51 protein-coding genes and 1 pseudogene (1 of these 52 cut by a window edge) are annotated in these 56,166 nt (G+C 71.9%); 30 read left to right on the top strand and 22 right to left on the bottom strand.

What is annotated here, in order from left to right; translation table 11 throughout:
* The 3 genes from QMK24_RS16090 to QMK24_RS16080 form a co-directional block, all read right to left on the bottom strand.
* Window positions 1-367: the 5' portion of a discoidin domain-containing protein gene (locus tag QMK24_RS16090; protein WP_349307860.1), read on the bottom strand. It extends 2,516 nt beyond the left edge of the window; 367 of the gene's 2,883 nt are visible here — the first part of the coding sequence; its start codon is at window positions 365-367; its stop codon lies beyond the left edge, outside the window.
* Between the two features lie 308 nt (window positions 368-675).
* Window positions 676-1,536, bottom strand: a complete 861-nt coding sequence (locus QMK24_RS16085) for an MBL fold metallo-hydrolase (RefSeq protein WP_283466643.1) — start codon at window positions 1,534-1,536, stop codon at window positions 676-678.
* Window positions 1,533-2,573, bottom strand: coding sequence for an MsnO8 family LLM class oxidoreductase (locus tag QMK24_RS16080; protein WP_283466642.1), 1,041 nt, complete (start codon window positions 2,571-2,573; stop codon window positions 1,533-1,535). The genes QMK24_RS16085 and QMK24_RS16080 overlap by 4 nt, the downstream gene beginning before the upstream one ends.
* Before the next feature lie 136 nt (window positions 2,574-2,709).
* Here QMK24_RS16080 and QMK24_RS16075 point away from each other — a divergent pair, with 136 nt between their 5' ends.
* Together QMK24_RS16075 and QMK24_RS16070 are read left to right on the top strand one after the other, a co-directional pair.
* Entirely contained in the window at window positions 2,710-4,107 is a 1,398-nt protein-coding gene (locus QMK24_RS16075) for an NADP-dependent succinic semialdehyde dehydrogenase (protein WP_283466641.1), read from the top strand.
* Window positions 4,108-4,237: 130 nt separating this feature from the next.
* Complete coding sequence (locus QMK24_RS16070; RefSeq protein ID WP_283466639.1) at window positions 4,238-4,855, top strand: LAETG motif-containing sortase-dependent surface protein; 618 nt, start codon at window positions 4,238-4,240, stop codon at window positions 4,853-4,855.
* Between the two features lie 78 nt (window positions 4,856-4,933).
* Here the strand turns inward: QMK24_RS16070 and QMK24_RS16065 are convergent, their stop codons facing one another.
* A complete protein-coding gene (locus QMK24_RS16065) occupies window positions 4,934-5,419 on the bottom strand; it encodes a nuclear transport factor 2 family protein (protein WP_283466637.1) in 486 nt (161 codons plus the stop codon).
* A gap of 161 nt (window positions 5,420-5,580) precedes the next feature.
* Between QMK24_RS16065 and QMK24_RS16060 the strand changes: the two genes are divergently transcribed.
* From QMK24_RS16060 to QMK24_RS16030, 7 genes are all read left to right on the top strand, one after another.
* The gene (locus QMK24_RS16060) at window positions 5,581-8,226 is read left to right on the top strand and encodes an alpha/beta fold hydrolase (RefSeq protein ID WP_283466636.1); all 2,646 of its coding nucleotides are present in this window, start codon (window positions 5,581-5,583) and stop codon (window positions 8,224-8,226) included.
* Window positions 8,223-9,128 (top strand): ABC transporter permease, encoded by a 906-nt coding sequence (locus QMK24_RS16055; RefSeq protein ID WP_283466634.1) that lies wholly within the window; start codon window positions 8,223-8,225, stop codon window positions 9,126-9,128. Before QMK24_RS16060 ends, QMK24_RS16055 begins: the two co-directional genes overlap by 4 nt.
* A 143-nt stretch (window positions 9,129-9,271) precedes the next feature.
* Entirely contained in the window at window positions 9,272-9,457 is a 186-nt protein-coding gene (locus QMK24_RS16050) for a tail-anchor membrane protein (protein WP_283466633.1), read from the top strand.
* A gap of 63 nt (window positions 9,458-9,520) precedes the next feature.
* Entirely contained in the window at window positions 9,521-10,063 is a 543-nt protein-coding gene (locus QMK24_RS16045; RefSeq protein WP_283466631.1) for an MOSC domain-containing protein, read from the top strand.
* 1 nt (window position 10,064) lies between these two features.
* Window positions 10,065-10,634 (top strand): riboflavin biosynthesis intermediates N-glycosidase, encoded by a 570-nt coding sequence (gene ybiA, locus QMK24_RS16040; protein WP_283466629.1) that lies wholly within the window; start codon window positions 10,065-10,067, stop codon window positions 10,632-10,634.
* 134 nt (window positions 10,635-10,768) lie between these two features.
* The gene (locus QMK24_RS16035; protein WP_283466627.1) at window positions 10,769-13,480 is read left to right on the top strand and encodes a hypothetical protein; all 2,712 of its coding nucleotides are present in this window, start codon (window positions 10,769-10,771) and stop codon (window positions 13,478-13,480) included.
* Entirely contained in the window at window positions 13,402-14,049 is a 648-nt protein-coding gene (locus tag QMK24_RS16030; protein WP_283466626.1) for a hypothetical protein, read from the top strand. Before QMK24_RS16035 ends, QMK24_RS16030 begins: the two co-directional genes overlap by 79 nt.
* A 3-nt stretch (window positions 14,050-14,052) precedes the next feature.
* Here QMK24_RS16030 and QMK24_RS16025 read toward each other — a convergent pair whose 3' ends face one another.
* Complete coding sequence (locus tag QMK24_RS16025; RefSeq protein ID WP_283466624.1) at window positions 14,053-15,342, bottom strand: DUF4032 domain-containing protein; 1,290 nt, start codon at window positions 15,340-15,342, stop codon at window positions 14,053-14,055.
* Between the two features lie 242 nt (window positions 15,343-15,584).
* Between QMK24_RS16025 and QMK24_RS16020 the strand changes: the two genes are divergently transcribed.
* On the top strand, window positions 15,585-16,967 hold the full coding sequence (locus QMK24_RS16020; protein ID WP_283466623.1) for an FAD-dependent oxidoreductase: 1,383 nt from the start codon (window positions 15,585-15,587) through the stop codon (window positions 16,965-16,967).
* Between the two features lie 57 nt (window positions 16,968-17,024).
* On the opposite strand, the gene QMK24_RS16015 is transcribed toward QMK24_RS16020, so the two are convergent.
* Complete coding sequence (locus tag QMK24_RS16015; protein WP_283466663.1) at window positions 17,025-17,897, bottom strand: hypothetical protein; 873 nt, start codon at window positions 17,895-17,897, stop codon at window positions 17,025-17,027.
* A 414-nt stretch (window positions 17,898-18,311) separates the two neighbouring features.
* Between QMK24_RS16015 and QMK24_RS16010 the strand changes: the two genes are divergently transcribed.
* Window positions 18,312-18,617: a hypothetical protein gene (locus tag QMK24_RS16010; protein ID WP_283466622.1), complete on the top strand. Its 306-nt coding sequence runs from the start codon at window positions 18,312-18,314 to the stop codon at window positions 18,615-18,617.
* Window positions 18,618-18,619: 2 nt separating this feature from the next.
* On the opposite strand, the gene QMK24_RS16005 is transcribed toward QMK24_RS16010, so the two are convergent.
* Complete coding sequence (locus QMK24_RS16005; protein ID WP_283466621.1) at window positions 18,620-19,156, bottom strand: PadR family transcriptional regulator; 537 nt, start codon at window positions 19,154-19,156, stop codon at window positions 18,620-18,622.
* A gap of 124 nt (window positions 19,157-19,280) precedes the next feature.
* On the opposite strand from QMK24_RS16005, the gene QMK24_RS16000 reads away from it, so the two are divergent.
* The gene (locus QMK24_RS16000; protein WP_283466619.1) at window positions 19,281-20,171 is read left to right on the top strand and encodes an alpha/beta fold hydrolase; all 891 of its coding nucleotides are present in this window, start codon (window positions 19,281-19,283) and stop codon (window positions 20,169-20,171) included.
* Between the two features lie 68 nt (window positions 20,172-20,239).
* On the opposite strand, the gene QMK24_RS15995 is transcribed toward QMK24_RS16000, so the two are convergent.
* Window positions 20,240-20,839 (bottom strand): class I SAM-dependent methyltransferase, encoded by a 600-nt coding sequence (locus QMK24_RS15995; RefSeq protein ID WP_283466617.1) that lies wholly within the window; start codon window positions 20,837-20,839, stop codon window positions 20,240-20,242.
* 13 nt (window positions 20,840-20,852) lie between these two features.
* Between QMK24_RS15995 and QMK24_RS15990 the strand changes: the two genes are divergently transcribed.
* The 7 genes from QMK24_RS15990 (at window position 20,853) to QMK24_RS15960 (ending at window position 26,687) form a co-directional block, all read left to right on the top strand.
* The gene (locus QMK24_RS15990; RefSeq protein ID WP_283466614.1) at window positions 20,853-21,188 is read left to right on the top strand and encodes a YnfA family protein; all 336 of its coding nucleotides are present in this window, start codon (window positions 20,853-20,855) and stop codon (window positions 21,186-21,188) included.
* A gap of 135 nt (window positions 21,189-21,323) precedes the next feature.
* Window positions 21,324-22,094 carry an MHYT domain-containing protein gene (locus QMK24_RS15985; RefSeq protein ID WP_283466613.1) on the top strand — a complete coding sequence of 257 codons (771 nt, stop codon included), beginning with the start codon at window positions 21,324-21,326 and terminating at the stop codon, window positions 22,092-22,094.
* The gene (locus QMK24_RS15980; protein ID WP_283466612.1) at window positions 22,091-24,709 is read left to right on the top strand and encodes a sensor histidine kinase; all 2,619 of its coding nucleotides are present in this window, start codon (window positions 22,091-22,093) and stop codon (window positions 24,707-24,709) included. The genes QMK24_RS15985 and QMK24_RS15980 overlap by 4 nt, the downstream gene beginning before the upstream one ends.
* Window positions 24,706-25,125 carry a roadblock/LC7 domain-containing protein gene (locus QMK24_RS15975; RefSeq protein ID WP_283466611.1) on the top strand — a complete coding sequence of 140 codons (420 nt, stop codon included), beginning with the start codon at window positions 24,706-24,708 and terminating at the stop codon, window positions 25,123-25,125. The genes QMK24_RS15980 and QMK24_RS15975 overlap by 4 nt, the downstream gene beginning before the upstream one ends.
* A gap of 6 nt (window positions 25,126-25,131) precedes the next feature.
* Complete coding sequence (locus QMK24_RS15970; protein WP_283466610.1) at window positions 25,132-25,515, top strand: DUF742 domain-containing protein; 384 nt, start codon at window positions 25,132-25,134, stop codon at window positions 25,513-25,515.
* Window positions 25,496-26,149: a GTP-binding protein gene (locus QMK24_RS15965; protein ID WP_283466609.1), complete on the top strand. Its 654-nt coding sequence runs from the start codon at window positions 25,496-25,498 to the stop codon at window positions 26,147-26,149. Before QMK24_RS15970 ends, QMK24_RS15965 begins: the two co-directional genes overlap by 20 nt.
* A 127-nt stretch (window positions 26,150-26,276) precedes the next feature.
* Entirely contained in the window at window positions 26,277-26,687 is a 411-nt protein-coding gene (locus QMK24_RS15960) for a roadblock/LC7 domain-containing protein (protein ID WP_283466607.1), read from the top strand.
* 63 nt (window positions 26,688-26,750) lie between these two features.
* Here the strand turns inward: QMK24_RS15960 and QMK24_RS15955 are convergent, their stop codons facing one another.
* Window positions 26,751-27,941, bottom strand: a complete 1,191-nt coding sequence (locus tag QMK24_RS15955) for an MFS transporter (protein WP_283466605.1) — start codon at window positions 27,939-27,941, stop codon at window positions 26,751-26,753.
* Window positions 27,942-28,043: 102 nt separating this feature from the next.
* Between QMK24_RS15955 and QMK24_RS15950 the strand changes: the two genes are divergently transcribed.
* Together QMK24_RS15950 and QMK24_RS15945 are read left to right on the top strand one after the other, a co-directional pair.
* Window positions 28,044-28,376 carry an ArsR/SmtB family transcription factor gene (locus QMK24_RS15950; protein ID WP_349307861.1) on the top strand — a complete coding sequence of 111 codons (333 nt, stop codon included), beginning with the start codon at window positions 28,044-28,046 and terminating at the stop codon, window positions 28,374-28,376.
* A 225-nt stretch (window positions 28,377-28,601) separates the two neighbouring features.
* A complete protein-coding gene (locus QMK24_RS15945) occupies window positions 28,602-29,516 on the top strand; it encodes a DUF6397 family protein (protein WP_283466603.1) in 915 nt (304 codons plus the stop codon).
* A 33-nt stretch (window positions 29,517-29,549) separates the two neighbouring features.
* On the opposite strand, the gene QMK24_RS15940 is transcribed toward QMK24_RS15945, so the two are convergent.
* Entirely contained in the window at window positions 29,550-30,416 is an 867-nt protein-coding gene (locus tag QMK24_RS15940; RefSeq protein ID WP_283466601.1) for an acyl-CoA thioesterase, read from the bottom strand.
* Between the two features lie 25 nt (window positions 30,417-30,441).
* A complete protein-coding gene (locus QMK24_RS15935; RefSeq protein ID WP_283466600.1) occupies window positions 30,442-32,955 on the bottom strand; it encodes a DEAD/DEAH box helicase in 2,514 nt (837 codons plus the stop codon).
* A 133-nt stretch (window positions 32,956-33,088) separates the two neighbouring features.
* Between QMK24_RS15935 and QMK24_RS15930 the strand changes: the two genes are divergently transcribed.
* On the top strand, window positions 33,089-33,883 hold the full coding sequence (locus QMK24_RS15930; RefSeq protein WP_283466599.1) for a metal-dependent hydrolase: 795 nt from the start codon (window positions 33,089-33,091) through the stop codon (window positions 33,881-33,883).
* A gap of 98 nt (window positions 33,884-33,981) precedes the next feature.
* Here QMK24_RS15930 and QMK24_RS15925 read toward each other — a convergent pair whose 3' ends face one another.
* Both QMK24_RS15925 and QMK24_RS15920 read right to left on the bottom strand, forming a co-directional pair.
* Window positions 33,982-35,763 (bottom strand): ABC transporter ATP-binding protein, encoded by a 1,782-nt coding sequence (locus QMK24_RS15925; RefSeq protein ID WP_283466598.1) that lies wholly within the window; start codon window positions 35,761-35,763, stop codon window positions 33,982-33,984.
* Window positions 35,760-37,724 (bottom strand): ABC transporter transmembrane domain-containing protein, encoded by a 1,965-nt coding sequence (locus QMK24_RS15920; protein WP_283466597.1) that lies wholly within the window; start codon window positions 37,722-37,724, stop codon window positions 35,760-35,762. The genes QMK24_RS15925 and QMK24_RS15920 overlap by 4 nt, the downstream gene beginning before the upstream one ends.
* 228 nt (window positions 37,725-37,952) lie before the next feature.
* On the opposite strand from QMK24_RS15920, the gene QMK24_RS15915 reads away from it, so the two are divergent.
* A complete protein-coding gene (locus QMK24_RS15915; RefSeq protein ID WP_349307862.1) occupies window positions 37,953-39,578 on the top strand; it encodes a peptide-N4-asparagine amidase in 1,626 nt (541 codons plus the stop codon).
* A gap of 26 nt (window positions 39,579-39,604) precedes the next feature.
* On the opposite strand, the gene QMK24_RS15910 is transcribed toward QMK24_RS15915, so the two are convergent.
* Window positions 39,605-40,435 (bottom strand): LysR family transcriptional regulator, encoded by an 831-nt coding sequence (locus QMK24_RS15910; protein WP_283466596.1) that lies wholly within the window; start codon window positions 40,433-40,435, stop codon window positions 39,605-39,607.
* A 134-nt stretch (window positions 40,436-40,569) separates the two neighbouring features.
* On the opposite strand from QMK24_RS15910, the gene QMK24_RS41490 reads away from it, so the two are divergent.
* The 4 genes from QMK24_RS41490 (at window position 40,570) to mscL (ending at window position 43,895) form a co-directional block, all read left to right on the top strand.
* Complete coding sequence (locus QMK24_RS41490) at window positions 40,570-40,932, top strand: NAD-dependent epimerase/dehydratase family protein (RefSeq protein ID WP_349307863.1); 363 nt, start codon at window positions 40,570-40,572, stop codon at window positions 40,930-40,932.
* 163 nt (window positions 40,933-41,095) lie between these two features.
* On the top strand, window positions 41,096-41,536 hold the full coding sequence (locus QMK24_RS41485; RefSeq protein ID WP_349307864.1) for a Rossmann-fold NAD(P)-binding domain-containing protein: 441 nt from the start codon (window positions 41,096-41,098) through the stop codon (window positions 41,534-41,536).
* A gap of 153 nt (window positions 41,537-41,689) precedes the next feature.
* Window positions 41,690-43,390 carry a carbohydrate-binding module family 20 domain-containing protein gene (locus QMK24_RS15900; protein WP_283466593.1) on the top strand — a complete coding sequence of 567 codons (1,701 nt, stop codon included), beginning with the start codon at window positions 41,690-41,692 and terminating at the stop codon, window positions 43,388-43,390.
* A 73-nt stretch (window positions 43,391-43,463) separates the two neighbouring features.
* The gene (mscL, locus tag QMK24_RS15895; RefSeq protein ID WP_283466591.1) at window positions 43,464-43,895 is read left to right on the top strand and encodes a large conductance mechanosensitive channel protein MscL; all 432 of its coding nucleotides are present in this window, start codon (window positions 43,464-43,466) and stop codon (window positions 43,893-43,895) included.
* A gap of 55 nt (window positions 43,896-43,950) precedes the next feature.
* Here the strand turns inward: mscL and QMK24_RS15890 are convergent, their stop codons facing one another.
* On the bottom strand, window positions 43,951-44,532 hold the full coding sequence (locus tag QMK24_RS15890; RefSeq protein WP_502962545.1) for a MarR family winged helix-turn-helix transcriptional regulator: 582 nt from the start codon (window positions 44,530-44,532) through the stop codon (window positions 43,951-43,953).
* Between the two features lie 108 nt (window positions 44,533-44,640).
* On the opposite strand from QMK24_RS15890, the gene QMK24_RS15885 reads away from it, so the two are divergent.
* Complete coding sequence (locus QMK24_RS15885; RefSeq protein WP_283466588.1) at window positions 44,641-46,458, top strand: ABC transporter ATP-binding protein; 1,818 nt, start codon at window positions 44,641-44,643, stop codon at window positions 46,456-46,458.
* A gap of 181 nt (window positions 46,459-46,639) precedes the next feature.
* Complete coding sequence (locus QMK24_RS15880; RefSeq protein WP_283466586.1) at window positions 46,640-47,026, top strand: DoxX family protein; 387 nt, start codon at window positions 46,640-46,642, stop codon at window positions 47,024-47,026.
* Between the two features lie 45 nt (window positions 47,027-47,071).
* On the opposite strand, the gene QMK24_RS15875 is transcribed toward QMK24_RS15880, so the two are convergent.
* The 5 genes and pseudogenes from QMK24_RS15875 to QMK24_RS15855 all read right to left on the bottom strand — a co-directional run.
* On the bottom strand, window positions 47,072-47,728 hold the full coding sequence (locus QMK24_RS15875) for a LutC/YkgG family protein (RefSeq protein ID WP_283466584.1): 657 nt from the start codon (window positions 47,726-47,728) through the stop codon (window positions 47,072-47,074).
* A complete protein-coding gene (locus tag QMK24_RS15870) occupies window positions 47,725-49,200 on the bottom strand; it encodes a lactate utilization protein B (protein WP_283466583.1) in 1,476 nt (491 codons plus the stop codon). The genes QMK24_RS15875 and QMK24_RS15870 overlap by 4 nt, the downstream gene beginning before the upstream one ends.
* Window positions 49,197-49,967: a (Fe-S)-binding protein gene (locus tag QMK24_RS15865; protein WP_283466581.1), complete on the bottom strand. Its 771-nt coding sequence runs from the start codon at window positions 49,965-49,967 to the stop codon at window positions 49,197-49,199. Before QMK24_RS15865 ends, QMK24_RS15870 begins: the two co-directional genes overlap by 4 nt.
* A gap of 69 nt (window positions 49,968-50,036) precedes the next feature.
* On the bottom strand, window positions 50,037-51,197 hold the full coding sequence (locus tag QMK24_RS15860; RefSeq protein WP_283466655.1) for an NAD(P)-binding domain-containing protein: 1,161 nt from the start codon (window positions 51,195-51,197) through the stop codon (window positions 50,037-50,039).
* Window positions 51,198-51,736: 539 nt separating this feature from the next.
* A pseudogene (locus QMK24_RS15855) lies at window positions 51,737-52,288 on the bottom strand (hypothetical protein); the annotation flags it as partial.
* Between the two features lie 97 nt (window positions 52,289-52,385).
* Here QMK24_RS15855 and QMK24_RS15850 point away from each other — a divergent pair.
* A complete protein-coding gene (locus QMK24_RS15850; protein WP_283466580.1) occupies window positions 52,386-52,808 on the top strand; it encodes a YjbQ family protein in 423 nt (140 codons plus the stop codon).
* A gap of 104 nt (window positions 52,809-52,912) precedes the next feature.
* Here QMK24_RS15850 and QMK24_RS15845 read toward each other — a convergent pair whose 3' ends face one another.
* Window positions 52,913-54,175 (bottom strand): TIGR02679 family protein, encoded by a 1,263-nt coding sequence (locus QMK24_RS15845; RefSeq protein WP_283466578.1) that lies wholly within the window; start codon window positions 54,173-54,175, stop codon window positions 52,913-52,915.
* On the bottom strand, window positions 54,172-56,166 hold a 1,995-nt coding region (locus QMK24_RS15840; RefSeq protein WP_283466576.1), incomplete at its 5' end, for a TIGR02680 family protein. The genes QMK24_RS15840 and QMK24_RS15845, both read right to left, overlap by 4 nt.

Here is a 56,166-nt window from a genome sequence, read left to right as displayed (position 1 = left end):
TGTCGGGAAGGCTGTAGCGGAACGACATGGCGTTCGCCGGGGCGCTCAGGGTGAACTCGACGTACTGGCCGGTCGCGTTGAGCGTGACGGCCTGCCGGCCCGACGCCTCGGACGGCAGATTGCCGTACAGCCGGTCCGGCCCGATCACCGTTCCGTTGGTGGCAGCGTACTCGGCCTCCTGCTCCTTGAACGGCACGACGGCGCCGCGGCCGGGAACATCCAGGGGGGACAGCGCGGCCACGCCCGCTGCGTGCGCCGAGGGCGCGGTCGCGAGCCCCACCCCGGTCAGCGCGGCGGCCGCGCTGACTATGAGGGCGACGATCGCGGTCGTACTGCGCCTGAGGCGGGGACTTGGGGGTGCATGCATCACAGAGGCACGTCCTTGCAGGTCGAAGGTGGGGGGCGAGCGGCGCGCATTGCGCGTGCGCTTCGGGCACATGACGCGGGGGTTTCGGCCGGGCGTGGAGAGACTACGAGCACCCCTGCAGCAAGTCCATAAGTCAGCGCAATATTGCGACGATTGACTGCAAGGAAGAGCTGTACCTGTGGCACAAAAGGGTGTTGAAGGGGGACGCGCGAGGAGATGCGCGGCAGGGGGCGGCCGTCATCCGTTGTGGCGGCCCGCCGGACCGCCGAGACGTCACCGATGCGCCCACCGGCAAGAAGCCGCGGCGATCAGACGGTGCTGTCCACGATGAAGTCGTCGAAGGGGTGGACACCCGGGCGGCCGTCGGTCTCGGTGAGTGCGCGCCGCAGCGCGGCCAGCTGCCCGACGGTCATCTGCAGGGGCGGCTCGTCCGGCTGGTACGTGGTGCCGCGCGGATACGCGTCGCCGGGGGTGCCGCTCATCTCGATGTGGCAGCCCAGGATGTGGGTCACCGGGCGGGTCGCGCAGAAGGCGAGCAGCCGGTCGACGGTGGCGGTGAACGCGGCGGTGTCCCGTACGTAGATCATGCCCGGGTAGAAGGAGTCGCCGGTCAGGAGCAGTCCGGTGGACCGGTCGTACAGGACGACGGCCGCTTCCTCGTGACCCGGTCCCGGGATGACGTCCAGTACCCGGCCGCCGAGATCCAGTTCGCCCGCGGTGTCCGGCCAGCCCGCCAGGCCGAAGAAGGCGGTGACCTCCGCGAGCCCGGGACCCACCACGGTGGTGGCGGGGCGGCCGGCGAACTGGCCGTCGGCCGCGATGTGGTCGCCGTGCCCGTGGGTATGGGCGACCAGCAGCTCGTACCGCGGACGGGGGTGGTTTTCGAGCCATTCGGCGATCGCCGCGTCGACCGTGCGGCGCAGCGGGAAGTACCGCTCGTCGGCGGTGGCCCCGGTGTCCAGCAGCAGAGCCCGTTCGCCGCCGAAGAGCAGGAACAGGAAGGGCGCCTCGAAGTGCACCGACTTGTTCTGTCGCAGGATCAGCGTGTGCTCGTCGTACGCGTGCACCTGGATCTCCGGCGCGGGGTCGTGCTTCGCGGAGGGCCAGCCGGCGTGCCACTCGACGTCGAGGTTTCCCGGGACGGGCAGCGGCCCGCTGAAGTCCGTCACCCCGCCGACGCTACACGGAGGTCCTCCGGAGCGGTGAGGCCCGCCACCGCGGCCAGCCGGGTGAAGGAGTCCAGCAGTTCCGCACGGTCGAAGGTGCTGGTCGTCACCATGATCTCGTCGGCTCCGGTGCGCCCGGCGAGCGCGGCCAGCGCCACGGCCACCTCGTCCGCGGTGCCGTGAATATGGCCCTCCAGCGCCGCGTCGAAGAAGGAGCGCTCCCGTGCGGACATCCGCAGCGACTCGACCTCGTGCGTCGGCACGAGCGGCGGGAAGGTGCCGTGGGTGCGCGAGTACGCGCTCGACCAGGACTCGGAGACCAGCAGCCGGCGGGCGTTCTCCGGCGTTCCGGCGACCGCGACCGTGCCGGACACCACGACGTACGGGCGGGGCGACCAGACGGAGGGGCGGAAACCGGCCCGGTACCGCTCGATGGCGCTCAGCATCGGCTCCTCGCCACGGATGGCCCCGATCGCCAGCGGCAGCCCCAGCGCCGCCGCGTGGTCGGCTCCGGCGCCGGTGGCCAGCACGAACGCGGGCGGCCGCAGGCCCTCCGCCGGCCAGGCGTGCACCTCGGGATGGACTTGCTGGTCGCCGGTGAAGTAGCCGAGCAGCTCGGTCAGCTGCGCGCCGAAATCCTCGGCCGCCTCCTTGTCGCGCCCCAGCGCCCGCCGGACGCCGTCGGTGAAACCGACCGACCGGCCGAGGCCCATGTCGATCCGCCCGGGAAACAGCGCCTCCAGGACGCCGAACTGCTCCGCCACCACCAGCGGCCGGTGGTTGGGCAGCATCACCCCGCCCGTACCGACCCGGATCCGGGAGGTGGCCGCCGCGACGGCCGCCGCCAGTACGGTCGGCGCGGAACCGGCCACGCCGGGCACGCTGTGGTGCTCCGAGACCCAGAACCGGTGGTAGCCGAGCGCCTCGGCCTGCTGGGCGAAGCGGACCGTGTCGCGCAGCGCCAGGGGCATGCTCTGCCCCTGGCGGGTACGTGACCGGTCGAGGATGGACAGCGGAGTCCCTCGCAGTGCTGATGTCACCTTCGGTTCAACACCGTGGATCACTGAGGATTCCCGGACACGAACCCCGCCGGCACCGATAGCAGTGTCCGGATGCGCGTTCATGCGCGAAACTGGGGCAAACGATCAGGACAGCCGAGCCCCAGGAGGCATTGCCGTGCCGATCGAGACCGTGAACCCGGCGACGGGCGAGACGCTCAGGACGTTCGAGGCACTCGGGACCGCCGAGATCGAGACGAAGCTCGCCCGCGCCGAAGCCGCCTTCCGCCAGTACCGCACCACCACCTTCGGCGAGCGCGCCGAGCTGCTGCGCCGTGCGGCCGGGCTGCTGGACGAGGAGCGCGAGGACATCGCCCGCACCATGACCACCGAGATGGGCAAGACGCTCGTCGCGGCCCGCGCGGAGGCCGCCAAGTGCGCCAAGGCCATGCGCTGGTACGCGGAGCACGCCCCGGCGCTGCTGGCGGACGAGCACCCGGCGGAGGTCGACGTCAAGGACTCCGGCGGCGACCGCGCCTATGTGCGGTACCGCCCGCTGGGCGTGGTCCTGGCGGTCATGCCGTGGAACTTCCCGCTCTGGCAGGTGGTGCGCTTCGCCGCGCCGGCCCTGATGGCGGGCAACACCGGCCTGCTCAAGCACGCCTCGAACGTTCCCCAGACCGCCCTCTACCTGGGGGATCTGTTCCGCCGCGCGGGGTTCCCCGAGGGCTGCTTCCAGACGCTGCTGGTCGGCTCGGGCGCTGTCGAGGCGATCCTGCGCGACCCGCGGGTCGCGGCGGCGACCCTGACCGGCAGCGAGCCGGCGGGGCGCTCGGTGGCCGCGATCGCCGGTGATGTCGTCAAGCGGACCGTCCTGGAGCTCGGCGGCAGCGACCCGTACGTGGTCATGCCGTCCGCCGACATCGAGCGCGCCGCGAAGACCGCGGTCACCGCCCGGGTGCAGAACAACGGCCAGTCCTGCATCGCGGCCAAGCGCTTCATCGTGCACGCCGAGGTGTACGACGAGTTCGCCGCGCGCTTCACCGGGGTGATGGCGGCGCTGCGGGTCGGTGACCCGATGGACGAGTCCACCGATGTCGGGCCGCTCGCCACCGAGCAGGGCCGGGCGGACCTGGAGGAACTCGTCACCGACGCCGAGCGGCTCGGCGCGACGACGCTGTGCGGCGGGCAGCGCCCCACGTCGCAAACGGCGGGCTGGTTCTACGAACCGACGGTGCTGGCGGGCATCACCGAGCGGATGCGGATCCACCAGGAGGAGGCGTTCGGGCCGGTGGCCACCCTCTACAAGGTCGCGGATCTCGACGAGGCCGTACGGCTGGCCAACGACACGCCGTTCGGACTCAGTTCCAACGTCTGGACCCAGGACGGCGCCGAGCAGGAGCGCTTCGTGCGGGACCTGGAGGCGGGCGGCGTCTTCTTCAACGGCATGACCGCCTCCCACCCGGCCATGCCGTTCGGCGGAGTGAAGCGTTCCGGCTACGGGCGCGAGTTGTCGGGGCACGGGATCCGCGAATTCTGCAACATCACCACGGTGTGGCACGGGGCGGTTTCCTGACAGGTCACCACGGCGGCCGGTGCGTCGCATGGGGCGGTGTAAGGCCGCGGAAGGGCCGGGTGTAGGGTCCCCCCTCTCGCACGTGCGCGGCTGAACGGGGCTGCCGCCCAGGGATGTTCATGGAGGATTCATGCAGATCAAGCACCACGGCCGGGTTCGTACCGGTGCGATAGCCGCCGTCGGTTTCGCGGCATTGCTGGGGACGGGCGTGCTCGCCACCCCCGCGTCGGCGCACACGCCGAAGTGGTCGGTCACTTGCGACAAGGTCACGGTCAACCTGACCGCCTATGACGCCAAGGAGAACAACACCGTCACCGTCACCGTGGACGGCAAGGACCTGCTGCCGCTCACGACGTTCCACCAGTCGTACCAGAGCACCCTGGACCTGGCCAAGCACTCCAAGGCGGTCTCGGTCCACATCGTTGTCAAGGCGGGCAACGAGAACGCCCCGGCCGCGTGGAACCTGGACGACACCAAGTCGGTCGCCCCGTGCGCCGGTGACGTGACGCCGCCGAGCACCAAGCCGAGCACCCCGCCCAGCACGACGCCCGCCAAGCCGACCCCCGTGGCCTCGACGCCGAGTGCGCCGGTCGTCAAGCCCAGCCAGTCCTCCCCGCCCACCAACCTCGCCGAGACCGGTGGCTCCAGCTCCACCCCGCTCATCGGCGGGATCGCCGCGGTCGTGGTGGCCGCCGGTGCGGGTCTGCTCTTCATGAACCGCAAGCGCCGCACCTCCACGCACAGCTGATCCACCGCGGACGGTCATCCCCATAGTGCGTCGAAGGGCCCGGGCTCCGGGAAATCTCAGGAGTCCGGGCCCTTCGTGTCAGCCGGCCGCCGGACGGGACGGCCGCGGCCGCCGGGGCTCACCCGGCGCGGCGGGTGCGAAGTGCATATAGGACTTCTCCTGGACGCGTTCCGCGATCCGCCAGGCGCCGGCCACACGGACGAAGGCATCGATGTACCACATTCCGCAGTACAGCACCCCGCCGTCCGCCGCGCCCTGGTCGCCGGGCAGCACCAGGGGGTTGTGGCACATGGTGCGCCCGGTCGCGGTGTCGCCGTCGAGCCTGACCGACGCGTTGCCCAGCAGATGCTGATAGGCCGGGAACCGGCCCATCACGGAGCCGAGGAAGTCCTTGATCTGCGGGAGGGTGCCGCGCGGTCCTCCGGTCGCGGTGTAGTCGATGACGGCGCCCGCGGTGAACACGGCGTCGAGGAGATCCCATTGCCGGGTGTCGACGGCATGGCAGTAGTCGACCATCAGGTCCTGTATCTCCAGCCGGTCGGAGATTTCGGCGAGCGACAGCATGCTGCTCCCGGTCCGTAGGGCAGTCGGACCGCCATGCATTGCATGGGCCGTACGAGAAGTCAAGGGCGGTGGCCGTCTCCCGGACGGCTGGTACCTGTGAATACGCGGAGAATCACCGGCCGATCCGCCGCCGCCCGCGGGGGCGACCATAGGATCAGGCTATGGATCTTCGAATGCCGCGGCGCAAGCGTTTGCTGGCCGGCACGGCGGTGCTCGCCCTGCTCGGTGGCGCCGGCACCTGGGCGGTGGAGTCGTCGGCCGCCGCGTCCGGCGGCGCGAACGCCGTGCACCAGGAGGACGCGATGCTCCCCGGGCAGGGGGAGCGGCTGGACACGTCGTTCTTCACCGACGGCGGGACGGAGCGCCGTCCCGCCGTGCTGCTCGGGCACGGATTCGGTGGCAGCAAGGACGACATGCGCGGCCAGGCCCAGGACTTGGCGCGCCGGGGATACGCCGTACTCACCTGGTCCGCGCGCGGTTTCGGGAAGTCCACGGGCACGATCGGCCTCAACGCGCCGGAGGGTGAGGTCGCCGATGTGAGCCGCCTCGTCGACTGGCTCGCCAAGCGGCCCGAGGTACGGCTCGACGCGGCCGGCGACCCCCGCGTCGGTGTCGCCGGAGCGTCGTACGGCGGTGCGATCTCGCTGCTCGCCGCCGGGTACGACCGGCGGATCGACGCCATCGCCCCACAGATCACGTACTGGAACCTCGCCGATGCGCTGTTCCCCGGTGACGTCTACAAGAAGCTCTGGGCCGGGATCTTCTTCTCCAGCGGCGCACGGGCCGGTGATCCGGTCTGCGGGCGCTTCGCACCGGCCGTGTGCGCGATGTACGAGCGGGTCGCGGTCGCAGGAAGGCCCGACGCGGCCGCCCGCGCCATGCTGGACAGGCTCAGCCCGTCCGCCGTCGCGGACCGCATCAAGGTGCCGACCCTGATCGTGCAGGGGCAGAGCGACTCGCTCTTCCCGCTCGGCCAGGCCGACGCCATGGCGAAGGCGATCGCCACCGGCGGCACGCCCGTCGCCGTCGACTGGATCGCCGGCGGCCACGACGGCGGCGACCTGGAGACCTCCCGGGTACAGGGCCGCGTCGCCGCCTGGTTCGACCGGTACCTTAAGGGCGACACTTCCGTCGGCACGGGCCCGGCCTTCCGGGTGACCCGCACCGGCGGAGTGAACACCACCGACGGCCGCGCCGTCCTGCGCGGCGCCACCGGGGGCCGTTACCCGGGCCTGGCCGGCACCTCGTCCCGTACGGTCCCGCTCGCCGGCCGCGAGCAGCGGATCGCCAACCCGGCGGGCGGCAGCCCGCCCGCGATCTCCTCGGTCCCCGGCATCGGCGGCCTCTCCCAGCTGTCCAGCCTCGGCGCCGGCATCTCGCTCGACTTCCCCGGTCAGTCCGCGCAATTCGACTCGGCCCCGCTCGGCTCCGGCATCCGCGTCACCGGCTCGCCCTCCGTCACCGTGCGTGTCACGACCGCGGCGGACGACGCGGTGCTCTTCGCGAAGGTCTACGACGTCGCCCCGAACGACCGCCAGTCGCTGCCCGCGCAACTCGTCACCCCGGTGCGGGTGAGCGGCGCGGTGGCCGGCAAGACCGTGGAGCTGCGACTGCCCGCGATCGACCATCAGTTCGCGTCCGGGCACCGGCTGCGGCTGGTGCTCGCCAGCACCGACCTCGCCTACGCCTCGCCGGCACCGCCCGCCACGTACACCGTCTCGCTCGCCACTCCCGCGCTCACACTGCCGACCGACCCCGGCGTCTCCACCGAGGCCGCCGGGCTGCCCTGGTGGACCTGGGGCATGCCGCTCGGCGCGGCCGTGATCGCCGCGTTGCTGCTGCTCATCGGCCGCCGCCGGGTACGCACCCCGGACCCGGAACCGGCGCTGTCCGGCGTACCGCTGGAGATCACGGATCTGAGCAAGCGCTACGCCAAGTCCGCCAACCGCTATGCCGTACGCGACTTGTCGTTCCGCGTCGAACGCGGTCAGGTGCTCGGACTCCTCGGCCCGAACGGCGCGGGAAAGACCACCACCCTGCGGATGCTCATGGGACTCATCCGCCCCGACAGCGGCGAGATCCGCGTCTTCGGCCAGGCCATCAGGCCCGGAGCGCCGGTCCTCTCCCGCGTCGGCGCGTTCGTCGAGGGCGCGGGCTTCCTGCCCCATCTGTCGGGGCGCGCCAACCTCGACCTGTACTGGCAGGCCACCGGCCGCCCCGCGCAGGACGCCCACTTCGAGGAGGCACTGGAGATCGCGGGCCTCGGCGACGCGCTGCAACGCGCGGTCCGTACGTACTCGCACGGCATGCGGCAGCGGCTCGCCATCGCACAGGCCATGCTCGGCATGCCCGATCTGCTGATCCTCGACGAACCGACCAACGGCCTCGACCCGCCGCAGATCCGCGAGATGCGCGAGGTGCTCATCCGGTACGCGGCCGAGGGCCGCACCGTGATCGTCTCCAGCCATCTGCTCGCCGAGGTCGAGCAGAGCTGCACCCATCTCGTCGTCATGGACCGCGGGCGGCTGATCACCGCGGGGCCGGTCGCGCAGATCACCGGCTCGGCCGACACCCTGCTCATCGGCGTGGAGGGCACGCTGTCCGACGGGATCCTCCAGAAGGTCGCCGAACTGCCGGGACTGGCCAGCGCGGTCCGCGGCGACGACGGCCTGCTGGTCGGCCTCGACGGCATGACCGTCCCCGAACTCCTCGTCGAACTCGTCCGCCTGGACGTCCCGGTCACGCGCGTCGGCCCGCACCGCCGCCTCGAGGACGCCTTCCTCACCCTCATCGGAGGCACCTCATGAGCGCCACCGCTCCGGCACCCGCTCCCGCACCCGGCCCCGCGCCCACTCCCGTCACCTCCACGGCTCCCGGCTACCACCCGCGCCGCACCCTTCCGCTGCGCGTGGAGGCCATGCGGCAGCTGCGGCGGCGGCGCACTCTCGTCGTCGGCGCGGTGCTCGCCGCACTGCCGTTCATCCTCATCGCGGCCTTCGCCATCGGCGGCCAGCCCGACGGCAGCAACAACCGCAACGGCCCGTCCCTCATCGACACCGCCACCGCCTCCGGCGCCAACTTCGCCGCCACCTGCCTGTTCGTCTCGGCGGGCTTCCTGCTGGTCGTGCCGGTGGCGCTGTTCTGCGGCGACACCATCGCCTCGGAGGCCAGCTGGTCCTCGCTGCGCTATCTGCTGGCCGCCCCGGTGCCCCGGATGCGCCTGCTCACCAGCAAGCTCGTGGTGGCGCTGGGGTTCAGCGCCGCCGCGATGCTCCTGCTGCCCGTCGTCGCGCTCGCGGCGGGGACCGCCGCCTACGGCTGGGGTGATCTGCAGATCCCCACCGGCGGGGCGCTGCCTTCCGGTACCGCGCTGCCACGGCTGGGCATCGTCGTCGCCTACATCTTCGTCAGCCAGCTGGTCACCGCGGCGCTCGCCTTCTGGCTCTCCACCGTCACCGACGCTCCGCTCGGCGCGGTCGGCGGAGCCGTCGGGCTCACCATCGTCGGCAACGTCCTCGACGCCGTCACCGCGCTCGGCTCCTGGCGCGACCTGTTGCCCGCCCACTGGCAGTACTCCTGGGCCGACGCCCTCCAGCCGCACCTGGAATGGTCCGGAATGATCCAGGGCACGGCGGTCTCCGTCTCCTACGCCCTGGTGCTCACCGCTCTCGCCTTCCGCGGATTCCGGACCAAGGACGTCGTGTCCTGACGGCGGAGGCCCGGTGCGGGCGGTGCGCGTCGGCCGGACAAGCCGCTGCCGCGCTGGAGCCCGCTGGACCCTGGGGGAACCAGGGCGGGCCGCCGCGCGTTCTTCCGGATGAGCGCGGCATGTGCCGCGGACGGAGGCGGAAGATGTCCAATCGCGCGAAGCTCGCCGTTGGCGGGGTGGGCATAGGGATCGTCCTGATGATCCTGGGCGTTCCCTTCTGGCTGGCCCTTCTCATAATCGTCGGTGTGCCGGTGGGCGCCTACCTGACCCTGGATCCCTCTCAGCGGCGCCGGCTCAAGAGGATCTCCCGTCGGGAAATAGGCCGCTGACCTGCCCCTCGCCGAGAGTAGGGTGATCGTGGAATCATCCACCGGACGAGGGGGCAACGGGTCATGGGCGGGACGGTCACCGCGGTCAGCCGTAGTACTGAACACGACTTCAGCAAGCCGAACGAGGAGAGCATCCGGCTGCTCGCCGGCCTCGGCGTGAAGGGCGACGCCCATCTGGGCGTGACGGTCCAGCACCGCTCGCGCGTCGCCCAGGACCCGACGCAGCCGAACCTGCGCCAGGTCCACTTCATCCACGCCGAGCTCTTCGACGAGCTGCGCGCCGTTGGCTATGACATCGCCCCCGGCGACCTGGGCGAGAACGTCACCACCCGCCGTCTGGACCTGCTCGGCCTGCCGGTCGGCGCCCGGCTGCGGCTCGGCGCGGAGGCGGTCGTCGAGATCACCGGGCTGCGCAACCCGTGCCTGCAGATCGACACCTTCCGCACCGGCCTGCTCAAAGAGGTCGTCTTCCGGGACGAGGCGGGCGAGCTGATCCGCAAGGCCGGAATCATGGGCATTGTGCTGTCCGAGGGCGAGGTGCACCCCGGCGACCCGATCGAGGTCGAGCTGCCCGAAGGCCCGCACCGCCCGCTGGAGCGGGTCTGAGATGGCCGTCGATATCCGTTCCGTCGAGGACCTGATCGAGCACACCCGGGGCGGCCGGCGGGTGAAGTACGTCCACTTCTGGGGCCACCGGCCGCAGTGCGACGGCAGCGTGGGCGCCGGCTGCTTCAGCCAGTGGTGGCCCGCGCCGTTCACCGTGGACGGCGTGGAGTACGCCACCGCCGAGCACTGGATGATGGCCGGCAAGGCCCGGCTCTTCGGCGACGCGGAGGCCGAGCGCAGGGCCGTCGCGGCCACCCACCCCAAGGCCGCCAAGGCCGTGGGGCGTTCGGTGCGGGGATTCGACGACGAGACCTGGCAGCGGGAGCGCTTCGGGCTCGTCGTCGACGGCAGCGTGGCCAAGTTCGCGCAACACCCCGAGCTGCGCGCCTACCTGCTCGGCACGAACGAGCGCGTGCTCGTCGAGGCCAGCCCGCCCGACCGCATCTGGGGCATCGGACTGGCCGCGGACGACGAGCGCGCCCAGGATCCGGCCCGCTGGCGCGGGCTCAACCTGCTGGGCTTCGCGCTGATGGAGGCCCGCGCACGCCTCGCCGCCGCCCCTTCGGGCTAGGACCTGTCCGGGAGATCCCGGGGCCGGAGCCTGCCCCGAGGTCCGCAATACCGTTGCGGACCTCCCCGGCGGGATGCGAGCATCGCCTTCATGATGATCCGAAAGGCTGGCCTCGCGACACTCCGGTGATCGCGATGACCCCTCACGAATTCGACCACCTGCCCTTCCCGGCCCGTATGCGGGCCCTCGCCGGATACGCCCGCGGCCTCGACGACGCCCGGTACCGTGCCCTGCGGGCCGCGCTCGACGCGGGCGATCCGGATGAACGGCACACCGCGCTCTTCCTGGCCGTCGCCCGCCGCGACCTGAGCGCGGTCACCGCCGCACTCGACGACCCGCTGCTGCGGACCCGGGCGATGTCGGCCGCGATCAGGCTCCCGATTCCCGAACAGGCCCTGGCCGGGCTCGCGTTGAGCGAGATTCGTGCCGTCCGCCATGACACGTACCGGGTGCTGCGGCTGTCGCGCCGCCGCACCCTCGCCGACCGGCTGCTGCCGGAGGTGCACGAGCGTCACGGCCGGGCGGAGGCCGCCCGGCTGCTCCCCGCGTGCACACCCGGGGCCGCCGCGGAGTGGCTGCCCCGGCTCGACGCACCGCCCGGAGTGCTCCGCTCCCTGGCCCGTACGGCGCCCGGCGCGGTGGCCGCCCAACTGGCCGCCGTGTACCGGGACTGCGCAGATCCGCACGAGCGCAGCACCCGGCGGTTCAAAGACCCCCGACTCGTCAGCACGCTGACCGAGCGCGACCCCGACGCCGGACTGCTGCTCCTGGAGCGGGCCCCGGAACTGCTGACCGAACGCGCCATGTCCGTTCTGCTGCGCCGCCCGCGGGCCGTCCTGGAATCGGTGCGCCGCACCGGGGCGAAGGAACTCCCGCTGGCCGCCGGTCCGCTGCCGCGCTCCGCGCTGCGCGCGGTACGCGCCCTCGGACCGCGGGAGCTCGCCGAACTCGCCGGCGTCTGCACCTCGTCCCACCGGCGGGAAGGTCCGTTCGGCATGGTGGTGGCACCCGACCCGCTGCTGGTCCTGCTCCCGGCCGACGTCCGCGTCCGGATCGTGGCGGCGCGGGTGGCGGAGGCGAAGGGCGGCTACGCCCTCCCGCTCACCGCGCTGGCCGCCCTCCCTCCCGCCGATCGCGCGGCCCTCCTGGAGCGCTTCATGCCCCAGGCCCTGCGGAGCCCCCGGCGGCTGCGCCATGTGGCCGCCACCCTTCCGCTGGCGGCCGCAGAACCCCTGCTGCGTGAAGGCACGGACTCCCACCGTGTCCATGTCCGTGTCCACGCCTGGCCCGCCCTGCTCACCAGTGCCCAACTCCAGGGCGATCCGGCCGAATACGCCCGCATCGTGGTCTCCTGCGAAAGGGCCTGGCACGACCAGGACATGGTCCGCCAGGCAGCCCTCACCCAGGCGGCCGGGGCCCCGGCCCGGCTCCTTTCCGCCGTGTCGCCGCAGTCCCTGCGGGACGCGGCGCTGACCACCGTCCAGTCCCGTGACTCCACCGCCCGCACCCTGGCGGCCGCCGAACGCTGGCTGCGCCGCGCGGCGGCCGTCGCCGCCGGGCGGGGTGACGGAGAACGGGCGGCGGCCGTCGCCCTCCTGCTGGCGGAGATCGTCGCCGACCCGCGCAGGGCGGGCGGAGCCGTCCCGCTGAGGCTCGGTGACCGCGCGCCGCGGCAGGTCTGGGAGGCCGCCCGCCGGGCGGAACTGCGTCCACGGCGCCTCATCGCCCTGGCCGAACTCCTCGCCGGCAACGGCGCCCCGGTGCCGGAACTCGACGCGCTCGTGGAGCGGATCGCCCTGGCCGACGGCGATCCGCAGCTCGCGGCCCGCGCCGCCGGCGTATGGCTGGCCGACCCCGCCACCCGCTCCGAACGATGCGGGCGGCTCATCGCGGCCGACCCGTCGTTCGCCTCGGTTCCGCGCGTCCTGCACACCCTGGCGAACCGCCGCACCGATCTGCTCGACACCGTATTGGACCCCGGGGTGACGGCGTTGGACCCCGGTGCGAGGACCGGGACGCCGTGGGTGCCCCGGCTGCCGCGTTCGGTCACCGGCCGCTGGCTGCCGCGCCAGCGGGCGCTGCTCGACCAGCGGCTGGTGTCGGTCGCCACCGACGAGGACGCGACCCTGCGCCAACGAGCCGACGCCGCCGCCCTGTTGCGCGACGAGCTGCTGCTGCGCTGCCTCGCCGACGACGCGCCGCAGCCGGTCGCGGCGGCGGCGCTCTCACCGCACTGGGCGACCTGGGAGCGGGCGCGCTCGGCCTGCTCCTCGAGCACGCCGCAGGAGCGGGAGTACGAGGCAGGGCCGCCATGGCGGCCATCAGGCGGCTGCTCGGCACGATGCCTGACAGCGCGGCCGTCGTGCTGCTCGCGCCGGTCGTCCGCCACCGCGCCGCACCGGTCGGCACCCGCAAGGAAGCGGCGCGCGCACTGGCAGAACTGGCGGAGCTGCCCGGCGAATCCGCGTTCGCCGCGCTCCTGGCCGGATGGGACGCCCCCGGTCAGCACCGCGACGTCCTCGCCGTTCTGGCGCGGCCGATCGTACGGCGCGTCGACCGGCCGCCCATCGCGGCGCGGCTCACCGCGCACCTCCACCAGCCGGCCGTACGCGACGCCGTCATCATCGCGGACCGCGACGTGGTGCCCGTGGAGGTGCGCGGCGCCCACGCCCGGTTCGTCGCCGGGCTTGTCCCCGTGGCGGAACCGGAGATCGCCGGAGCCGCCTGCCAGGAGCTGCGGCACACCCGTTCCTGGCCGGCCGCGGACGTGGCCGGGCCGCTGGCCGCGACCGCCGCCGACCCGGCGCGTCCGGATGCGCTCCGCGAGAGCGCGGCCGCGGTGCTGACGGGTTACGCCGGTTCGCCGGCCGGTCTCGCCGCGCTGCGCACCGCCCTCGACGCGCTCGCGGCGCAGGGGAGTTCCGGCGCACCGGACGGGCAGCGCTCCGCGCTCCGCATCCTGCACCATCTGGTGGACCGCCACGGTCCGACGCCCGCCGCGGCGCTGGACGTCCTCACCGACGCCCTGCTGCGGGCCGGACTACGGCGGACCGCCGCCCGGGTCGCCCTGGAAGCGGCCCTGTCGGCGATGCGGGAAGGGGATCCCGCCCCCGCTCAGTGGGACCGCTGGCTCGTCCTGGCGGCCGACCATCCGTACGGTCTCGACCTGGGACGCGGGCAGTACCTCGACCACCACGGCACCCTGTCCCCGGCCGTGCACCGGACGGTCGTGAGCCTGCGGGACCGCGGCACTCCCGCCGCCGGTCTGGTCGCCGTCGAACTCGTCGGCGCGGCGGGCCGGAGGTCAGGGTGGCGAGCTCCCTGGCCGGCCGAACTCGCGGCCCTGTGCGCCGACGCGGATCCGGGTGTCGCGGAATCGGCGCTCCTGGTGGACCTGGGGCGGAGCTCCGACTGACGGCTACGGGCCGGTGCCGGTGATGGCGGTGGTGCCGTCCTCCGGATGAGCGGCCTCCGGAGGACCGGCAGCCGGGCGGGCGGTCACCAGCCGGCCGGCGGCCGCGCTCCGTACGTAGTCCTCGATGGCCGCGTCGAGACCGACGTCGTGCTGGGCACGCTCGGACATGAACCAGCGGTGCTCCAGGAGCTCGTGGAAGACCTGCGCGGTGTCCAGGGAGGCCCGCAGTTCCTGGGGGACCGCCCGGACGGTGGGCCGGAAGACCTCGCGGACCCAGCGGTGCGCGAGGACTTCCGGACGGGCGCCGAGCGGGTCGCCCGGCGTGTAGTCGTCCTGCGAGGCCATCCAGGTCTCCAGATCGTTCAGGAGACTGCGCGCCTGGTTCTCCTCGGCGTCCATGCCGGTCAGCCGCAGCAACTGCCGCTGGTGGTGGCCCGCGTCGACGACCTTGGGAAGGAAGGTGACCGCGTCGCCGTCCGGCGAGCGCTGGATCTGCATCTCCGCGACGTCGAACCCGAGGTCGTTGAGACGGCGGATGCGCCGGTCGATGTAGTGCCGTTTGCCGACCGGGTAGACCGACTCACGGGTCAGTTCGTGCCACAGCTCGCCGTACCGTTCGGCGATCGCCCGGCCGAACAGGATCGGATCCACCGACGGGTGCAACGAGCCGCCCGCCTCCAGGTCCATCAGCTCGCCCGAGATGTTCACCCGGGCGACCTCGATGTCGTAGTCGCGCTGCCCGTTCGTGAGCCGCGGCTGGATCTGGCCGGTCTCGGCGTCCACCAGATAGGCGGCGTAGGCGCCCGCGTCCCGCCGGAAGAGTGTGTTCGACAGGCTGCAGTCGCCCCACGCGAACCCGGCCAGATGCAGCCGGACCAGCAGGACCGCGAGGGCGTCGAGGAGCCGGCTGACGGTGCTCGGCCGCATGGTCGTCTCGAACATCGACCGGTACGGCAGCGAGCCGTTGAGATGGCGGGTGATCAGTACGGGCTCCAGCGGCTCGCCGTCCGCGCCGGTCCGCCCGGTCACCACCGCGACCGGATCGACCGCGGGTATCGCCATCCGGTCGAGGTCGCGCAGCAGCCCGTACTCGCGCACGGCGGCCCACTCGCCGACCTCCTTCACCGCGACCACCTCGTCGCCCGCGCGGGCGAACCGCACCACATGGCGTGAAATGCCGCGCGGCAGGGCGACCAGATACTCGTCCGGCCACTCCTCCAGCGGGATGCTCCACGGCAGGTCGAGGAGGGCCGCCGGATGTTCGGGCGCGGTCGCGGTGATCTGCAGCTCCATGACGCACCAGTGTGCGGCAGCCGCGCCGCGCCGGGGCAGCCGGGTCGGTGAAACCGGTGGCCGCTGGCGCGGTGCGAATCCGGGAACGGAACATGATGGTCCCGCCGTTTCCAGCGAAGACCCTGTTCGGGTCCGGTCCGGGTCCGGTGGGGGCTCCTCGGGGCTCCCCGGGGGCTCTCGGGGAATATGGCTCCGATAGAGGGTCATACGGTCGCATCGGCGAAAAAAGGAGCACGCGAGACATGGCGGAACGACTGGTCGTCATCGGCGGGGACGCCACAGGCATGTCGGCCGCCTCCCAGGCGCGCCGGCGCCGGGGCGCCGGCGATCTGGAGACCATCGCCTTCGAGCGAGGTCACCACACGTCCTATTCGGCCTGCGGAATCCCGTACTGGATCGGAGGGGAGGTCGACGGTCCTGACGCGCTGATCGCGCGCACCGCCGCCGAGCACCGCGAGCGCGGGATCGACCTGCGGCTCGGCACCGAGGCCACCGAGATCGACCTCGACCGGCGGCGGGTCCGCACCCGGGAGGTCGCGGGCGGGGCCGAATCCTGGACGGGCTTCGACCAGCTCGTGATCGCCACCGGAGCCGTCCCCCGCCGGCCGCCGATCCCCGGCATCGACGCGGACGGGGTGCACGGCGTGCAGACCCTCGACGACGGCGAAGCCGTCCTGCGGACCCTGGAACGCGGCGGGGCGCGGCGGGCCGTGGTGATCGGCGGCGGCTACATCGGCGTGGAGATGGCCGAGGCCATGATCCGGCGCGGGCTGGAGGTGACCCTCGTCGACCGCGGTGATCAGCCGATGTCGACGCTCGACCCCGACATGGGACGGCTGGTGCGCGAGGCGATGGAGGGCATGGGCATCGAGGTGGTGTCCGGCGCGGAGGTGCGCAAGGTGCTCACCGGAGACGACGGGCGGGTGCGGGCCGTCGCCACCGAGCACGCCGAGTACCCGGCCGACGTGGTGGTGCTCGGGCTCGGCGTCCAGCCCAACACCGCACTCGCCCGCGACGCGGGACTCGCCCTCGGCGCGCACGGCGGGCTGATCACCGACCGGGCGATGCGTGTGCGCGACGCGGAGGGCATCTGGGCCGGTGGTGACTGCGTCGAGGTGCTCAACCTCGTCTCCGGCGCCCTGCAGCACATCGCGCTGGGCACGCACGCCAACAAGCACGGACGCATCATCGGGATCAACATCGGCGGCGGTTACGCCACCTTCCCCGGCGTCGTGGGCACAGCCGTCAGCAAGGTCTGCGACGTGGAGATCGCGCGCACCGGCCTGAAGGAGTCCCAGGCGCGGGCTGCCGGCCTGCGATACGTCACCGCCGTCATCGAGTCCAGCGCCCGGGCCGGTTACTATCCGGGAGCCGCGCGCATGACGGTCAAGATGCTCGCAGAACTCCGTACCGGGCGGCTGCTCGGCCTGCAGATCGTCGGCCGGGAGGGAGCGGCCAAGCGCGTGGACATCGGCGCGGTCGCCCTCACCGCGGGCATGACCGTCGATCAGATGACGGCCCTCGACCTCGGCTACGCGCCGCCGTTCTCCCCCGTCTGGGACCCGGTGCTGGTCGCCGCGCGCAAGGCCGCAGAGAAGGTGGAGGCCGAGACGCGGGGCCACTGACGTGCTGAGGCGTTGACGGGTTACGGGCTGACGGGCTGAGGCGTTGACGTGCTGAGGTCAGACGGGCCGGGCGGCCAGTCTGTCCAGAGCCTCCAGCAGGGCCGGCAGCGCCGGCCCGCGCCGGACGGGATGAACCTCGCCCGGGTCGTCGTCGAGCAGCACGAACGCCATGTCGTCGGTCCGCGCCACCAGGCTCCAGCCGGGCCCGTCCGCGCGCACCGCTCCATGCGCCGACCTGACGCGTCCGGGTGGCGGCGGCGCACTGAGGTACTCCTCAGCGTCCGCCAGCGCCCGGCGGACGCCCGCATGGCCGGGAGCGATGGGCGCGGGGGGCTCGTCCTCCGACGTCCCGACCCCGGGCGTTCCGTCCGCAGTTGCCATGTCCCGAGTTGTTCCGTCCTCGGCTGTTTCGTCGCCGGGCGTCCCGTCCTCCTGCGCTCCGGCCTCTGGCGCTCCGCTCGCCGGCGTTCCGGTGCCAGGTGTCGTCCCGTCGCCGGAACCCTCGTCGAGCTGCTCGCGCCACGCGCGCCACCGCAGTGCGATCTCGTCCGCGCCCAGCCGCCGCTGAGCCCCGCCCCAGACCTCCATGTCGGGCGGCGTCAGCGGGGGACGGCCGCCCTCCTCCTCCGACGGATCGTGCGGATCGGGCACGCCCGGCGCGGCGACGGCCACTGGCAGCGGCCAGCCCGGCAGCGCCGCTGCCATATACCGCTCGTCCGGCGACAAGTCGTACTCCAGGCCGCAGTCCCAGGCCGCCAGGGCACACGCGACCAGCGCCGTATCGGTGATCGCGACGGTCCACCGGGCGCCGCCGGCGTCCTGTCCGAAGAGCAGTCCGTAGCCTTCCCCGGCCGGCTCAAGGCCGAGCACCGCACACGCCTGCGGATAGTCGTCGGCGAGCACGCTCGGGAACTGCGCGGGCGTCAGCATCGCCGCCGTGAGCACGAACAGCGAGTCGTCGTCCGTCTCGGTCGTCTCGGTCACGGGGCCCTCCCTCTCTTCGGTCCGCGCACCTTAACCAGCGGGTAACGTCCACGTCGATAGCGGGGCTCACCTGGAGGGAAAACCGCTCGGCACGGAGCCACGGCGACCCCTGCGCTGCGGGACATGGGTGTCCACCGCACGCACTACGTCTGCCTCCCGTGCTGGGTCTCCTCCAAGCAGGAGTACGGGCCGGAGCGCGTCCGGCGCTGCCCGCGGTGCGCTCGCGCACCCTGTGCGGCACGCGAACGGTGGCCGGAGCCGTCTCTGCCGCACCCCGACCGGCAGCCCGGGTTCCCGCGCGCTGTAGTGGAGATAACCCTGGGGAGAGCGCGAACGCGGCTACGGGGAGAGGTGATCCGCATGCCCGGACTGCTCCACAGGATCGGCGACTTGTTCAGGCTGCCGGTGCGGGGTCCTGACAACGGGCGTCCAACAGCCCGTGCCCCGCTGGAGCACAACCTCTTCGACGCGGCCGCGACCTACGTGGTGGCCTGTATCGACGACGACCAGGACCGGATCGACGAGGCGGCGGGCCGGGTCGCCCCCGACGCGCTGATGTTCGGCGTGAACGAGCTCGCGCAGCGCGCGGTGCTCACGCTGGCCCGTGAGCACGGTGCGGAGCCGGAGAGCGTGGCGCGGAGGCTGCTCGGCCTGCCCACGGCCTAGGTTCACTGCACCGCAGCGTCGCCGAGGTCGTCCAACGTGGCGCGCAGCCAGCTCAGTTCGGCGCGGGTGGTGGCGCGGGCGATGGTGAGGACGCCCCGGCGGTAGGGGTCGTCGAGCTCCTCTGCGCGCAGCGGGTGCTCACCGTCGTAGAAGAAGCTGGCGGGCTGCTCCAGGAAGGCGAGTCGGCGGCGGAGCACGGCGGCCTCCTGCCCGGCGTCACCGAGGTGCCGCAGGAACGCGAGGACGGTGAACCAGCGGTTCTCGTCGCTCAGATCGAGGTCGGCGGGCTCGGCGAGGCGCCCCCGCAGTTCGGCGCGGCCCCCGGCGGTGAGGGTGAGGACGTGGCGGGGGGCGGCGACGGCGCCCGGCTGGGTCTCGCGCTGGAGCCAGCCGGCCTTCTCCAGTCGCTTGATGGCGGGATACAGGGTGCTCTCGGCGACGGGTTTGACGTGCCCGGTGAGGGCGGCGATGCGTTTGCGCAGCTCGTAGCCGTGCAGTGAGGCGTCGTAGAGAAAACCGAGGATCGCGAGCTCCAGCATGGGGGCATTCTGCCGCACTGGAGAGCGCGCCGCTGTACACCGTCGGAGATATACATCTCCAGCGCTATACATCGACATCGATGTATAGTCCTGTCATCCGATGAGGGCGACAGGGGAGACGGGCATGCGGCAGACGGAGTTCGGACCGGCGGGAACGGCAGAGGCGGGTCCGGCGGCTGGGGCGGGCACTGCTGGTGAGGCGGTGGCAGCGGCAGGTACGGAAGGTGCGAAAGGGCGGCCGCAGCGGGCTTTCATCCGGTGGACGGAGGCGGCCGGGTCCGGCCCCGCGCGGGTGTACCTGCACGGACTCGGGGCGGCCTCCGGCCCGTACTTCGCGCATATCGCCGCGCACCCGGCGCTCGCGGGCCGCCGGTCGCTCTTCGTGGACCTGCCCGGATTCGGGATCAGCGACCGGCCCGCGGACTTCGGTTACTCGCTGGAGGAGCACGCCGACGCGGTCGCCGCGGTCCTGGACGCGGCCGGTGTTCACGGCGCGGAGGTCGTCGGGCACAGCATGGGCGGCGCTGTCGCGATCGTGCTGGCGCACCGCCGTCCTGACCTGGTGTCACGACTAGTGCTCGCCGAGGCCAACCTCGACCCGAACCCGCCGGCCGGACCGGGCAGCAGCGGTGTCGCGACCTACACGGAACGGGAGTTCGTACACGGCGGCGGATTCGCCGCGACACTGCAGCGGGTCGGCCCGACCTGGCGGGCCACGATGCGGCTCGCCGACCCGGTGGCGCTGCACCGCAGCGCGACCGGGCTGGTGCGGGGCAGCGAGCCCACCATGCGGACGATGCTGCTGGCCATGGACATCCCGCGCACCTTCCTGGTCGGGGAGTTGAGCGGGGACGTCGACGGCCGGGCGGAACTGGTGGCGGCGGGTGTCGCGGTCGAAACGGTGGCGGGCGCGGGCCACAACATCATGTTCGACAACCCGGACGCCCTCGCCGACGTCCTCGCCGGAGCGGTCCGGGCTGGAGCGGTCCGGGACGGGAGCGCGGTCGCCAGGTAGCGCTGCCGTCGTCAGCGTCGTCGTCAGCCCCTCGTCGTGAGTGGCGCCGCCGGGTAGCGCCGCCGCCGTCAGCGCTGCCGGACAGCGACGGCGAGGTACCGGTCCTCGGAATCGTCGAACACCACCAGCTCCCAGCCCGCATCGGTCAGCAACGGGGAGAGGTTGGGCTTCGCCCGTACATCGTCCTCGTGCAGGGTGTGGCCGCGCCGGGCGGCGAGCGCGGCGCGGCCGATCGGGTGGAAGAGCGCGAGCCGGCCGCCGGGCCCGGTCACCCGGGCGAACTCGCGCAGCCCCGCCGCCGGGTCCGGCAGATGGTGCAGCAGTCCTGCGGCGAAGACGCCTTCCAGGCAGGCGTCCCGCAGGGGGAGACGGGAGCTGTCCGCCTCGACGAGCGAGCCGGCGCGGTGCCGCCCGAGCACCGTCGCCTCACGCAGCATCTCCGGGGTCAGATCGGCACCGATGACCGTACCGGCCGGGCCGACGGCCTGCCGCAGGGCGGGCAGCGCTCGGCCGGTGCCGCAGCCGGCGTCGAGGGCCGACTGCCCCGGTCGCAGGCCCAGTTCCGCAACGGCCGCGTCGTAGGCGGGACCATCGTCGGGGAAGCGTTTCTCCCAGCCCACGGCCTTGGCGGCGAAGAATTCACGGACTCGATCACGCTCGGTCTCCATGCATCATGTTCCCATGATCCCGCTGCGTTCCGTCGCCTTGTTCGTCCTTGCCGCGCTGCTGGAGATCGGCGGTGCCTGGCTGATCTGGCAGGGGGTCAGGGAGCACCGCGGCTGGGCCTGGATGGGGGCAGGCGTGGTCGCGCTCGGGTTGTACGGGTTCGTCGCGACCCTGCAACCGGACGCCGACTTCGGACGGATTCTGGCCGCGTACGGCGGGGTGTTCGTCGCCGGTTCGCTCGTGTGGGGGATGGTGGCGGACGGGTACCGGCCGGACCGTTTCGACGTTGTGGGGGCGCTCGTCTGCCTGGTCGGAGTGGGCTTGATCATGTATGCGCCACGCAGTGGCTGAAACGCGCCCCCTGTGTACATGTTCGAGCACGGAGCGATCGTTCGGGACCGGATCAGCGCACGAGGCTGTCAATAACCGCCGGGTTCCACAATGCCCGAGGGAGCGCGAACCACACGGGGCTAGCGTCCCGGATCCATGGGACACATGGACCACGCCAGCTTCGGCTGGCTCACCCCGGTGCTTTCGTACGTCATGGCCTGCGTGGGCTCGGCCCTCGGACTGCGCTGCACCGTACGAGCACTGGGCGCGACCGGCCGCTCCCGGCGCAACTGGCTGCTCACCGCCGCCAGCGCGCTCGGCACCGGCATCTGGACGATGCACTTCGTCGCCATGCTCGGCTTCCGGGTCTCCGGCACCGAGATCCGGTACAACGTGCCGCTGACCGTCCTCAGCCTGCTGGTCGCCGTCCTCGTCGTCGGCCTCGGCGTGTTCGCCGTCGGCTACGGGCGGGGCCGGGTCCGCCCGCTGGTGATCGGCGGACTGACCACCGGAATCGGCGTCGCCAGCATGCACTACCTCGGGATGGCGGCCCTGCGGCTGCACGGAGCCGTCAGCTACGATCCGCCGCTGGTCGGACTGTCCGTACTGATCGCCGTGGTGGCCGCGACAGCCGCACTGTGGGCGGGACTGACGATCAGCCGGCCGGCCGTGGTGGCCGGGGCGTCGCTGGTGATGGGCGCGGCGGTGAGCAGCATGCACTACACGGGGATGTTCGCCGTGCGGGTGGCGGTCGACCCGTCGGCGCAGGCGCTGCCGGGCGCGGGCGCCACCGCGTTCCTGTTTCCCCTCACCGTCGGCCTCGGCTCGTACCTCTTCCTGACCTCGGCGTTCGTCGCCCTCTCGCCGACCGCTCATGAGCGTGCCGCCTCCACGACCGCCCTATCCCTCCGGGAGGACACGGCATGACCGCTCCGAGCGGCCGCCGCGCACATGCCGGTGCGCCCGCCGACGAACGGCACCGGCCGCCGGCTCTGCGCGCCGGCGGCCCGGCAGGCCCTGTCCTCGCGGCGACGGGCGCCACCGGAAACGAGCCCGTCCGCCTGCGCCTGCGGCTGCGGCCGAGAACCGTCCGGGCGAAGATCATCTCGGTCCTCATGGTGCCCGTCGTCTCGCTGATGGCGCTGTGGGCCTTCGCCGCCGTCAACACCGCCCAGGAAGTCTCCGGGCGGCTGCGGATCCAGCAGGTCGACGACACCGTCCGCAAACCGGTCGCCGCGGCCACCACCGCGTTGCAGGCCGAGCGCCGCTCCGCGGCTCAGTACCTCGCGGACCCGACACCGGCCCGCGCGGCGGAACTGGACAGCCGCGCCGCCGCGACCGACCGGGCGGCGGGCGCTCTGCGGCAGGGCGATGCCCACACGGTCGCCGACGGCACCGGTCTTCCGTCCGAAGTCTCCCGCCGGGTCGGCGCCTTCGTCGACGGTGTGACAGGCCTGCGCGAACTGCGCGCCCGCGTCACGGCCCACGCCGCCACCGGGGACGAGGCGTTCGGCAGCTACGGCGACGTGATCGAGAACGCCTTCGCGGTCGACGGGGCGCTGACCTCCGTCTCCGACCCGGTCCTCGCCCCCGGCAGCCGTGTGGTGCTGGAGTTCGGCCGGGCGGGCGAGATGCTCGCCCGCGAGGACGCCCTGCTGTCCGTCGCGCGCCTCACCGGCACGCTGACCGGCCCCCGTTACCGCGATTTCACCGGTGCGGTACTGAGCCGCCGGCTGCTGCTCGAAGCCTCGGCCGTGGACCTCGGCAGCGCCGACCGCGCGTCCTGGAGCCTGCTGAACGACTCAGGACCGTACGTCGCTCTGCGCGACGCGGAGGACAAGGTGCTGCGTGCCGACCCCGGCCGCGCCGCCGCAACCGCCGCACCGGCCGCGGCCTGGGACGCGGCTGTGACGCCGGTCCTCACCGGCCTGCGCACCATCGAGACCTCGGCGGGCAGCAGCGCCGCCGGGAACAGCGACCCCATCACCCAAGGCCTGTTCACCACCTCCGGCGCCGCCGTGGTGCTCGGACTGCTCGCCGTCCTCGCCTCGCTGCTCGTCTCGGTGCGCATCGGCCGTGGCCTGGTCATCGAACTCGTCGGGCTGCGCAACGCGGCCCTGGAACTCGCCCGCCGCAAACTGCCGCTCGCCATGCGCCGGCTGCGGGCGGGGGAGGAGATCGACGTGGCCGCCGAGGCGCCGCCCGGCACCCATGGCGCGGACGAGATCGGCCAGGTCGGCGAGGCGCTCGCCATCGTCCAGCGGGCCGCGCTGACCGCCGCCGTCGAACGCGCCGAGCTGCTCAGCGGCGTCTCCGGCGTATTCGTCAACCTCGCCCGCCGCAGCCAGATCCTGGTGCACCGGCAGCTCGCACTGCTCGACAGCATGGAGCGGCGGACGGAGGACCCCAACGAACTGGAGGACCTCTTCCGGCTCGATCACCTCACCACCCGTATGCGGCGGCACGCCGAGGGCCTGATCATCCTGTCCGGGGCGGCGCCGGGCCGGGCCTGGCGACGGCCGGTGCCACTGCAGAACGTCGTACGCGCCGCGGTCGCCGAGGTGGAGGACTACGCGCGGGTCGAGGTCAGGCGGCTGCCGCCCGCGGCCGTGGTCGGCGGCGCGGTCGCCGACCTCACCCACCTGATCGCCGAACTCGTCGAGAACGCGACCCAGTTCTCGCCCCCGCACACCAAGGTGCGGGTCTACGGCGAACAGGTCGGCAACGGCTATGTGCTGGAGGTCGAGGACCGGGGCCTGGGCATGGGCAAGGAGGCGCTGGACGAGGCCAACCAGCGGATCGAGCGCTCGCAGGCACTGGACCTGTTCGACAGCGACCGGCTGGGGCTGTTCGTCGTCAGCCGGCTCTCCGCCCGGCACGACGTCAAGGTCTCGCTGCGACCTTCCCCGTACGGCGGGACGACGGCCGTCGTGCTGCTGCCCACCGGACTCGTCGAGCGATACGTCCCCGACTCTGCGCCTGCCCGCAGGGCGGCCGAGCGGGACCGCGCCCAACGGGACCATCGGGCCCAACGGGCCCAGCACGAGGACCCGGTCGTCCGGTCGCTGGCGTCGCGGCACGGGGCTGAGGCGCTGAAGCTGAACGCGTCATCCGAGGTGTCCGCATCGTCGGGGGCATCGGGGGCATCGGGGGCGTCAGGAGCTTCCGGAGAGTCGGGAGCCTCCGAACCGTCCGAGCGGTTCCGGTCCTCCGAGCCGTCCGAGCCGCCCGTGTCAGTCGGATCGTCCGGGGTCCCCGCGCGTTCCGCGCGCCCGGCCGGTCCGGCGCAGGACGGCGCGATCGGTGACGGTGACGACCTCCCCCGTCGCGTCCGCAAGGCGCATCTCGCTCCGCAGTTGCTGCAACGGCCCGCCCCGGAGCGGGACGGAAGCGCGGCGGGGAACGGAAACGGGGACGGAAACGGGGACGGGCGTACCCCTGAGCAGGTCCGCGCCACCATGACCGCGTACCGCAGCGGCTGGGTACGCGGCGGCGGCCGACCGGCCGGCCGCCCGCCGTCGAACGAGGGAGACCCGGCATGATCGACGCGAACAGATCCGGCGGTCTTGACTGGCTGCTGGACGAGCTGACGGACCGGGCGGCCGAGGTGCGGCATGCTGTGGTCCTGTCCAACGACGGCCTGGCGGTGGGCGCCTCACACGCGCTGAGCCGCGAGGACGCCGAACATCTGGCGGCGGTCGCGTCAGGATTCCACAGCCTCGCCAAGGGCGCCGGCCGGCATTTCGACGCCGGGGACGTACGGCAGACGATGGTCGAACTCGACGGTGGATTCCTCTTCGTGGCCGCCGCGGGCGAGGGCTCCTGCCTCGCGGTCTTCGCGACCGCCGCCGCCGACGTCGGACTGGTCGCCTACGAGATGGCCCGCCTCGTCAAACAGGTGGGGGAGCATCTGCGGACACCGGCCAGGCTCGCCTCCGACACCACGGCCGGCGGCTGACCGGACATGGACGACCGCTGGTACGACGACGAGGCGGGCCCGATGGTCCGCCCCTATGCGCTGACCGGCGGCCGGACCCGGGGTGACGCGGGCAGTGTGCACCTCGACCTGATAGCCCAGGTGTTCGCCGACCCCGGCGCCGAATCCGGTGCCGCTGATGACCCGGCCCTGGCTCCGGAGCACGGCACGATCCTCGCCCTGTGCCGAAACGTTCCGCTGTCGGTCGCGGAGATCGCGGCGGACTCCGACCTGCCCGTGGGCGTCGTGCGCGTCCTGCTGGGCGACCTGCTGATGCTGGGGTGGGTCCGGGTGCGCGAGCCGGTGGCGCCCGCGGCACTCCCCGGCGAACACATCCTGCGAGAGGTGATCGATGGACTCCGCGCACTCTGACCACCCGCACTCCGACCACCCGCACTCCGACCACCCGCACTCCGAGCGCCCAGGACGCCGGGACGAGTCCGCCCTGGCGTTGAAGATATTGGTCGCGGGCGGCTTCGGGGCCGGCAAGACCACGCTGGTGGGCGCCGTCAGCGAGATCCGGCCGCTGCGCACCGAGGAACTGCTCAGTGACGTGGGCAGGGAAGTCGACGACACCGGCGGGGTCGAACGCAAGACCACCACCACGGTCGCCATGGACTTCGGACGGATCACGATCCGGGCCGGACTGTCGCTCTACCTCTTCGGCACCCCCGGGCAGGACCGTTTCTGGTTCCTGTGGGACGAGCTGTCGCACGGAGCACTGGGCGCCGTGGTTCTCGCCGACACCCGCAGGCTCGAGGACTGCTTCCCCGCGGTCGACTTCTTCGAGCACCGCGGGATTCCCTTCGCCGTGGCCGTCAACTGCTTCACCGGAGCGCGCTCCTACCGGCCCCACGACGTCTCACGGGCCCTGGATCTGACGGAGGGGACACCGGTCGTGCTGTGTGACGCGCGGGACCGTGAATCCGGCAAGGAGGTGCTCATCGCGCTGGTCGAGCACGCCGGCCGGATGCACACCGAGCGGCTGCTCCGGCAGGTCGGCTGACGGGCGCAGGGTACGCGCCTCGGCGTGCCGAAACCGGATATTGATCTCGGCCGGGACCCGATGGGTACTTGCCGTAGCGCGCTGGGCAGGACAGTCTCGTACCGCAGTCGAAACGGGGAGGTCGGGAATGACGGTGGGCAATGGACTCGCTTGGCTGTTGGACGACCTGACGCAACGAGTACCGCATGTGCAGCACGCTCTCGTGCTGTCCAACGACGGGCTGGTGACCGGGGCCAGCGGCAGTCTGGACCGGCCGACGGCCGAGCATCTGGCGGCCGTCTCGTCCGGGTTCCACAGTCTTGCCAAGGGCGCAGGCCGGCAGTTCCGCGTCGGAGGGGTTCGGCAGACGATGGTCGAGTTCGACGAGGGCTACCTCTTCGTGACCGCGGCCGGCGACGGCAGCTGTCTGTCCGTGCTCAGCGGCATGGAAGCGGATGTCGGTCAGGTCGCCTATGAGATGACCTTGCTGGTCCACCGGGTCGGCGAGCACCTCGGGGTCGCGCCCCGGCAACCCGGCGTCGCCCCCTCCGGAAGCTGACGCGGGGACCGTCCGGCCCGCTTCCCGCCACAGAGTCCGCCCGGCCCGGTCCGGCCGCCCGCGTCAATGGACCGCCGGGGCCACGACCCCGGGCGCCGCGGCCGGGATGGCGGCGGCCCTTCCGGCCCGGCTGGTCACCGCGGCCAGGATCGTCGCCAGCGCTGCGAGCGCCGCCGCGGCCAGCGGGAACCAGCGGGTGCCGAGGACGGCGATCGCAGCGCTGCCCACGCCGCCCGCCGCGGCCGTGCCCAGATACAGCGCACTGCTGTTGAGCGACAGCAGCAACGGCGCGGCGCCCGGATTGACGGAGCTCAGCCGGTGTTGGAGGGCGACGTTCAGGCCCCAGCCGGCGAGCGGGCCGAGCAGATTGCATATCAGCATCCCGGTCATGCTGAGGGAACCCCAGGGCAGCGCGCACTGCACGAGCGCGGTGATGGTTCCGCCCACCACCAGCGCGGCGCGCGCACCGAACCGGTCGATCACCCGTCCGGCCAGCCAGTTGCCCGCGACGGAGGCCAACCCGGCCACGAACAGCAGCAGACTGAGCCGGTCCGCGCTCCCGCCGGTCGCCGGGGCGACCAGCGTGGCCGTGTAGATGTAGACGCTCTGCACTGCCACGAAGAACAGGAAAGTGGTGGTGACCGCCCCGAACACCCGGCGGTCGCGGAGCGGTGCCAGCCGGTCCCGCAGGCCGGGCGCGGCCTTAGGCGTGGGCAGCGCGGGCAACATGGTCGCGAGCCCTGCGAGCGCGGCCGCGCCGAGACCGGCGACCAGCCACATCGTCAGCCGCCAGTCGGTGCGCCCCAGCCAGGTGCCCAAGGGCACGCCGAGCGCGGTGGACACCGTCATCCCTCCCATCACCAGGGCGAGCGCCCGGCCGCGCCGCTCGGGCGCCGCCATCATCGTGGCGACCGCGACGGCGGTGGGGGTGTACATCGCGGCACCGGCCGCAGCGAGCACCCGCGTCGCGAGGAGCGTCGGGTAGTCCGGGGCCAGCGCGGTGAGAACGTTCGCCAGCGTGAAGAACACGAGACCGGTGAGCAGCAGGCGGCGGCGCGGCCAGCGCGCCGTCACGGTGGCGAGCAGCGGTGCCAGCAGGGCGTAGGCGAGTGCGAAGACCGTCACGATCTGCCCGGCGGCCGCGACGGGCACATCGAGGTCGCGGGCCAGGAGCGGCAGGATTCCCGCGACCACCATCGCGTCGGTGCCGACGGCGAAGGTTCCTAGGGCGAGCAGGACGAGGCGTAGGCGCATGGAAATCCCCCAACGGTTTGATGTGAGTAAAACCATAGCGATAGGTTGATGATTGTCAAACAATTACTGGGAGGGGGAGGCTGGCCCGAGGAGGTCTGACGCGTGGTGAGTGGGAATGCGATGGAGAAGCTGCCGGAGCCGTCGGTGGCGGAAATAGAGCTGGTGCGGGTGTTGCACGCACTGGCCGATCCAGTGCGGCTGACGCTGCTGACGGTCTACGCGGACGGGCTGGAACACGGCTGCGCCCCGGAGGACGTATCCCTGGAGCACCTGCACAAATCGACCGTGTCGCACCACATGCGGGTCCTGCGCGAGGCCGGTCTCACCTCGACCCGGCTCAGCGGCCGCAACCGGTACGTATCGCTGCGCCGCGACGACCTCGAGGAGCGCTTTCCCGGCCTGCTGGAGTCCTTGCTCCAGGCCGTACGCCCCTGATCTGATTCGCGGCGGCCCCGGCGGCCCCGGCGGCCCCGGCGGAGTTGGCGGAGTTGGCGGGTTATCCACAGGCGCGGCCGAGGGGTCACCGGACTGCGTAAGCTTCGTCACTGTCAGTAGTCGAAGGCGGTGGGGGAAGTCATGGTCGTTCGGGAATCACGCACAGGGCCGTCACTCGCGGGGGAAGCGCCGGCAGGGCAAGCGCTGTCGGGGGAAGTGCTCGGGATGAACCGCGCCAGGGAAGAACTGGAGCTGGAGGCGGGTGAGTTCGAGCTGGCCGTCCAGCTCGGAGAGGTCCATGTCCCGCCGGCCGGACAGGGCCGCTGGCGGGTGATGCGCGAGGAAGTCGACCGGCTGCGCACGGCGGAGGGTTATCCGCAGTCGTTGCGCGACCGGCTGCGCGTGGTCGGAAGCGGCGACGGCGCGGAGCTCATGGGTGTCAGCCGCGACCGCTTCGTCAAACTGGCGAAGGGCGGCTTCATCCGCCCGGTCCGCTGGTACGTCAACCGCTACCGGGCCGTCGTCTGGATGTATCTGGCCGACGAGGTCGGGCAGTACGCCCGCGACCATCCCGAACTGCTCCTCGGCAGGCTCCCCGTAGCGCTGCGCAGCGCCCTGGACGAGAGCGAGGACCACCGGGCGCGTGGCTGGCGGGCGCGCCGAGCCGGGCAGTTGGTGCGGGACGCTGCCGACGCCTGGGAGGAAGCGGCGGTCTGGGCGGCGCTGCTGGGCACCGACGGCGCCGCGGAAGTGGTGCCGGATCTCTACGAGCGGGCCTATCTGCGCAGGCTGCGGTCCGGTCTGCCGCCGGGCAGGCCCGGGGAGTTCGCCTCCCGGGAGGCGATCGACGCGGCGATCACCGCCGATCATCCGGACGAGATCGCCCTGGCCCGGCTCTCCCTGGCCGAGGCGCTGGACCGCGCCCGCCACGAGCGCCCGGCCCCCCGCCCGGCCACCGCGGCGGAGCCGGAACACCGGCCCGGTCCGCGTCCGGAGCAACGGGCGCATCGGTCCGAGCCGCGTCCGGAGTCACGTACCGAACCGTGCCAGGAGCCGCGCCCGCGCCGGGGCTGGCGGTTGCACCAGCCCGCGAACAGCGCCCGGACCGGCCGCCGGAAGAAGCTGTTCCGGCGCGCCTGAACAGCGGCCGGACTCCGGACGGATGACGAGCGGTCAGCCGCCGATCTTGCGGAAGAGCCCTTCCTGCATCACCGAGACCAGCAGTCGGCCCGAGCGGTCGTAGATCTGGCCGCGGGCCAGGCCGCGGGCGCCGGTTGCGATCGGTGACTCCTGCTCGTAGAGGAACCACTCGTCGGTCCTGAACGGGCGGTGGAACCACATCGCGTGGTCGAGGGAGGCCATGTCGAAGCCGCGGGGTCCCCACAGCGGTTCGACCGGTACCCGCACCGCGTCGAGCAGCATCATGTCGCTCGCGTAGGTGAGTGCGCAGGTGTGCACCAGCGGATCGTCGCCCAGCGGTCCCACCGCGCGCATCCACACAGCGCTGCGCGGCTCGGCGCCCTCGATCTCCTCGGGCGTCCAGCGCAGCCGCTCCACATAGCGGATGTCGAACGGCTGGCGGCGGGCCATCCGCTCCAGCGACTCGGGCAGTACCCCCAAGTGCTCGCGCAGTTCGTCGCCGAGCTTAGGAAGGTCCTCGGGGCCGGGCACCTCGGGCATCGGGATCTGGTGCTCGAAGCCCGGTTCCGGCTGATGGAAGGAGGCTGTGAGATTGAAGATCGTCCGACCCTGCTGGATCGCCACCACCCGCCGGGTGGTGAATGAGCGGCCGTCGCGGACCCGCTCGACCTGGTACACGATCGGCACGCCGGGACGGCCGGGCCGCAGGAAGTACGCGTGCAGCGAGTGCACCGGCCGCTCGCCGTCCGTGGTGCGGCCGGCCGCGACCAGCGCCTGGCCCGCGACCTGCCCGCCGAAGACCCGCTGCAGCCGTTCCTGCGGACTGCGGCCGCGGAAGATGTTCTCCTCGATCCGCTCCAGGTCGAGCAGATCCACCAGCCGCTCGGCGGGGTTGGTCATCGCTACTCCCTCGTATCGTGCCCGGTCACAGCTCGCCCACGTTGGTCACGCGGATGACCGCACGGCCCTCTTCGTCGGAGGCTGCCAGATCGACCTCGGCGGAGATACCCCAGCCGTGGTCTCCATTGGGGTCGGCGAAGGTCTGCCGGACCCGCCACAGACCGTGCTCCGGCTGCTCCTCGATCTGCAGCAGCTTCGGGCCGCGGGCGTCGGGGCCGGTGCCCAGGTCGTCGTACTCGTCCCAGTAGGCGTCCATGGCATCCGCCCACGCGTCGGCGTCCCAGCCCGACTCGGCGTCCAGTTCGGCCAGCAGGTTGTACTTCTCCAGCGCGGCCAGCTCCACCCGGCGGAACATGGCGTTGCGCACCAGCACCCGGAAGGCGCGGGCGTTGGCGGTGACCGGCTTGACCTGGTCGGCCCGCTCGGCGGCCTGCTCGGCCGTCTCCACCTCGGGGTTGGCGAGCTGCTCCCACTCGTCCAGCAGGCTGGAGTCGACCTGGCGCACCAGCTCGCCGAGCCAGGCGGTCAGGTCCTGGAGGTCCTCGGACTTCAGGTCGTCGGGGACGGTGTGTTCCAGGGCCTTGTACGCGCCCGCCAGATAGCGCAGCACGATCCCCTCGGTACGGGCCAGCTCGTAGTGCGAAGTGAACTCGGAGAACGTCATGGCGCGCTCGTACATGTCGCGCACGATCGATTTGGGGGACAAGGGATGGTCGCCGACCCACGGGTGGCTCGTACGGTAGACCCCGTAGGCGTGGGAGAGCAGTTCCTCCAGCGGCTTGGGATAGGAGACGTCCTGCAGACGCTCCATCCGCTCCTCGTACTCGACCCCGTCCGCCTTCATCAGACCGATCGCCTCGCCGCGCGCCTTGTTCTGCTGCGCGGCCAGGATCTGCCGGGGGTCGTCGAGGGTGGACTCGACGACGGAGACCATGTCGAGGGCGTACGACGGCGACTCCTTGTCGAGCAGCTCGAAGGAGGCCAGCGCGAAGGTGGACAGCGGCTGGTTCAGTGCGAAGTCCGACTGGAGGTCGACCGTGAGCCGGACGATGCGGCCCTCCGCGTCCGGTTCCGGCAGCCGTTCCACGACCCCGCCCGCCTCCAGCGAGCGGTAGATGGCGATGGCCCGCCGGATGTGCCGCAGCTGGTTGCGACGGGTCTCGTGGTTGTCCTCCAGCAGATGCCGCATCGCCTCGAAGGCGTTGCCCGGCCGGGCGATCACCGAGAGCAGCATGGTGTGAGTGACCCGGAAGCGGGAGGTGAGCGCCTCGGGGTCGGCGGCGATCAGCTTCTCGAACGTCGCGTCGGACCAGTTGACGAAGCCCTCGGGCGCCTTCTTGCGGACCACCTTGCGGAGCTTCTTCGGGTCGTCCCCGGCCTTGGCAACCGCCTTCTTGTTCTCGATGACGTGCTCGGGGGCCTGCGCCACCACGAATCCCGCGGTGTCGAACCCGGCACGCCCGGCACGTCCGGCGATCTGGTGGAACTCGCGGGCCCGCAGGGTGCGCACCCGTGTGCCGTCGTACTTCGTCAGGGCGGTGAACAGCACGGTCCTGATCGGCACGTTGACGCCGACGCCGAGGGTGTCAGTGCCGCAGATGACCTTCAGCAGGCCGGCCTGCGCGAGCTTCTCCACCAGCCGCCGGTACTTCGGCAGCATGCCCGCGTGGTGCACACCGATGCCGTGCCGGACGAAGCGCGACAGATTGCGGCCGAAGGTGGTGGTGAAGCGGAAATTGCCGATCAGCTCGGCGATGGCGTCCTTCTCGGCGCGCGTGCACATGTTGATGCTCATCAGCGACTGGGCCCGCTCGACGGCCGACGCCTGCGTGAAGTGCACGATGTAGACCGGCGACTGCCGGGTCTCCAGCAGATCCGTCAGCGTCTCGGTCAGCGGCGTCACCACATACTCGTAGGAGAGCGGCACCGGCCGGGTCACGGAACGCACGACGGTCGTCGGACGGCCCGTACGGCGGGTGAGGTCCTCCTCGAAGCGGGACATGTCGCCGAGGGTCGCGGACATCAGCACGAACTGCGCCTGCGGAAGTTCCAGCAGCGGGATCTGCCAGGCCCAGCCGCGGTCCGGCTCCGCGTAGAAGTGGAACTCGTCCATGACGACCTGGCCGACGTCGGCGTTCCTGCCGTCGCGCAGCGCTATCGAGGCGAGCACCTCGGCCGTGCAGCAGATGACCGGCGCGTCCGGGTTCACCGAGGCATCGCCGGTGAGCATGCCGACGTTCTCGGTGCCGAAGAGCTTGCACAGGTCGAAGAACTTCTCCGAGACCAGTGCCTTGATCGGAGCGGTGTAGAAGGTGACCTGGTCCTTTGCCAGCGCGGCGAAGTGCGCTCCCGCCGCGACCAGGCTCTTGCCGGAGCCGGTCGGGGTCGACAGGATCACGTTCGCTCCGGAGACGACCTCGATCAGCGCCTCCTCCTGGGCGGGGTAGAGCGTGATGCCCTGGCTCTCCGCCCACGTCGTGAAGGCTTCGAAAAGGGCATCGGGGTCGGCCTCGGAAGGCAGCTGATCAATAAGGGTCACCCCACCATCTTGCCTGGCTTCGGGCCCGGCAGCGGAACCGGCGGTATTCCGGAAGATCGCCAACGGTAGGGTGTGCCGTCGACTGGGCGTCAACTCCGCCTGCGGGCGGGCTGAAAGGGGCGGGGCAGCACTCATGATGGGACCGGCGCATTCACTTTCCGGAGCGGCGGCATGGCTGGGGGTGGGAGCGGGCGCAGCCGCGCTCGACCACGCCATGCCATGGCCGACCCTCGTCGTCGGCGCTCTGATCTGTGCCGGCGCCGCACTCGCGCCGGACCTCGATCACAAGGCCGCGACCATCTCGCGGGCCTTCGGGCCGATCTCCCGGGCCCTGTGCGAGATCATCGACAAGCTGTCGCACGCTACGTACACGGCCACCCGTATGAAGGGTGACCCGCGCCGTAACGGCGGCCACCGCACCTTGACCCACACCTGGCTGTGGGCCGCCCTGCTCGGCAGCGGTTGCTCGGCGGCGGCGCTGTTCGGCGGGCGCTGGGCGGTGCTGGGAATTCTCTTCGTCCATATGGTGCTGGCCGTCGAGGGCCTGCTGTGGCGCCAGGCCCGCGCCTCCAGCGATGTACTGGTCTGGCTGCTCGGGGCCACCGGCGCCTGGGTCCTGGCCGATGTGCTGGACAACCCGGGCAACGGAAAGGACTGGCTGTTCACGGAGCCCGGCCAGCACTATCTGTGGATCGGGATACCGATCGTGCTCGGCTCGCTCGTGCACTGCATCGGTGACGCGCTGACCGTCTCGGGCTGTCCGATCCTGTGGCCCATACCCATCGGCCGCAAGCGCTGGTACCCGATGGGGCCGCCGAAGTTCATGCGGTTCCGGGCCGGGAGCTGGGTCGAGATCAAGGTCCTCACCCCGGCGTTCTTCGTCCTCGGCGGGGTCGGGGCGCTGGGAGCGCTGGGCTTCATCGGCTGAGGCTCCGGCTCTGTGCCGTCCGCCGCCGGGCAGGCGGCGGACGGCACAGCACCAGGCGAGGGCGATCAGGCGAGGGCGATCGGGCGGCCGGACAGGCTTTAGCCGTGCCAGGAGCGCCACAGGGCCGCGTATGCCCCGTCCGCCTCGACCAGTTGGTGGTGGCTGCCCAGCTCGCTGATCCGGCCCTCCTCGACCACCGCGATGACATCCGCGTCGTGCGCGGTGTGCAGCCGGTGCGCGATGGCGATCACGGTGCGTCCGTCCAGCACCCGCGCCAGGGAACGTTCCAGGTGCCGGGCGGCCCGCGGGTCGAGCAGCGAGGTCGCCTCGTCCAGCACGAGGGTGTGCGGATCGGCGAGCACCAGCCGGGCCAGGGCGACCTGCTGCGCCTGCGCCGGAGTGAGGGCGGCGCCACCGGAACCGACCTCGGTCTCCAGGCCGTCGTCCAGGGTCCGGGCCCAGCCGTCGGCGTTCACCGAGGCCAGCGCGTCCCACAACTCGGGATCGTCCGCCCCGGCCCGCGCCAGCCGCAGGTTGTCCCGCAGGGTGCCGACGAACACGTGGTGCTCCTGGTTGACCAGGGCCACATGCCGCCTGACCCGCTCGGCCGGCATCCGGGCCAGCTCCGCTCCGCCGAGTGTCACCTCACCGGTCCGCGGCGCGTAGATCCCGGCGAGCAGCCGTCCCAGGGTGGACTTGCCGGCCCCCGACGGGCCGACCAGCGCCAGCCGGGTGCCGGGCCGCAGCCGCAGCGACACCCCGTGCAGCACATCACTGCCCGGCCGGTAACCGAAGCGCACCTTGTCGGCGTGCATGTCCCGGCCGTCGGGGACGATCCGCTCGTCCGACTCGTGCGCCTCGACCTCTCGGACCCCGACCAGCCGGGCCAGCGACACCTGGGCCACCTGCAGCTCGTCGTACCAGCGCAGGATCAGGTTGACGGGATCGACGAGCATCTGCGCGTACAGCGCCCCGGTGGTCAGTTCGCCGACCGACACCCAGCCGTGCAGCGCGAAGGCCCCGCCGATCATCAGCACCGACGCGAGGATCAGAGTGTGCGTCAGGTTGATGACCGGGAAGAGCACGCTGCGCAGCCACATGGTGTAGCGCTCCCAGCCCACCCAGGTCCTGATCCGCTCGTCGGAATCCGTGATCCGCCGGCCGCCCAGCCCGTGCGCCTCGATCGTCCGGCCCGCGTCGACCGACTCGGCGAGCGAGGCCGCCACCGCCGCGTATCCGGCGGCCTCCGAGCGGTAGCCGGCGGGGGCACGCCGGAAGTACCAGCGGCAGCCGACCAGCAGCAGCGGCAGGGCGACCAGTACCGACAGCGCCAGCGGCGGCGAGGTGACGGCGAGCGCGCCGAGCAGCAGCGCGGCCCACACCACCGCGATGGCCAGCTGCGGCACGGCCTCGCGCATCGCGTTCGACAGCCGGTCGATATCGGTGGTGATGCGCGAGAGCAGGTCACCGGTGCCGGCCCGCTCCAGTACGCCGGGCGGCAGTCCCACCGAACGGACGAGGAAGTCCTCGCGCAGGTCGGCCAGCATCTGCTCGCCGAGGATCGCCCCGCGCAGCCGGACCAGCCTGACGAAACCGGCCTGGACGACGAGCGCCGCGAGGAAGAGGCCGACCGTGAGCTCCAGATGCAGGTCCCGGCGCCCGGCCGACAGGTCCTCGACCAGCCGGCCCAGCAGGTACGGGCCGGCCATCGAGGCGATCACGGCGACCGTGTTGACCGTGATGAGCAGGATGAACGCGCCGCGGTGGCGGCGGGCCAGCTCGGTCACATAGGCCCGCACGGTGGCCGGAGAACCGACCGGCAGCGTGGTGGTCTGCTGCGGCGCGTCCGGATCGTGCTCCGGCGGCTTCACGCCGATCATGCGGATTCCTCGATCCTGGTGTTCTCATCGGCCCCTGACGGGACCACGGATGCGACGTCGGCCGGGACACCAGCCGGGACACCAGCCGGGACACCGGACGGGACGCCGCCCGTGGCGTCCGTGCCGTCGGCCGGTTCCTCGGTCTCACGGGTGACCACGGCTCGGTAGTGCTGATCCGCGCGCAGCAGCGCGTGGTGGGTACCGGACGCCGCCACCGACCCGTCGGCGATGAAGACCACCAGGTCGCAGCGGTCGAGCAGCAGCGGGCTCGAGGTGAACACCACCGTGGTGCGGTCCGCCCTGATCTCCTTGAGGCCGCGCGCGATCCGCGCCTCGGTGTGCGAGTCGACGGCCGACGTCGGCTCGTCCAGTACGAGCGCCTCCGGGTCCGCGACCAGTGACCTGGCCAGAGCGAGCCGCTGGCGCTGCCCGCCCGACAAGGAACGTCCGCGCTCCGTGATCCGGGTGCGCATCGGATCGCCCGAATCGTCCACCGAGGCCTGGGCGAGCGCCTGCAGGACGTCGGTGCACTGGGCGGCCGACAGCGCGTCAGTGGCGGAAACGTTGCCGGAGGACGGCACATCGAGCAGTTCGTGCAGCGTTCCGGAGAGCAGCACCGGGTCCTTGTCCTGCACCAGCACGGCGGCGCGCGCCGCCGTCAGCGGCAGCTCATCGAGCGCCACACCGCCCAGCAGGACCGATGACTCGCCGGCCACCCGGTCCGGGCTGTGCCCGCCGAGCCGGTCGGCGAGCCGTCCGGCCGCGTCCGGGTCACCGCACACCACCGCCGTCAGCAGCCCGGCGGGAGCCAGTAGACCGCTCTCCGGGTCGTAGAGATCGCCGGCCGGCGGCGAGATGCCCAGCCCGTCCGTACCGCCCGGACCCTCCGCACCGCCCAGCCCGTCCCGGCCCTCCGTACCGCCGAGCCCGACCGTGCCCGTGGTCGCGAACGAACCCGGTGCCGCGTTCCGCTCCAGCGCCAGTACCCGCGCCGCCCGTTTCGCCGACGGCCGCGAGAAGGACCACGCCATCGCGATCTCCTCGAAGTGCCGCAGCGGGAACATCAGGAAGGCGACGGTCCCGTACACGGTCACCAGTTCGCCGACCGAGATCCGGCCGTCCAGCGCGAGGACCGCCCCGTACCAGGCCACGCCGACCAGCAGCAGCCCGGGCAGAACCACCTGCAGGGCGCTGATCAGCGCCCACATCCGGGCGCTGTGCACGGCGGCCGTGCGGACCTCCTGCGAGGCCTTCCGGTACCGGTCGAGGAACAGCTCCTCGCCGCCGATTCCGCGCAGCACCCGCAGACCCGCGACCGTGTCGGAGGCCAGCTCCGTGGCCTTGCCCGCCTTCTCCCGCTGAACGTCCGCCCGCTTGGTGGCCGCGGGCAGCAGCGGCAGCACCGCGAGTGCGAGGACGGGGATGGCGGCGGCCACCATGAGGCCGAGTTCCGGCTGGTAGACGGCCAGGGCGATCGCGATGCCGATGGTGGCGAGGAAGGCGGACGTGAAGCGGGCGAACGCCTCCACGAACCAGCCGATCTTCTCCACGTCGCCCGCGCCGACGGTGACGATCTCGCCGGCCGCCACCTGCCGGGTGAGCACCGAGCCGAGTTCGACGGTCTTGCGGGCCAGCAGCTGCTGCACCCGGGCGGCGGCGGTGATCCAGTTGGTCACCGCGGTGCGGTGCAGCATCGTGTCGCCGAGCGCGCTGAGCCCGCCGAGCACCAGCATCAGCACACCGGCCAGTGCCAGCCGCCGGCCCGAGTGGTCGACGACGGCCTGCACGGCCAGGCCGACGGCGGCCGGGAACAGGGCGACGGACGCCATGAGGAGCGTTCCCCACGCGGCGGCCGTGAGCTGCCCGCGCAACTGGCATTTCTCCAGCCAGAGAAGGAAACGGAACCCGGACCTGACGTCAGGGATACCGGGGTCCTCGAAGGGGAGATGGCGAAGCGACATGACGTCCCGAGGTGCTCTGGAGAGGGGTGGGAAGAGGTGCACGGTTCGCTTCACAGCGCGTACCGGGTCAACCGATTTATGGCCTCCCTGCCAGTAATCAGCCGGTATTGAGCCGAGGTCGTCGCGCGGTCGGCGCCGCGCGAGGCGGTCTGTCGCGCGGCGCGCGACCACGTCAAGCTGTGCGCTGGCTTGGTCATCCCATCCCGGCCGGTTCCATCCGGCCATCGCATGACGAGGAGGCACCACCGCGTGGGAAGACGGATACTCGCGGCGCTCGCCGCGGCTGTGGGGTTCGCGCTCTTCGCGGGCACGGCGGCCGCGGCCACCGCGCCCCCGGCAGAGTTCGGCACCGACTGGCACGATCCCCTGACGGCCGCCCCGCCGGTCGCCACCCCCGGCGGCAGGTCCTGCACCACGCAGATCGTGGCGGCGCAGTTCAAGGACTTCACGCCGTACACCAGCACGTACACCCCGCCGCGCGGCTGCGGTGACCACTGGAGCAAGGTCGTGCGAAAGGTCGCCGGACGGCAGTACGACCGGCTGGGGTATCTGCGGATCGGCGGCGTGGAGGTCCTGGACACCTCGACCCCCGAGCCGTCGCCCGACGGCATCGCATGGCAGGTCGAGAAGGACGTCACCCGGTACGCGTCCACGCTGCGCGGCCCGCAGCCGGTGGAGATGCTCATCGGCAACGTCGTCAACGACACCTACACCGGCGTGATCGATGTGAAGGTCTCGCTGACGTTCTACCCGGCGCGGGGCGGGGACGAAGGCTCGGCCGTGCCCGACCGGGTGCTGACCCTGGCCGGATCGCACAGTGAGGGCACGGCCCTCGTCGGAGATCTCACCACCCCGCGCAACAGCGAGCGGATCGTCGCCGAGGTGTACGCCACCGGATCGGGCGGCGGCTGCGAGGAGTTCTGGTATCTGGCGGTGCCGGCCGATGTGCCGTACTCCTGCCAGGCCGGCGGCCCCTACCGCGAGGTGCAGCTGCGGGTGGACGGCCAACTGGCCGGAATCGCCGCCCCGTTCCCGCACGTGTGGACGGGCGGCTGGTCCAACCCCTTCCTCTGGTACGTGATCCCGGGCCCGCACGCCTTCGACGTCAAGCCCGTCGAGTACGACCTGACGCCGTACGCCGGTCTGCTCAACGACGGCAAGGCGCACCGCGTCGAGGTGTCGGTGCTGGGCGTTCCCGCGGGTCGGAGCGGCTGGAGCGTGCCGACGAACGTACTGGTCTGGCAGGACGCGCACCGCGATAACGTGACGGGCGCGCTGACCGCGCACCAGGAGAGCGCCCCGGTCACCTCGACCGCCTACCGGCCGGGTGACGAGCGCGCCCTGGACGCGACCGGCAGCCACAGCCTGACCGTCGCCGGCTATGTCGACACGTCGCACGGCCGCGTCGCCACCACCGTCCGCCGCGCGCTGTCCGCCACCTCCACCCACCGGTGGAACGCCGACGAGAGCACCGACGCGCTCACCGCGCGCTGGACCGACGACGAGACGGTGACCGCGGACGGCCGCGGGCCGGCCGTCAGCACCGCGGTGCACCGTACGTACACGATGGACGGCGGTACGTCGGTCGGCGCGGCCGACCGGCTGCGCACCGTGCTGGCGGTCGGCGACCGCGCCGACACGGCCGTCGTACGCGGTGGCCGGTCCGTCACCTGGTCGCGGCTGGACGACAGCTACCAGGGCGACGCGTCCTTCACCCTCAATGTGCCGCGCGATCAGCGGCACGCCACCGGCACCTCGTCCGAGCGCTACCGGCTGACCGGTTCCGGCGGCTGCTACGACCACCGGATCGCGACCGCGCAGGGAGCGCTGACGGAGGACCGGCTGCGCTGCTGAACGCGCTGCGCCGGCAAAACGCGGGTCTACACGTTCGCCACCCGGGCGAAGTCGCCGATCAGGGACGAGGTTCGGGTGGCGTCGTAGGCCAGGCAGACCTCGTCGGGAGGCGCGTCGGTGACGGGGACGTAGACGATGTCGGGGCGGGTGTAGTACCCGGTCGCGGAGGCGGGCAGAAAGGTGATCGCGCGTCCCGAGGCGACATGTTCGAGCTTCTCCTCCACGGAGCGGACCACGATGGCCCCGGCGGCGAGCGGCGTGCCGTGGCCGACGTGGTGGGTGTGGCCGATGACGGGCTCGGCGGCCAGATCGGCCAGCGTCAGCGACTCCTTCGCCGCGAGCCGGTGCCCCGTGGGCAGCGCGGCCAGCCGCGGTTCGCGGAACAGCGGGATGACCTCCAGGCCGCGCTCGTCGATGGGCAGTATGACGAAGGCGATGTCCACCCGCCCGTCCAGCAGGACTTCGGCCTGGTCGTCCCATTCCAGGCGCTGCACGCCGACCGTGACCTCCGGATGCGCCGCGGTGAACGCGCGGACGGCGTCGGTGACCACGATCCCGGACCGGAATCCCACCACGAGGTGCTGCGGGCCGCGAGCCGCCCGGAGCACCCGGCGCCGCGCCGCCTCCGCGGAGGCCAGCAGCGGCCGGGCATCGTCCAGGAGCTGCTGCCCGGCCCGGGTGAGAGTGACGCCATGGCTGTCGCGGACGAACAGCTCCGCGCCGAGATCGTGCTCCAGCGCGCGGATCTGGCGGCTCAGCACGGGCTGGGCGATGTGCAGGTCCTCGGCGGCGCGGGTGAAGTGCAGCCGGTCGGCGACGGCGGCGAAGTACCGCAGCTTGCGCAGGTCCAGATCCATCGGCGCTCCTCCGGCATGGCGATGCCTTCAGGGTATCGCGACCGCCGGAAGAGGTCGTGGACGCGGACGGCCCGGGGCGGTGAGGGTGGAGACCGGACAGCACCACGGGGCGAGCGAGAGATCAGGTGAGCGCGATGAAGGTCTTCATCACCGGAGGATCCGGGTACATCGGCCGGGCGACGATCCGGGCACTGGTCCGGCGGGGGATCGCGGTGACCGCGCTGGCCCGGGGCGAGAGCGCCGCCCGGACCGTGTCCGCCCTCGGCGCGGAACCGGTCACGGGGGAACTGACCGACGCCGGGGCGCTGCGCGCGGCGGCCTCGCGGGCCGACGGTGTGATCCACCTCGGCTTCAGCTACAGCGCGGACGCCGGCGGGATCGACGCCGCGGCGGCCCGGGCGCTGCAGGACGGCGTGGGCAGCGGACCGTACATCCACACCAGCGGTGTGTGGGTGTACGGCGACACCGAGGGGTCGCCGACGAGGATTCCCGGCTGAATCCGCCGGGGATCACCGCCTGGCGGCCGGCGAACGAGCGGCGGGTGCTCGCGCACGCGGCCACCGGCGGGCGCCCGGTGGTCGTCATGCCGGGTCTGGTCTACGGCCGCTCCGGCGGTCTGCCGCAGACCTTCTTCGTCGAGCCGGGCGCGCCGCAGGCGCCGTGCCGTACATCGGTGAGGGGGCCAACCGCTGGGCGCTGGTCCATGTCGACGACATCGCGGAACTGTACGTACGGGCGCTGGACGCACCGGCCGGGGCCGTATACGCCGGAGTGAGCGGTCAGAACCTGCCGTTGAAGGACATCGCGCTCGCGCTCAGCCGGGCGGCGGGCTGCCCGGGGAGGACCGTCTCGCTGACCCTGGACCAGGCACGCGAGCGGATGGGGCCGATCGCGGACGCGTTCGCGCTGGACCAGCGGTTCACCGGTGCCCGCGCGCGCGACGGTCTGGGCTGGGTGCCCGCACACCTCGACGCGCTGGCCGAACTGGCCCAACCCAATGAGTCCGCCGCACCCGCCGCACCCGCCCAGCCCACCGAACAGACCGAACCCGCCGGACCCGCCGAACCGAGAGGTCTGGAAGAGGTTTCAGCAAGTAGTTGAAAATGTTTCCACTTGTGTATTGACGGGCCCGCGGCCACGGCGGGAAGCTCCTCGGCGGAACCCCGTGGGACGCGGGGTTCCGCCCCCACCCGGCGGCTTGGCGCGGGCTGCCTTCGAGGGCACAGCTGTGCCCGCACTCCGAAGGAGCCGCTCATGCGATCCCGTAGATCCCGTGTACTGCACGGCACGCTCGCCGCGCTGCTCGCCGCGACCGGCCTCACCGTCGCCGCGCAGCAGCAGGCGCAGGCGTCGCCGCCGAGCAGCAAGGACGTCACCGCCACCCTCTTCGAGTGGCGCTTCGACTCCGTCGCCAAGGCGTGCACCGAAACCCTCGGCCCGGCCGGCTACGGATTCGTGGAGGTCTCCCCGGCCCAGGAGCAGATCCAGGGCAGCCAGTGGTGGACCTCGTACCAGCCGGTCAGCTACAAGATCGCCGGACGGCTCGGTGACAGCACCGCGTTCAAGAACATGGTGGACACCTGCCACGGCGCGGGCGTCAAGGTGGTCGCCGACGCGGTGATCAACCACATGGCGGCCGGCTCGGGCACGGGGACCGGCGGTACGAACTACTCCAAGTACAACTACCCGGGCTATTACCAGGACCAGGACTTCCACTCCTGCCGCAGCAACATCACCAACTACGCCGACCGCGCCAACGTCCAGAACTGTGAGCTCGTCGGGCTCGCCGACCTGGACACCGGCAGCGACTACGTCCGTTCCACGATCGCCGGCTATCTCAACAACCTCATCTCGCTCGGCGCCGACGGCTTCCGGATCGACGCGGCCAAGCACATCGCGGCGGGCGACCTCTCCGCCATCAAGTCCAAGCTCACCAACCCGGGCGTCTTCTGGGCGCAGGAGGTCATCTACGGGGCCGGCGAGGCGGTCCAGCCGGGCGAGTACACCGGCACCGGCGATGTGGACGAGTTCCGCGCCGCCACCGACCTCAAGCGGATCTTCACCAGCGAGAAGCTGTCGTACCTGAGCAATTGGGGCGCCTCCTGGGGCTATCTGACCAGCGCCAACGCCCGGACCTTCGTCGACAACTGGGACACCGAGCGCAACGGCTCGACCCTCAACTACAAGGCGGGCGCCACCTACACCCTCGCCAACGTCTACATGCTGGCCTGGCCCTACGGTGCGCCCAACGTCTACTCCGGCTACGAGTTCTCCGACAATGACTCCGGCCCGCCCAACGGCGGCACCGTCAACGCCTGCTACAGCGAGGGGTGGAAGTGCCAGCACGCCTGGCCGCAGATCTCCGGCATGGTCGGTTTCCGCAACGCCGTCTCCGGCACCGCGGTCACCAACTGGTGGTCCAACGGCAACAACGCCATCGCGTTCGGCCGCGGCAGCAAGGGCTTCGTCGCGATCAACCACGAGGGCGGCGCGCTGACCCAGACGTACGCCACCTCACTGCCGGCCGGCACCTACTGTGACGTCCAGCACAGCGGGACCCAGTACGCCGTCGGTTCCGACGGCAGGTTCACGGCCACGATCGGCTCCAACGACGCGGTGGCGCTGTACGTGGGCGCGGCCTGTGGCGGGACCACCGTCCCGGCCTCCGGCGCGTCCTTCGCGGTCAGCGCGACGACCGCGGCCGGCCAGAACATCTACGTGGCGGGCAGCAACGGCACCCTCGGCAACTGGGACACCGGCCGGGCCCTGCTGCTGTCCGCAGCGAGCTACCCGGTGTGGAAGCTCGATGTCACGTCGGCCGCCGGCACGTCGTTCGAGTACAAGTACCTCCGTAAGGACAGCGCCGGGACCGTGACCTGGGAGACCGGGGCGAACCGCACCGCGACGGTCCCCTCCAGCGGCAAGGTCGCGCTCAGCGACACCTGGCGCGGCTGAATTCACACCCCTGGCCGGGATCGAGGCAGACTGGCATGTCCTGTACCTGATCACAGAGGGGATCTCTTCATCCATGACGGGCTTTCGTGCGTTCCTGCTGCGTGGCAATGTCGTCGAACTCGCGGTCGGCATCGTGGTCGGCGCCGCCTTCACCGCGCTGGTCGGCGGTTTCGTCAAGGCGTTCCTGACACCGCTCGTCGGTCTCTTCTCGGGCGCGACGGGTGACTACACCCACAAGGTGTTCACTGTCTCGGGCGTGAACTTCCCGTACGGCGCCTTCATCGATTCGGCGATCAGCTTCGTGATCGTCGCCTCGGTGATCTACTTCCTGGTCATCCTGCCGATGAACCGGATGCAGGACCGGTTCTTCCCGAAGGCCGCGGCGGCCGACATGCGCGAGTGCCCGGAGTGCCTGACGGCGATACCGACGGCCGCCAGGCGCTGCAGTGCCTGCACCGCGGAGGTGCAGCCGGTGTCCGCCGACGGTATGGCGCTCGTGCAGTAGCCCGCGCCGTCCGTCCAGCGCCGTTCGTCCGTCCAACGCCTTCCCGGGGCGCGCCTCAGCAGCGCGACCGGGGAGGCGTTGCCGCGTCCAGGGTGGCGAGCAGCGCGGTGAGCGCCTCGCGCTGAGCGGCGCCCAGGGGGGCCAGGAGATCCTCGGCGGCGGCCCGGCGGGCCAGCCGCAGCCGGTGCAGGGTCGCGGCCCCGGCCTCGGTGAGTTCGATGCGGATCACCCGGCGGCTGGCCGGGTCGGGGATCCTGCGGACGAGGTCGTGAGTCTCCAGCGCGTCCACCAGCGTGGTCACCGCGCGCGGTACGACGTCCAGGCGCCGGGCGAGGTCGGCCATCCGCGGCGGTGCCTCGCTGTGGGCGACGGTCCGCAGCAGCCGCGACTGGGCCGGGGTGATGCCGAGCGGCTCGAGGTGCCGGCGCTGGGCCCGGTGGAGCCGCCGGGTCAGCTGCAGCAGCTGGTCGGCGAGGCGGCCGGTGGTCTCGCCAGCGGCGGTCTCCGCGGCGGTCTCTTCGACAGGCTCGGGCCCTGGTGCGGGCTCTGGTGCGGGCTCGGTCTCAGGCTCGGGTGCGGTCGCGGCGACGGGCTCGGCGACGATCTCGGGCTCAGGTGCGGTGGTGCGGGGATCCATGGCCCAAGGATATCAGGATGTAAGTCATTGTGAACATAGGTAACAATGAACTAGACTCTTCAAAGTCATCCTGACATCCGACTCTCCGCAACCTCTCCGAGGAGCCCTTTGCACCCCGACGCACCACGGTGGACGCCACCGTCCAAGGTCCCCGACTCACCCGCCGACGTACGCCGCATCGTGCGGCTGTTCCGCCCCTACCGCGGCAAGCTCGTCTTCGTGGGCCTGCTCGTCGCCCTCTCCTCCCTCGTCTCGGTCGCCTCGCCCTTCCTGCTGAAGGCGATCCTCGACACCGCGATCCCGCAGGGCCGCACCGGGCTGCTCAGCCTGCTCGCCCTCGGCATGATCGCCACCGCCGTCGTCACGAGCGTCTTCGGCGTCCTGCAGACCCTGATCTCGACCACCGTCGGCCAGCGCGTCATGCACGACCTGCGCACCGCGGTCTACGAGCAGCTGCAGCGCATGTCGCTCGCCTTCTTCACCCGGACCCGCACCGGCGAGGTGCAGTCCCGCATCGCCAATGACATCGGCGGCATGCAGGCGACCGTCACCTCCACCGCGACCTCGCTGGTCTCCAACCTCACCGCCGTCATCGCCTCCGTGGTCGCGATGCTCGCCCTGGACTGGCGGCTGACGATCGTCTCGCTCCTGCTGCTCCCGGTGTTCGTGTGGATCAGCCGCCGGGTCGGCCGTGAACGCAAGAAGATCACCACTCAGCGGCAGAAGCAGATGGCCTCCATGTCGGCCATCGTCACCGAGTCGCTGTCGGTCAGCGGCATCCTGCTCGGCCGCACCATGGGCCGCTCCGATTCACTGACCCGCTCCTTCTCCGAGGAGTCCGAGCGCCTGGTCGACCTCGAAGTGCGTTCCAACATGGCCGGACGCTGGCGGATGTCCACCATCGGCATCGTCATGGCCGCCATGCCCGCGCTCCTGTACTGGGCCGCCGGTCTCACGATGAGCAACGGCGGGCCCGCCATCTCCATCGGCACGCTCGTCGCCTTCGTCTCGCTCCAGCAGGGACTGTTCCGCCCGACGGTGAGCCTGCTGTCGACCGGCGTTCAGGTGCAGACCTCGCTGGCGCTCTTCCAGCGCATCTTCGAGTACCTCGACCTGCCCGTCGACATCACCGAGCGCGCCGACCCGGTCCGGCTGGAGCGCGCCTGCGGCGATGTCCGCTTCGAGGACGTCGACTTCTCCTACGACCCGTCCGGCGCCCCCCGCACCCTGCACGGCATCGACCTCGCCGTCCCGGCCGGCGGCAGCCTGGCCATCGTCGGTACGACGGGTTCCGGCAAGAGCACCCTCAGCTACCTCGTGCCCCGGCTGTACGACGTGACGGGCGGCAGGGTGACGATCGACGGCGTCGACGTCCGCGACCTCGCCTTCGACACGCTCGCAGAATCGGTCGGCGTGGTCGCCCAGGAGACCTATCTCTTCCACGCCTCCGTGGCCGAGAACCTGCGCTTCGCCAAACCCGACGCCACCGACGACGACATCGTCGCCGCCGCGAAGGCCGCCCAGATCCACGACCACATCGCCGGCCTCCCCGACGGATACGACACCCTCGTCGGCGAACGCGGCTACCGCTTCTCCGGCGGCGAGAAGCAGCGGCTCGCCATAGCCCGCACCATCCTGCGCGACCCGCCGGTCCTCATCCTCGACGAGGCCACCAGCGCGCTCGACACCCGCACGGAACAGGCCGTCCAGGATGCCATCGACGCGCTGTCGGCCGGGCGCACCACCATCACCATCGCTCACCGGCTGTCCACCGTCCGTGACGCCGACCAGATCGTGGTCCTCGACGCGGGCCGTATCGCCGAACGCGGCACCCACGACGAGCTCCTGGCGCGCGACGGCCGCTATGCGGCACTGGTCCGCCGCGACGAGCGGCTCGCCACCTCCGAACTCGCCCCGACCGCGTGACCGTGCTGGGCTCCCGCCGGAAGTGACTCCCGGGTAAGGTGACTCGAACCGCGTTGGTACCGACCCGCGTTGACATCGACCCGCGTTCGTATCGGCTCGCGTGACGTCGGCCTGCGTGAGCTCGACCCGCGTGACGTCGACCCGCCCGGCGGGATCCGCGCACATCCACCGGAGGTACCCGTTGGCTGCTCCCGAGCGTTCCGCACGTCTCCTCGTCGGCCTTCTCGCCGGCGGGGCCGCGGCCCACTTCCTGCTGCCCAAGCCGTTCGACGCGACGATTCCCCGCGCGCTCCCCGGCCGTCCGCGCACCTGGACCTACGCCAGCGGCGTCGTGGAACTCGCGGTCGCCACCGCCGTCGCCGTACCGGCCACCCGCCGCGTCGGCGGTCTGCTCGCCGCGGGACTGTTCACCGCCATCTTCCCAGCCAACGTGAAGATGGCCTACGACTGGCGCGACCGCCCGGCACCGCTCAAGGCCGCCGCCTACGCGCGGCTGCCGCTGCAGGCACCGTTGGTGCTGTGGGCGCTGCGGGTCAGCCGCCAGGAGGCCCTGCGCCGGCAGGGGTGACACCGCGCGCCGGCGTTCCACCCGGCAGTCCCTCCGGCGTTCCGCTCAGCCCTCCACCAGGATCACTTCCAGCGTGCGCGGGCCGTGCACGCCCTCGACGCGGTCGAGTTCGATGTCGCTGGTGGCGGACGGGCCGGAGATCCAGGTCAACGGCCGGGCCGGATCGAGGCGTCCCATGGCCTCCGGGACCGAATCGACGATCTGGCCGGGGGCTTGGACCACGCAGATGTGATGGTCGGGCACAAGCGTGATCCGGCGCCGCCCCTGGCCCGCCGATGCGTCCAGGACGATGGTGCCGGTCTCGGCGATGGCCACGGCGCAGCCGGTCAGCACGCTGTCGGCGGCGTCGAGTTCACCGGGCGTCAGAGTGAGGGTGTCCTGGACGAGCTCCACCCCGGTGGCGGCGGAGAGCCAGTTGTCGGGCAGCCCGGCCGGGACGACGACGGAGCGGGCGCCGCGCCCGGCGAGCAGCGCGGCGATCAGCGCCGGAAGCCCGTCGGCCGGGCAGCGGTGGACCAGTGCGCGGTAGTCCGCGAGATGGCCGGCCAGCAGCGCGGTGGTCTGTTCCGGCGTCCGCGTCCCGTGCACCCGGAGGTAGTCGCGTTCGACCGGGACGCCGTCGGGGCGCTCGTCGCGCGGCACATCGGCCAGCGCGCGCCGGATACGTCCCAGCACCCGCTCCCGGCTGCTTGCCTCGCTCATGTGGTGGTCCCCTCTCCGCGGGTGCGCTGCCACCAGTCGCGGAACGATTCGGCGGGCACGGCCGGCAGGTCGCGGGTGGCGGACCAGGCGCGGCCCGGCCCCGGCAGGCGCTTGGGGTGCAGCCGCCGGGTGCGGGCGGCCAGCCGCTGGCCGGCGCGGAGCGCGGCCGGATGGTCGAGCGTCCAGCGGGAGGCGCGCATCGCGGCCCGCTCGGCGGCGTGCCCCTTGGCCGGTTTGATGACGGCTCGCGTGCCGCGCAGCGTCACCGGGCCGCCCTCGGCGACCCGCTCCCGCAGATGAACCAGGACTTCGGGGATGTCGATCGCGACCGGGCAGACCTCGTAGCAGGCACCGCACAGCGTCGACGCGTACGGCAGCGAGGCGTCCAGCGCCGAGGCGGTCCCGCGCAGTTGGGGGGTGAGGATGGCGCCGATCGGGCCGGGATAGGCGGAGCCGTAGGCATGGCCGCCGGCCCGCTCGTAGACCGGGCAGACGTTCAGACAGGCGGAGCAGCGGATGCAGCGCAGCGCCTGGCGGCCGACGGTGTCGGCGAGGGTGTCGGTGCGGCCGTTGTCGAGCAGGACGAGGTGAAAGGTCCGCGGCCCGTCGCCGTCGGTGGTGCCGGTCCACGTCGAGGTATAGGGGTTCATCCGCTCGGCGGTCGAGGAGCGGGGCAGGGTCTGGAGGAAGATCTCCAGGTCCTGCCAGGTGGGGATGGTCTTCTCGATGCCGACGACCGAGATGAGGGTCTCGGGCAGGGTCAGGCACATCCGGCCGTTCCCCTCGGACTCCAGGACGACGAGGGTGCCGGTCTCGGCCACCATGAAGTTCGCGCCGGAGATGCCGACCTTGGCCCGCAGGAACTTCTCCCGCAGATGCAGCCGCGCCGCCTCGGCGAGGTCGGCGGGCCGGTCGGACAGCCCTTCGGGCGCCGCCCGTCCCCAGTCGCCCATCCGCTCGGTGAAGATGTCCCGGATCTCGGACCGGTTCTTGTGGATCGCGGGGACCAGGATGTGCGACGGGAGATCGTCGCCGAGCTGCACGATCAGCTCGGCGAGATCCGTCTCGTAGGCGCGGATCCCGGCCTGGGCGAGGGCTTCGTTGAGGCCGATCTCCTGGGTGGCCATCGACTTGACCTTGACGACCTCGGTCTCGCCGGTGGCGCGGACGAGTCCGGTCACGATCCGGTTGGCCTCCTCGGCGTCGGCCGCCCAGTGGACGTGGCCGCCCGCGGCCGTGACCGCCGCCTCCAACTGCTCGAGGTAGTGGTCGAGATGGCGCAGCGTACGGTCCTTGACGGCGGCTCCGGCGGCCCTCAGCTGCGGCCAGTCCGCCAACTCGGCCACCGCCACGGCGCGTTTGACGCGGATGGTGTGCGTCGCATGCCGCAGATTGCCGCGCAGCCGGGTGTCCCGGGTGGATTTCTCGGCCGCCTCGGGGAAGGCCGGCATGCCCAGATATGTGCCGCTCATCGGATCTCTTCCATCGGGTAGGGGTGGTCCTCCGTTGCGGCGAGGATCTCGGCGATGTGCACCGGCCGGACCGTCGAGCCCTCCCGGGCCAGCGTGCCGCCGATGTGCGTCAGACAGGAGTTGTCGACGGTGCAGACCGCGGCGGCCCCGGTCTCGCCGATGTGCCGGGTCTTGTCCGCGCCCATCGCGGCGGACACCGCCGCGTTCTTGACAGCGAACGTGCCCCCGAAGCCGCAGCACTCCTCCGCGCCCTCCAGCTCCCGCAGCCGCAGCCCCCTGACGTTCTCCAGCAGCGCGAGCGGGCGCCGGCCGAGCCCCAGTGCCCGCAGCCCGTGGCAGGTGGGGTGGTAGGTGACCGTGTGCGGGAAGTACGCCCCGACGTCGGTCACCTTCAGCACGTCCACCAGGAATTCGGTCAGCTCGTACGTCCTGGGCACCACGGATGCCGCCGCGGCCGCGAGTTCACCGCCGCGTCCCTCGGCAGCGGCCTTCGCCCCGATACGCGGATAGTTGTCGCGCACCATCGCCACACAGGATCCGGACGGGGTCACGATGTAGTCGTAGCCGTCGAACGCGGCGGTGAACCGGCGCACCAGCGGCTCGGTCTCATGCCGGTATCCGGTGTTGAACTGCGGCTGTCCGCAGCAGGTCTGCGCCACGGGAAAGTCGACGTCCACCCCCAGCCGTTCGAGCAGCGCGACGGTTGCCCGGCCGGTGTCCGGGTAGAGAAGGTCGTTCACGCAGGTGACGAAGAGTGCTACGCGCATGGCCTCATACTGCCGTAGTGCCGGGGTGGTGTGAAGCAGACATCGGATGTTTTTCGCTGTGTCGTGCGTTCAGTGCACCAGGGCGGGGGAGCGCATGGGCGCGGGCCCGGCCGTCCTGTGCGATCCGTCCCGTCCGTCTGAACCGTTCGACCCGTTTGATCCGTCCGAACCGGTCGCGAGGAATCGGCGGATCTCGCGGACCGCGGTGCGCCCCGCCCGGTTGGCGCCGATGGTGCTGGCGGAGGGCCCGTAGCCGATGAGGTGGATGCGGGGGTCCTTGGCGACCCGGGTGGTGCCGTCCAGGCGGATGCCGCCGCCGGGCTCGCGCAGTCGCAGCGGTGCGAGGTGGTCGAGGGCGGCGCGGAAGCCGGTGGCCCACAGGATGACGTCGGCGTCCAGTTCGCGGCCGTCGTTCCAGGCGACGCCGTGCTCGGTGACGCGGTCGAACACCGGCAGCGGGTCGAGGATCCCGCGCGCCTGGGCGGCACGGACCGCCTCGGTGGCCGCCAGACCGGTGACGCTGACCACGCTCTGGGGCGGCAAGCCGGCCCTGACCCGCTCCTCGACGAGGGCGATCGCGGCCCGGCCCCACTCCTCGTCGAACGGCCGGCTGCGGAAGAGCGGCGGACGGCGGGTGACCCAGGTGGTGTCGGCGACCTCGGCCAGTTCCATCAGCAGCTGCACGGCGGAGGTTCCGCCGCCGACGACGATCACGCGCTTACCGGTGAACTCCGCGGCACCCCGGTAACCGGCGGTGTGCAGCTGCCGTCCGCGGAAGGTCTCCTGGCCCGGGTAGTGCGGGAGGAACGGCCGGTCCCAGGTGCCGGAGGCGTTGATCAGCGCACGCGCGGACCAGGTGCCCGCGTCCGTCTCGACGAGCAGCCGTCCGTCGCCCGCCTTGCGGACCGCCGATACGTTCACCGGGCGGTGGACGCGCAGGTCGAAGGCGCGCTCGTAGCGGTCGAAGTACGCGGAGACCACTTCGGCGGAGGGCCGTGCCGGGTCCGCGCCCGTCAGGGGAAGGCCGGGCAGGTCATGGACGCCATGGGCCTTGGCGTAGGTGAGCGAGGGCCAGCGGAACTGCCAGGCGCCGCCGGGGCCGGGGGAGTGGTCCAGTACGGCGAAGCCCTCGTCGGGCCGGAACCCGGCACGGCCGAGGAAGTACGCGCCGGACAGGCCTGCCTGTCCGGCCCCGATGACGGCGACGTCGACCTCGCGCGCCCCACTCAAGTCGTTCACGTTTCTACCAACCTCGGGTGGTACGGAAAGCTTCCCGCGGGGTGTCAGCGGATGGTGGCCGAAGCGGGAGCTGGAGTCGAGGCGGGCGTCGGCGCGCAGCCCGGGCCGTACGCCGAGGTGGAAGTTGGCTCCCAGTCCGACCAGTTCGGCGGCAGCGGAACCGCCGCTGCCAACGCTCTGGGCGACGCCGGGGCGCCCGCTGAGCGCGTCGGGGAGGAGATCGTGCAGTGCACCGGTGATCCGCAGGCAGGCCTCGGGGGTGCTTCCGTAGGCGACCACTCCCGGCATGCCACGGTCGAGCCCGGACCGTATCCAGTCCGGCAGCCGCTCGCTGCGGCAGGCGGGGAGCAGGCACGCGTCGACCAGTGCGGCGATACGGTGCAGGGTATTCACGTCGGCTGTCCCCCTTTGGCGCCCGGCGGCAGTGGGAGGGTATCCCGACAACAGGCTATTGGTCCAGACCAATTGGGATGCGGCTGCCCGCCCCGGGCGAGGGCGGGCAGCCGCGGGGTACCGCCGCTGCTCACCGCCCCCCCGGAGAGCAGCAGCGGCGCGCCGCCCGGCGCGGACGCCGGACGGCCGTTGGTGGCGGGAACGCCCAGCAGCGGGGAGCCGGGGACGGTGGCGAGCAGGCCGCGCGCGGCCAGTTCGGGCGTCACGCCCTCGCCGAACCAGTACGCCTCCTCCAGGTGCGGATGGCCGGAGAGCACGAAGTGGTCGACGCCCAGGGCGTGATACTCCTCGATCCGGTCCGCGACCTCGGAGTGGTTGCCGACCGGCGCGGTGCCCGCGCCGCCGCGCACCAGCCCGACCCCCGCCCACAGGTTGGGGGAGATCTCCAGCTTGTCGCGGGAGCCGCCGTGCAGCGCCAGCATCCGCTGCTTGCCCACCGACTCGCTCTTGCCGAGAGCCTGCTGGGCGGCGCGGGCGATCTGCGCCAGACAGTCGATGTCGGGCGCGCGGATCCCGCTGATCGGGGTGATGCGCGAACGCTTGATGCCGCCGTCGGCGTAGGCGTGGCGGTCGACCAGGGTCCGGCCGTCGCCGCCCGTCGGCAGGAACCAGTGCAGGTGGACGGAGATCAGGAGGAGGCCTTTCCGTAGGAGCGCGGCGCGGTGGCGGAGGACGGCATCTCGCCACTCGGACGCGAATCTCACATATGTGGGCGACCATGGAGTCATGGCCGACGCATTCACCACCCGCGCCCTCGACATCACGACCGGCTCCGCCGAGACGGTCCACGATCTCACCGCCGCCTGCGCCGCGTTCCTCGACGAGGTGGCCTCCGGCCGTGACGGGCTGCTCAACGTCTTCGTCCCGCACGCGACCGCGGGCATCGCCGTCATCGAGACCGGAGCCGGCAGCGACGACGACCTGCTGACCGCACTGCACGACCTGCTCCCCGCCGACGACCGCTGGCGCCACCGCCACGGCAGCCCGGGCCACGGCCGCGACCACGTCCTCCCCGCCCTCGTCCCACCGCACGCCACACTCCCGGTGATCGCCGGCCACCTGGAACTGGGAACCTGGCAGTCCGTCGTCCTCGTTGACACGAATAAGGACAATGTGAATCGGCAGGTGCGGCTGAGCTTCCTCGGGTAGGGCGGTGACTGGACGAGACTGCAGAGCCGAAGTCCGGCCGCACCAAATGAGGGGATGCCGCGCGCACGGACGGGCACTCGGGCTGTGACGCCGGGCGTGCGGATTCAGCCCAGATCTTCCACCAGTTGGTCGAGAGTGGCCTCCTCATGGAGGGCGATGCTCAGCCCTTCCATGGTGGGTGCGAGGTCGGCGTCCCAGTCGGCATCGACTGGTTGGCCTGACAGTGGGAGCTGTGGGACGCCCTGGGCCTGGGTGCGGGCGGCGAGGCGTTCGTAGTCCTCGGCCCGCAGACGCCACGGGTCCGCGTCGTAGCGGCGGATGATCCGGTTGGCCAAGGCGATGCCGGGCCAGTCGAAGTCGCCGTGATAGGCGAAACGGCAGCCGGTGGCGGCGAGGGCGTCGAGGAGGGTCAGGACCGCGGTGGAGGCGCTGCCTGATGTGCAGACGAGCGGCTGCGTGCACGCGGCATCCGCCGCGGCCTCCACCACCCGGGGGTTCTCGCAGATACGGATGAGCGTGCCAGGCGCCATGGTCGGCCGCAGGACGTGCAGGTCGCGCAAGGTGAGGTGGATTTCGGCGTAGTTCTCGGTCCGTTCCCGCAGGGCCCGTTCGCGCCAACTGTCGCCCTCCGGGCGCAGACCGTAGGCGAGGACAGTGCTGGAAACCTCGTCCGGGGTGACGCCTGCAAGCCGCCACAGGGCGCGGCGTCCGGCCGCGTTGTCGGGAAGCTCGGCGGCATGGGCGAGGGCGATGCCGCGCTGGACGAGCCGCGCCAGCCAGGTGCCGTCGTCCAGTCCATGCGCGGACCCGGTCGCTTCAGCGGCGATCTCACCCCGGCCGCGTACGACCGCTCTTGCCGGTCCCAGCAGCAGAGTGAGGATCTGTACTGCCTGCTGGAGGGTCGGTACCGCGGCCTTAGGAGTCACGCCTCTGGGCACGCCCGATCGGCGGAGCCCGTCGTACCACTGCTGGGCCCAGTCCTCGCCGCCGAGAGCGGACGCGCGCAAGGAATCGGAGACCGAGGACCACACATGTTCGCGTCGGGTTTCGGCCGCTGCCCGGTCGGCCCGGCGATCAGTGAGGTCCGGTCCGAGCGCCTGGAGGGTGTCCACCAGTCCGGCGCCGGCGGCCGAAGCCCGCAGACGTGCGTCCAACTCGTCGAGCCGCACAGTCACTGTGGTGGTTGTCAGCGTCCTGCCGAGGAGCTGGGACAGAGCAGTCCGCTCCTGTGCGTTGAGGCCGGCTACTTTTAGCGATCCGGTTGCCTGGAGGCCGTTGCTCTCCAGGCGTTTGCGCGTCCCGTTCCACAGCCGGTGGAGGCCGGGACCGGCCAGCCAGGTCCGTGTCTCGGCGGGCAGCGTGCTCATACGGACACCAGGCGCCGATGGCGGCCGTTCCAGGTGTAGTGCAGGGTGGCCACGCCGCGTACATGAGGATCACGCAGGCACTCGTAGATGTGCAGGGACGGCACCTCGGGCCAATTGCCCATGAGTCGTTCGCTGGTCAGCACGAAGTCGAGATCGAGATCGACGAGGATCCGGCCGAGCCGTCCGTGGGTGGGCTCGTCGACCTTGGCGAAGGCGTCGTCGAGGAGGATCAACCGCGGTGCGTGCGGGGCGGATTCGCCGAGGGTGGTGAAGTGGGCGGCGGCTGCGGCGAAGAGTATGAGATAGGAGAGCACGCGCTGCTCGCCCTGGCTGAGGCCGGTGCGACTGGTCAGCCGGCGCTTGCGGCCCGGGGCTGCGTCCTCGACCACGAAGGTGTGGAAGCGGAACCAGTCACGATAGTCCAGCGCGGTACGCAGATGGGCGGCGTAGCCGGCCGACGGGTCGGCCCTGCGGGCGTCCTCGATCCGTCGTTGCAGTACTTCCCGGAGCTGTTCCGTCTGCTCGCGGGTCCGGAGACCCGAGGAGCTGCGGAGCAGCTCGACGGCCGCACGCACGTCCGCGTCGACGTCCTCGTCGAGTTTCCATTGCAGCTCTACGCCCAGGCCGTGCGATGTACGGACCGTCTTGAGCGTGGCGTTGAGCGCTGCCACCAGGTTGGCAGCAGTGATGACCTGCGTCGACAGGTGATCGCCGAGTTCGCCGGCGAGAAAGCGCTGGAAGACCTCGCGTTCGCGCTCGGTGAGCCGGCCGCGGGCCTCGGCGGCCTGGGTGGCGATCCGCTCTCCCACGACGGCGACGTCGTGGGAACCGTGGTCGTCCAGGAGGCGGCAGACCTTGATCCCTTCGCGCTCGTCCAGCTGTGCGTCGTAGCCGCCGGCGAGCGCGTCACGCAGTACGTCGTACCGCCTCATCAGCGTGTTGTCGGACACGTCGTCGTCCGAACGCTCCAGCCGTGCGTTGACCGCGTTCGCCAGTTCACGCAGGGCCCGGATTCTGGCACGGGCGTCCTCCACGAGCAGGTCCGCGGAGCTCTCCGACAGGGCTGTCCGGTCCCATCCGGCACCGCGGAGGACCTCCGGGCGGGCGAGGGCCCCGCGCAGGGCGTTGCCGGCGTCGATCACCGCGGACTCCTGGCGTGCCAAGTCCTCGCGAAGTCCCTTCTCCGCTTCCTCGGCTCGGGCCCGGCTCTCCCGGAGTTCATCCATGATGTGCTGGGCCTTGGGACGGGCACTGAGTGCCGCCACGATCCGTTCCTTCGCCGCTTCCTCCCGGTCCAGGATCTCGCTTTCGGCCGATCCGACGGCCTCTTCGAGGGTGGCCAGCTCCGTGCGGGCGGGGCGGAGTACGTCGAGCCGGGACTGGTAGTCACCCTCCGCCCGGAGACGGTCTGCGTGTGCCTTTTCATACGCCTCCAGTGCGGATCGCTCGGTGTCGGATCTTTTGATCGTGCCCTGGACCGCTCTGGACAGACGTACGAGGCCGCTGTGTACGGTTGCCAGCGCGGTGTCGATGCGTTCCAGGGCCTCGGTGTCGGTGGGCAGGTCGTTCGCGGTCGCGGCGGCTTCGGCCGCGCCGCGAGCTCTCGCCGCGCGGGTGCGGGCCCCCTCGGCCGTGCGGGCGGCCGTCGACGCCTTGCTGGTCAGGACTCGGAGGTCGGATTCCCTGCCGATGGCCTCGTTCCAGGCGTTGGAGAGCAGGCGGGAAGGGGGGAATCTCCGCAGTGCGTCGGCCAGGGCCGGGCGTTGGGCATCGAGGCGATCCAGTTCTCGGCGTGCGCCGGTGAGCTGTTGACCGGCCTCCGCGAGCCAGACGTCAAGTTCGGCCAGCTTGCGGCGACGGGTTTCGATGCGTACGGCGGCACCCACGAATTCGGCGGTGGGCTTGAGATGCCGCCCTCTGAGCGCACCGAGACGCCAACTGCCGTCGACCTGGACCGGGCGGGCCGCCCCCCTCTCGGGGGCCCGGGGGCG

Source organism: Streptomyces sp. PH10-H1 (assembly GCF_030063355.1).
GTDB lineage: Bacteria > Actinomycetota > Actinomycetes > Streptomycetales > Streptomycetaceae > Actinacidiphila.
Note: the sequence above shows the minus strand (reverse complement) of the source record. Positions and strands in the feature narration are given on the sequence as shown.

What these genes read in the sequence shown, in the direction of transcription:
- QMK24_RS15915 (WP_349307862.1), top strand. Translation starts at nt 37,953, where the DNA reads ATGACGAGGAGGCACCACCGCGTGGGAAGACGGATACTCGCGGCGCTC.
- QMK24_RS16005 (WP_283466621.1), bottom strand. Translation starts at nt 19,156, where the DNA reads ATGCTGGAGCTCGCGATCCTCGGTTTTCTCTACGACGCCTCACTGCAC.
- QMK24_RS41490 (WP_349307863.1), top strand. Translation starts at nt 40,570, where the DNA reads ATGAAGGTCTTCATCACCGGAGGATCCGGGTACATCGGCCGGGCGACG.
- QMK24_RS16035 (WP_283466627.1), top strand. Translation starts at nt 10,769, where the DNA reads ATGACCCCTCACGAATTCGACCACCTGCCCTTCCCGGCCCGTATGCGG.
- QMK24_RS16000 (WP_283466619.1), top strand. Translation starts at nt 19,281, where the DNA reads ATGCGGCAGACGGAGTTCGGACCGGCGGGAACGGCAGAGGCGGGTCCG.
- QMK24_RS15945 (WP_283466603.1), top strand. Translation starts at nt 28,602, where the DNA reads ATGAACCGCGCCAGGGAAGAACTGGAGCTGGAGGCGGGTGAGTTCGAG.
- QMK24_RS16065 (WP_283466637.1), bottom strand. Translation starts at nt 5,419, where the DNA reads ATGCTGTCGCTCGCCGAAATCTCCGACCGGCTGGAGATACAGGACCTG.
- QMK24_RS15875 (WP_283466584.1), bottom strand. Translation starts at nt 47,728, where the DNA reads ATGAGCGAGGCAAGCAGCCGGGAGCGGGTGCTGGGACGTATCCGGCGC.
- QMK24_RS15975 (WP_283466611.1), top strand. Translation starts at nt 24,706, where the DNA reads ATGATCGACGCGAACAGATCCGGCGGTCTTGACTGGCTGCTGGACGAG.
- QMK24_RS15920 (WP_283466597.1), bottom strand. Translation starts at nt 37,724, where the DNA reads ATGTCGCTTCGCCATCTCCCCTTCGAGGACCCCGGTATCCCTGACGTC.
- QMK24_RS16020 (WP_283466623.1), top strand. Translation starts at nt 15,585, where the DNA reads ATGGCGGAACGACTGGTCGTCATCGGCGGGGACGCCACAGGCATGTCG.
- mscL (WP_283466591.1), top strand. Translation starts at nt 43,464, where the DNA reads ATGACGGGCTTTCGTGCGTTCCTGCTGCGTGGCAATGTCGTCGAACTC.
- QMK24_RS16055 (WP_283466634.1), top strand. Translation starts at nt 8,223, where the DNA reads ATGAGCGCCACCGCTCCGGCACCCGCTCCCGCACCCGGCCCCGCGCCC.
- QMK24_RS15940 (WP_283466601.1), bottom strand. Translation starts at nt 30,416, where the DNA reads ATGACCAACCCCGCCGAGCGGCTGGTGGATCTGCTCGACCTGGAGCGG.
- QMK24_RS15900 (WP_283466593.1), top strand. Translation starts at nt 41,690, where the DNA reads ATGCGATCCCGTAGATCCCGTGTACTGCACGGCACGCTCGCCGCGCTG.
- QMK24_RS15985 (WP_283466613.1), top strand. Translation starts at nt 21,324, where the DNA reads ATGGGACACATGGACCACGCCAGCTTCGGCTGGCTCACCCCGGTGCTT.
- QMK24_RS15930 (WP_283466599.1), top strand. Translation starts at nt 33,089, where the DNA reads ATGATGGGACCGGCGCATTCACTTTCCGGAGCGGCGGCATGGCTGGGG.
- QMK24_RS15910 (WP_283466596.1), bottom strand. Translation starts at nt 40,435, where the DNA reads ATGGATCTGGACCTGCGCAAGCTGCGGTACTTCGCCGCCGTCGCCGAC.
- QMK24_RS16060 (WP_283466636.1), top strand. Translation starts at nt 5,581, where the DNA reads ATGGATCTTCGAATGCCGCGGCGCAAGCGTTTGCTGGCCGGCACGGCG.
- QMK24_RS15980 (WP_283466612.1), top strand. Translation starts at nt 22,091, where the DNA reads ATGACCGCTCCGAGCGGCCGCCGCGCACATGCCGGTGCGCCCGCCGAC.
- QMK24_RS16015 (WP_283466663.1), bottom strand. Translation starts at nt 17,897, where the DNA reads ATGCTGACGCCCGCGCAGTTCCCGAGCGTGCTCGCCGACGACTATCCG.
- QMK24_RS15865 (WP_283466581.1), bottom strand. Translation starts at nt 49,967, where the DNA reads ATGCGCGTAGCACTCTTCGTCACCTGCGTGAACGACCTTCTCTACCCG.
- ybiA (WP_283466629.1), top strand. Translation starts at nt 10,065, where the DNA reads ATGGCCGTCGATATCCGTTCCGTCGAGGACCTGATCGAGCACACCCGG.
- QMK24_RS15965 (WP_283466609.1), top strand. Translation starts at nt 25,496, where the DNA reads ATGGACTCCGCGCACTCTGACCACCCGCACTCCGACCACCCGCACTCC.
- QMK24_RS15990 (WP_283466614.1), top strand. Translation starts at nt 20,853, where the DNA reads ATGATCCCGCTGCGTTCCGTCGCCTTGTTCGTCCTTGCCGCGCTGCTG.
- QMK24_RS16025 (WP_283466624.1), bottom strand. Translation starts at nt 15,342, where the DNA reads ATGGAGCTGCAGATCACCGCGACCGCGCCCGAACATCCGGCGGCCCTC.
- QMK24_RS15845 (WP_283466578.1), bottom strand. Translation starts at nt 54,175, where the DNA reads ATGAGCACGCTGCCCGCCGAGACACGGACCTGGCTGGCCGGTCCCGGC.
- QMK24_RS15970 (WP_283466610.1), top strand. Translation starts at nt 25,132, where the DNA reads ATGGACGACCGCTGGTACGACGACGAGGCGGGCCCGATGGTCCGCCCC.
- QMK24_RS15955 (WP_283466605.1), bottom strand. Translation starts at nt 27,941, where the DNA reads ATGCGCCTACGCCTCGTCCTGCTCGCCCTAGGAACCTTCGCCGTCGGC.
- QMK24_RS15925 (WP_283466598.1), bottom strand. Translation starts at nt 35,763, where the DNA reads ATGATCGGCGTGAAGCCGCCGGAGCACGATCCGGACGCGCCGCAGCAG.
- QMK24_RS15870 (WP_283466583.1), bottom strand. Translation starts at nt 49,200, where the DNA reads ATGAGCGGCACATATCTGGGCATGCCGGCCTTCCCCGAGGCGGCCGAG.
- QMK24_RS16045 (WP_283466631.1), top strand. Translation starts at nt 9,521, where the DNA reads ATGGGCGGGACGGTCACCGCGGTCAGCCGTAGTACTGAACACGACTTC.
- QMK24_RS16070 (WP_283466639.1), top strand. Translation starts at nt 4,238, where the DNA reads ATGCAGATCAAGCACCACGGCCGGGTTCGTACCGGTGCGATAGCCGCC.
- QMK24_RS15890 (WP_502962545.1), bottom strand. Translation starts at nt 44,532, where the DNA reads ATGGATCCCCGCACCACCGCACCTGAGCCCGAGATCGTCGCCGAGCCC.
- QMK24_RS16010 (WP_283466622.1), top strand. Translation starts at nt 18,312, where the DNA reads ATGCCCGGACTGCTCCACAGGATCGGCGACTTGTTCAGGCTGCCGGTG.
- QMK24_RS15850 (WP_283466580.1), top strand. Translation starts at nt 52,386, where the DNA reads ATGGCCGACGCATTCACCACCCGCGCCCTCGACATCACGACCGGCTCC.
- QMK24_RS15995 (WP_283466617.1), bottom strand. Translation starts at nt 20,839, where the DNA reads ATGGAGACCGAGCGTGATCGAGTCCGTGAATTCTTCGCCGCCAAGGCC.
- QMK24_RS15960 (WP_283466607.1), top strand. Translation starts at nt 26,277, where the DNA reads ATGACGGTGGGCAATGGACTCGCTTGGCTGTTGGACGACCTGACGCAA.
- QMK24_RS16050 (WP_283466633.1), top strand. Translation starts at nt 9,272, where the DNA reads ATGTCCAATCGCGCGAAGCTCGCCGTTGGCGGGGTGGGCATAGGGATC.